Here is a 55,382-nt window from a genome sequence, read left to right on the forward strand (position 1 = left end):
ACGACGCCCCCGCCGTGAACCTGGACGTGCTGGCCAGCCGGATGGTCTCCTACATGGCGCAGCAGACCTCGATCACCATCAGCGCCGGCCAGGGCGGCGCACTCCAGGAGATCATCCCGTTCGGCCGGGACATGTGGCGCGGCTTCGTGGACTTCAGCGGCCAGACCCAGGACTACATCGACCTCTCCGGCGACGCCACCGTCACCCCCAACCTGGTCTCCCTCACCGGCCAGATCCCGGCCCCGGGCGGCCAACCCCAACCCCAGCCTCAACCCCAGCCCCAGCCCTCGGGCCAACCCACCGCCAACTGCGGCGGCGACCCGAGCCAGCTGACCAACACCCAACTCGCCGCCTGTATCGCCGAGTTGTCGAAAGCCCTGCAGGGCCGGGTGAAGGACTGACGGAACACCCGCCGCGGGCCGGTCATCGTCCCGGCCCGCGGTCGGTGGAGAGGCGAGTGCGGTGAACCCGCTACTCCGGGAGTCCGACGGCGCCGTCGCCGAGCGCATCGTGCCCACGGCGCGGAGCGCCCCTGCCACCCTCGCCAGGTTCGGGCGTCGGTGCGAGCTCTGGCAGTTCGACACCGACGCCACCGCCGAGGACGTCCGGCTGATCATCTGCATGGGCGCGGTCCAGCTCGCCCCCGGCTCCTCAGCGGCCACCGACTCCGACGACGCGGCCTGAATCCCGGCCGCCGACATCGCCCGGTCCGTCAGCACCCGACCCGCCCACGAACTCCTCACCGCTCTCCCCGCCATCTCCCGCCCCGTGACCGGCAGTCGGCCGATCGCCTCATCGCCCTCATCGACTCCACGAGCGGCCCGGCGGCCATCCGCTGGGAGTGCCTCTCCGGGCTGGTCAGGGACTTCACCGCCACCTACGACCAGACCCACCGGCCGTAAAACCGCCGGTCGGGGCGGATACGGTGAGCGCGATCGAGGAGAAAGGGCGCACGATGACGGTGCCGAGCATCGAGACGGCCAGGATCTGGCAACGCCCGCTGCGGAACGTCGAGCCGGGGCTGACGGACCGCGAACTGGACGCCGTGGAGGCCCGGTTCGGGTTCCGGTTCGCGCCCGACCACCGGGTGTTCCTGGCGGCGGGCCTGCCGACCGGACCGCACTGGCCGGACTGGCGGCACGGCGATCCGGAGGCACTGCGCGAGCAACTCGCCTGGCCGGTCGAGGGCACGCTGTTCGACGTCCGTAGCAACGGGTTCTGGTATCCGCGCTGGGGTCCGCGGCCGGAGGACGCGTCGGAGCGGGAGCGGGTCGCCCGGGCCGCGCTGGCGTCCGTGCCGCAACTGGTGCCGCTGCATGGCCACCGCTACCTGCCGCCGGCGCCGTCCGGGCCGGGGCACCCGGTGCTGTCGGTGTACCAGACCGACATCATCGAGTACGGCCACGACCTGGCCGACTGGCTGCGCGTCGAGTTCACGAACATGCCCGGCAACCGCAAGACGCGCCCCGTCTTCACCGTCCCGTTCTGGTCGTACTTCGTGGTGGGCGATCCGGAGAGCACCGTCACCACCCCGCACGATCCGACGGCCACCACCGCGGCCGAGGCGGTGGAGTACCTGCGGATGCTGGCGCTGGAACGGCTGGTGGGCCGCCAGGTGTACGACGATCAGCTGATCACAGCGGGCCTGGTGGCGGACGCACTCGGCGTCGACGCGCCCTCACTGCCGCGCCTCGCCCGGCTCCCGGAGCAGGAACACGACCAGGCGGTACCCCTCTTCGAACAGGTGCTGGCCGAACTGCGGCTCTCCGACTCCCTCCCCGCCGACGACACCGACCTGCCGTACGAGCGCGCCCGCTGGGAACTGGTCCGCTGGTGGCTGCGCCTGATCGTGGACGGCGGCCTGCGCGCCTCGACCGGCATCAGCGTGATCACCCACGGCGGCTGGACCCCACTCGCCTACCCGGAATCGCTCCGCCCACTGATCGACCTCGGCCCGGAACGCCTCTCCCCGGACGCCCTCAGCCGCACCGACCTGGCCCGCGCGGCCGTCACCGAGGCCCGCCGCCTGCTGGCCGGCCCCTGGCCGCCACCGCCCTACTCGCCGTCCGAGCCCGCCGAGCCCGCCGAGCCTGCCTCGCCCGCCGCGCCCTGCTCGTAGGCGGTCATGGTGCGGACGAACAGCGCGCGTTCGGCGGGCGTGAGCGGGGCGAACGCGGCCTGCCAGGCGGCGGCGCCGTTGGCGAGCCAACGCTCGATCGCGGTGCGGGTCGCGGGGTCGCAGCTGAGCGAGACGATGGTGCGGCGGCGGTCCGAGGGGTCGGGGCAGCGCTCCAGGACGCCCTGACGGGTGAGGTCGCCGACCATCAAACTCACCGTGGTGGGCGCGACTTCGAGCCGCGCGGCCAGCGTCCCGACCGGCATCGGGCCGTCGTACACCAGGTACGAGAGCAGCGACAGGTGCCGGGGCGCGAGCTGGAAGCCGGCCAGCGCGTCGGGAACGGCGATCCGCTTGACCCGCGCCGCCACCCGGGGCATCAGCAGCAGCATGGCCCGGACGGCGTCCGGCGCGGTCAGGCCGGCGTCGGCCAGACCGTCATCCGGCGCAGTCAAACCGTCATCCGGCGCGGTGAGGCCGCCGTCCCGCTCCTGCTCGGACTCCGCGCGGGCCATCCAACCTCCAAGCGCTGTCCGATTCCTGGCCGCCGGCCCTCACCGTACCGGACGGGCCGGTCAGCGCGGCGGGTGCGGGGCGGACGGCGGCCGCAGGTGGGTCTCCTCGTACGCGAAGTGGGCTTCCAGGCCGTCGGTGAGCCGGTCGAGTTCGGCGCGCAGCTCGGCGACCTCGACGCCGGGTGCGGCCAGCCGCTCCTCGAAGCGGGTGAGCGCTTCGGCGACGGTGCGGTGTTCGACGCGCAGCCGGGCGAGGGCCGGGATCAGCTGGGGGTACTGCTGCTCGAAGGCGGTGAAGGCGCCCTCCTCGCGGGTGTGGTGCATGCCGAGGCCGTAGCAGAACTTCAGGCAGTGCTCGCGCAGTTGGGCGGCGAGGTCGGGTCCGGGCACGGGGCCGGCGCCGTCCAGGCGGGTGCGCAGCTCGGCGAGCTGGCGGCGCAGGTCCTCGTGGTGGAGCCGGAGTTGCTCGATCACCCGGCCGGCGAGTGCGGGGTCGGCGGAGAGGTCGAGCGGGTGCAGCGCGAGGACCGGGATGGTGCGGTCGGTGCGCTCCTCGAAGGTGGCGAACGACGGTACGCGGCGGGCCTGTTCGGCGTACTGGTGGTCGCGTTCGGCGGGGCCGAGTTCGACGGGGCGGACCGAGAGGATGGTCACCCCGCCCTCGCCGTCGGGGAGTTCGACGGTGCCGCCGCCCGCGGCGATCAGGTTGCGGTACCACTGGGGGTGCGCGGCGTCGCCCCCGTTGGAGCCGAACACCAGGTAGCGGCCGCCGTCCTGGTGGTAGACGAGCGGTGTGGTGCGGGGCTGGCCGGTGCGTCGTCCGGCGGTGGTGAGGAGCAGGATCGCGGGGAAGTCCTCGACGTGTCCGCCCTGGGCCCGGAATTTCCTGATGACCCGCTGGTTGAAGCTCTCGTCCATGGCTGTCCCCCACTCCCGGATTATGTTTGCAAGCAAAGATAACCTAGGCAGACCGCCGCCACCCGGTCAACACCCCACACCGGCCCCATACTTGAAGGCGCGTCAGAAGTCGTAGACCGTCACGGCCGTCCCGCGCGCGGTGAGCCGCGCGGTCACCAGCGGCTCGACGCGCTCCCACCGTCCGCCCGCCAGCCCGCACCCGATCCGCGGCATGTGGACGGAGGCGCCGAGGCGGCGGGCATGGCCGCCGAGCGTGCCGAGAGCGGTGTCGATGGCCTCGTAGCGGACGGGGACGCCGGTGGAGCGGCCGGTCCTGATGCCGCGCTGGCCGACCATGTTCGCCACCCACAGGTACGACTCGACCTGCACCAACTGCACCGCACCGAGCCCGAAGTCGTTCCCCGCCCGCTCCCGGTGCCACCGCCGGTACGCGGCCTCCGGTTCGGGCCACCGCCGCGACAGCGCGAGCACGAATCCCTTGCCCCACCCACCGAGGTCGTTGCAGACGTGCGCGATGATCCGCACGCCCTTGCCCTGCGGCGCGGTGGCGTCGCCGCGCAGATAACTGATCGTCTGTTCCATCCGGGCAGCATCCCAGCCCGCACCGACACCGCCCGCAGGTCAGTGCGCGTGCGCGGGGCCCGCCTCCGTCAGTGCGCGTGCTCGACGCCCGTGTAGCTGCGCGGCACGGTGCTCTCGGTGCCGGGGGCGACGGTGACGAACTGGCCCATTATTCCGGCGTCCTCGTGGCGCAGGACGTGGCAGTGGTACATGTACGGCTCGACGGGGTCGCTGAACGGGCCGAACTGGACGGCCAGGCGGACGGTGGTGTGGGCGGGGGTGAAGACGGTGTCCTTGTGGCCGCCGGTGGGGGTGCCTTGGGCGTTCAGGACCTGGAAGGCGACTTCGTGGATGTGGAAGTTGTGGGAGGTGCCGGTGCTGTTCTCGACCTCCCAGATCTCGACGGCTCCGGAGGGGACGACCTCGTCGATCCGTTGCATGTCCATGGGGCGGCCGTTGATGCTGTCGCGTCCGCTGAGCGTGAAGTGACGGACCTTCGCGCCGGTGGGCGGGACGATGGGGGCGGGCGCGGGAAGGGTGGCGGGGAGGTCGGGTGCGGGGCGCAGTTGCTCGGCGGCGACGAAGCGGATCAGGTCGAGGTCGCCCATGGCGATGTCGAGGCCGGTGTCGAGGGTGCGCAGCACGACGTTGTCGCCGGGGCTGAACCGGACCACGATCTCGGCGCGTTCGCCGGGGGTGAGGGCGAGCGTGCCGGTCTCGAGGGGTGCGGGCAGCAGGCCGCCGTCGGTGGCGATCTGGTGGAACCGGCGGCGGTCGGCGAACGCCAGCTGGTACATGCGGGCGTTGGAGGCGTTGAGCAGCCGCAGCCGGACGCGGGCGGTGGTGACGTCGAAGCGCGGGTTGTAGGTGCCGTTGACCAGGATGCGGTCGCCGAGGATGCCGAACGGGCCCTTGAGCGGGTCGCCGTCGATCCGGCCGTGGTCGTCGAGGTTCTTGTCCTGGAGGATCAGCGGGATGTCGTCGGTGCCGTAGGCGGTGGGCAGTTCGGCGTCGTGGTCGTCGTCGATCAGGAACAGCCCGGCCAGGCCGCGGTAGACGTGCTTGGCGGTGGCTCCGTGCGGGTGGGGGTGGTACCAGGTGGTGGCGGCGGGCTGGTCGATGGTCCAGGTGGGGGTCCAGCGGTGGCCGGCGGCGATCAGTTGGTGCGGTCCGCCGTCCATCCGGGCGGGCAGCCGCATGCCGTGCCAGTGGACGGTGCTGGCTTCGGGGAGGGCGTTGCGGACGGTCATCGCGATCCGGTCGCCGCGGCCGGCCCGCAGGGTGGGGCCGAGGTAGGCGCCGTTGAAGCCCCAGGTGGTGGTGGGTTTGCCGGGCAGCAGTTCGAACTGCCCGGCAGCCATGATCAGTTCGAACCGGCGGACGCCGTCGAGATCCGCCGGGGGGTGCAGCAGCGGCGGGATCCGCAGCGGGGTGGACAGGTCGAGCGGCGGGGGCGCGAGGTGGTGCTCGGCGTCCGGTCCGCAGCCGGCGGCCAGGCCGGCCGTGCCGGTGGCGCCGGAGAGTGCGGCGAGGGCGAGGAAGGTGCGTCGGTTCAACGGGTCAGCGCCGGGATGACGTGCTCGCCGTAGGCGTCGATGGTGGCTTCGCGGGCGTCGTGCATCGCGTAGATCGCGAACTGGTCGACGCCCGCCTCGCGCAGGACGCGCAGTTTCTCGATGTGCGCCTCAACTGGGCCGAGCAGGCAGAACCGGTCGACGATGCCGTCGGGGACGAAGTCGGTGGAGGGGTTTCCGGCGCGGCCGTGGTGGCTGTAGTCGTAGCCGTGCCGGTCCTTGATGTAGGCGGTGAGTTCCTCGGGGACGAGGTCGGAGTGTTCGCCGTAGCGGGCGACCAGGTCGGCGACGTGGTTGCCGACCATGCCGCCGAACCAGCGGCACTGTTCGCGGGCGTGGTCGAGGTCGTCGCCGACGTAGGCGGGCGCGGCGACGCAGACGGTGATCGAGGCGGGGTCGCGGCCGGCCTGTTCGGCGGCGTGGCGGACGGCTTTGACCATCCATTCGGTGAGGTAGGGGTCGGCGAGTTGGAGGATGAAGCCGTCCGCCTTCTGTCCGGTCAGGGCGAGCGCTTTGGGTCCGTAGGCGGCCATCCACACGGGCAGGCGGCCGTCCTTGATCCAGGGGATCCGGATCGGGGTGCCGTCGACGATCGCCTCGCGGCCCTCGGCGAGGTCGCGGATGGCGTCGATGGCCTGGCCGAGCCGGGCCAGCGTGTTGGGGCGGCGGCCGGCCACCCGCATCGCGGAGTCGCCGCGGCCGATGCCGCAGACGGTGCGGTTGCCGTACATGTCGTTGAGGGTGGCGAAGGTGGAGGCGGTGACCTCCCAGCTGCGGGTGCCGGGGTTGGTGACCATCGGGCCGACGTGCAGCCGTTCGGTGTGTTCGAGGATCCGGCTGTGGATCACGAACGGCTCCTGCCACAGCACGGCGGAGTCGAACGTCCAGCCGTAGCGGAAGCCGCGCTGTTCGGCGCGGCGCATCAGTTCGACGACCTTGGAGGCCGGCGGGTCGGTCTGCAGGACGAGTCCGAAATCCACTGCGGGAGTCTCCGCTCTCAGAGGTACTGGCAGGTGGAACGGGGCAGGAAGGCGCCGTGTCCGGGGCGGCCGAGGTAGTGGCCGCGGTCGAGGACGACCTCGCCGCGGGACAGCACGGTCTCCACCCGGCCGGTGACGGTGCGGCCCTCGTACGCCGAGTAGTCGACGTTCATGTGGTGGGTGGCGGCGGACAGGGTGTGGGTGGCGTGCGGGTCGTAGATCACCACGTCGGCGTCGGCGCCGGGGGCGATGGTGCCCTTGCGCGGGTACAGGCCGAACATCCGGGCGGGCGCGGCGCAGGCGATGTCGATCCACCGGCGGCGCGTCAGGTGGCCGTCCACCACGGCCTGGTGCAGCAGGTCCATCCGGTTCTCCACGCCGGGCAGGCCGTTGGGGATCTTCGAGAAGTCGCCGCGGCCGAGTTCCTTCTGCCCCTTGAAGCAGAACGGGCAGTGGTCGGTGGAGACCACCTGGAGGTCGTCGGTGCGCAGCCCGCGCCAGAGCGCCGCCTGGTGGTCCTTGGGGCGCAGCGGCGTGGAGCACACGTACTTGGCGCCCTCGAAGTCCGGTTCGGCGAGGTTGTCGGTGGACAGGAACAGGTACTGCGGGCAGGTCTCGCCGAACACCGGCAGGCCGAGGTCGCGGGCGGCGGCGAGTTCGGCGAGCGCCTCGCGGGCGGAAATGTGCACCACGTACAGCGGCGAGCCGGCGACGCGGGCGAGTTGGATGGCGCGGTGGGTGGCCTCGGCCTCCAGCAGCGCCTTGCGGACCTCGCCGTGGTAGCGGGGGTCCCTCTCGCCGCGGGCGAGCGCCTGCTCGACCAGCACGTCGATGGCGGGGCCGTTCTCGGCGTGCATCATGATCAGCGCGCCGGTCTCGGACGCCTGCTGCATGGCGCGCAGGATCTGGCCGTCGTCGGAGTAGAAGACGCCCGGGTAGGCCATGAACAGCTTGAACGAGGTGACGCCCTCGCCGATCAGTCCGGGCATCTCGCGCAGCGTCGACTCGTTGACGTCCGACATGATCATGTGCAGGCCGTAGTCGATGGCGCAGCGCCCGTCGGCCTTGGCGTGCCAGGCGTCGAGTCCGGCGCGCAGCGAGGCGCCCTTGGACTGCACGGCGAAGTCGACGATGGTGGTGGTGCCGCCCCAGGCGGCGGCCCGGGTGCCGGTCTCGAAGGTGTCGGAGGCGTTCGTCCCGCCGAACGGCAGCTCCATGTGCGTGTGGACGTCCACGCCGCCCGGGATCACGTACTTGCCGCCGGCGTCGAACACCCGGTCCGCGGCCCACTGGTGGCGGCCGGGCAGGCCCAGTGCGACGACGGTGCCGTTCTCGATCAGCACGTCGGCGGGCATCTCCTCGGCGGCCGTGACGACCAGTCCGCCGGTGATCAGGGTCCGGGTCACGGCGCTCACGCCCCGGTCAGCGGGCCGTAGGCGTCCGGCCGGCGGTCCCGGTAGAACGCCCACTGTTGGCGCACCTGGTCGATCTGGTCGAGGTCGAGGTCCCGGACGACGAGTTCCTCGCGCTTGTCGGAGGCGACCTCGCCGACGAACTGGCCGCGCGGGTCGACGAAGTAGCTGCTGCCGTAGAAGTCGTTGTCGCCGTACTCCTCGACGCCGACCCGGTTGATCGCCGCCACGAAGTACTCGTTCGCGACGGCGGCGGCGGGCTGTTCCAGCTGCCACAGGTAGGCGGACAGGCCGCGGCTGGTCGCCGACGGGTTGTAGACGATCTCCGCGCCCGCGAGCCCGAGTGCCCGCCAGCCCTCCGGGAAGTGCCGGTCGTAACAGATGTTCACGCCGACCTTTCCGACCGCCGTGTCGAACACCGGCCAGCCGAGATTTCCGGGCTTGAAGTAGTACTTCTCCCAGAATCCGTGCACCTGCGGAATGTGGTGCTTGCGGTACTTGCCGAGATAGCTGCCGTCGGCGTCGATCACGGCGGCGGTGTTGTAGTAGAACCCGGCCTGCTCGATCTCGTAGACGGGGACCACCATCACCATCCCCAGCTCCCGCGCGAGCGCGCACATCCGCTGCACGGTCGGCCCGTCCGGGACGGCCTCGGCCCACCTGTAGTGCTCGGGTTCCTGCACCTGGCAGAAGTACGGCGCGTTGAACACCTCTTGGAACCCGATGATCCCCGCCCCCTGCGCGGCGGCCTCCCGGGCGGCGGCCTCGTGCGCCGCGATCATCGATTCCTTGTCGCCCGTCCACGCGGTCTGGAACAGGGCAGCCCTGACGACACGACTCATAGTCGTACTCCTCGCTCGAAGGCCCGGCGGAAGAGGCACCGTAGATCGTCGAGACTAGGAGGTGCACGGGAAATGCCGGTGTGCCACGCGGAAGACGATGGAAAGTCAACATAGGAACGATTTACGGATAGTCCGTTTTGCGGTGCCGAAATCATCCCGCCGTCCACCGCCAACTCGCCGCCCCGGCACCGCTTCACCCGTCCCACGCGCTCTCCCCCAGCCGCCAATGCCACCAGCCCGGACCCGCCCCCAACCGCTCCCCCGCGAACGGATCAGGGAGCGTCCGACGGCGGAACTCCGCATCCAACGGGCGTACCAGTCGGCCGAGTTCGGCGCGGGAGCGACCCGGCAGGAAGAGCAGGACCTCGCCCAGCACGTCCCGAGAGTGCCGGACGTCGTCCCCGACCCCGCCGGACACCACCTCGAGTTCGACGTCGAACCGGCCACCTTCGACGGCGTCCTCGCCCGCCTGCGCGCCGCCGGCACCCCGTACGGCAACGACCCGTCGGCGCCCGACAACGGCCGCATCGACCACCCGCTGTGCGCCCGGGGCCTCTACTTCACGGACGCCGCGGGCAACCTGTTCGAGGTGATGTCCCCCGCGTGAACCTGTATCAGGCACCCAGGGCAGCCACGGCCCGGGCGGTGGCGGTGCCGATGGCGCGGTTGACCGCGGCGTCGTCCGAGCCGGGCAGCGAGCGGGTGAAGACGGCGGCGGCGTACTGGCGGCCGTCGGGGAAGGAGACCACGCCGATCTCGTTGCGGGGAATGCCCAGCAGGCTGCCGCTCTTCGCCGCGACCCGCACCGGCGGCCGGAACCCACCGGCGATCCGGTGCCGGGTCAACTGCTGCCCCATCACCTCCCGCACCCGCGCGCACGCGGCGGCCGGGCCCGCCCGGTCCGTCCAGATCAGGCGCAGCAGGGCCGCCATGTCGCGCGGGGTGGTCCGGGTCCCCCGCGACGGGTCCATCGCGCGGACGCCCGGCAGCTCCGCGTCGGCCCGGGCCACTTCCTCCGCCGGGGCGCCGGCCGCCCAGGTCTGGAGGTCCGCCCAGTCGGCGCGGCCGAGATCCTCGCCGATGGTGTCGAGCATGGTCCGCAGGTCGGCCGTGACGAACGTGCCCGTCAGCCCGAGGCGCGCCGCCGTCGCGTTCACCGCGTCGACGCCGACGCGGCGCAGCAGCGCGTCGGTTGCCGGGTTGTCGCTGATCGTGAGCATCAGGACAACCATGTCCCGCAAGGAGAGCACCGCGTCGTCCGCGAACAGCGAGCTCCCGACCGGACCCGGCGTCCGCTCGGCGGCAGTCAGCGTCACCCGCTCACGCGGGTCCAGCCGGCCGTCGGCGAACGCGGTCTCCGCCTCCAGCGCGATCTGCACCTTGAACACCGAGGCCGGGACCACCGGTTGATCCGCGTTCAGCGCGATCTCGCCGTCGCCCACCACCGGCCGGACGCACAACGCGCCCTCGCAGCCTGCCTGTTCGAATATCTCGCGGATGTCGTGTGTCATGCCCCCGATACTGCCAGTGCCGCGGCGCGCAACGACCATGTGGCGACCCCCGGCTCCTCACACCATCGGATTTCCGCCGCCGGCCCGGACGGTGTGGACGGCGAGCACCGGGTTGAGGGGCTCGACGAGTTCCGCCGTCGCGACGGCCACCAGGTGTGCCGGGGCGTCGCCGCCCCGCAGGGCCCGCACGTACTGGAGGGCCTCGGTGGGCGTCAGGACCGGGAGTCTCCGGCGCAGCGCCCGCACGGCATGCAAATTCCCTTGCCCGGTGTCGAGTTCGCGGATCTCGTCGTGCAGATCGTCCACCGCGGTGCGCACCGGGAGCCCGCGGATCCGGGCGCGGTAGTCGGCCTCCCAGTCGCCGGTCATGGCGGAGACGGCGCCGACCGAGTGCAGTCCTCCGTCGAGCCGGTCGACGAGGTACAGACCGCAACCGCCCGGCATGTGCGCCGGGTCCCCGGTGCGTGCGAACTCCTCGGAGGTGTATCCGACGATCCAGACCAGCTCGTGCTCGGCCGCACCCGTCACCACCATCCGCTGCCGCCACGCGACCGGTTGGCGCCGGTACTCGCTCTCCAGCTGCTCCTCGACGACCCGAATCGCGGTCTCTCGTTCGATCATGCCCCCAGCATCCCGCCCGGCCCGGCCGTCAGGCCACGGCGGGCAGCAGGCGGTTCAGGGCGTGACGGGTGCGGGTGGCGGCGAGCGGGTCGCGGAGGAGCTGGAGGGACTGGTTGAGCGCCAGGTAGATCCCCGTCAGCTCGTGGACGATCTGCTCGGGGTCGGTGTCGGCAGGCAGCTCCCCGGCCTCGATCGCCAGCCGGACCTCGCCGGCCAGGCGGCGGCGCCACACCAGCAGCAGCCGGGCGACGTTCTTGCGGACGGGCCCGTCATGCGCGTCGAACTCGACGGCGGCGGTGGTGAACAGGCACCCGCCGGGGAAGACCTCGCGGGCATGCTCCAGGTACGAGATCCAGCTCTCGCACACGGCGCGCAGCCGCCGCAGCCCGGGTTCGGCGTCCACGGCCGGCTCCCAGACCAGCGTGGTGAAGAGCGCGGAGGCCCGTTCCAGGGTGGCGAGCTGGAGGGTCTCCTTGGTGCCGAAGTGCCCCAGCACGCCGGCCTTGCTGAGCCCGAGATCGGTGGCCAGCCGCCCGATGGTGAGCCCTTCGAGGCCGTCCACCGACGCCAGCGCCACACTCCGGTCGACAATCCGGTCCCGGGTCCGACGCGCCTCGGCCACGGTACTGCGCGGGCTCATCGTTCCCCTCTCGGTCGCGCGGTGCGGTCCCGAAATCCTACGTGGTGCCGGCCTGGTGCGGTGAACCCGGCTGCCGGGTGGAGCGGCAGGTCAGGGGGCGGGCGGTCGCGAGTTACCCGGGTGGCTGCTTCTGAGTGAACGGCCACCGCGTCCGTACGCGCCCGCGACGGGGCGGGGGGAGGATTCGGGCGTCGTGCGCCGGTCCGACGGCGCGGCCGAACGTGCGGAGAGGCACCCATGTCCATCGAAGAGAACAAAAGTCTGGTCCGCCGGTTCTACCGGGAGATCGATGCGGGCAACCTGGAGGCCATGGACGAACTGGTCTCCGCGGACTACGTGGACCACTCACCGCCGCCGTTCCCCGGGCTCGCGCCCGGACGCGAGGGCCTGAAGCAGGCGTTCCGCCTGTTCTGGGAGGCCACCCCCGGGGTGCACGAGATCGAGGACCAGATCGCGGAGGGCGACAAGGTCGTGACCCGGCTGACGGGCCGCGGCACCTGCGTGGGCGACCTGCCGGGCATCCCGGCGACCGGGCGGCCGATCACCATGACGGCGACGGTGGTTCACCGCATCGAGAACGGGAAGCTCGCCGAGAAGTGGTCGGACAAGGACGTCCTCGGCTTCCTCCAGCAGCTCGACGTGATCCCGCCACTCGACGGGCCGCCCGAGTAGGCAGGGCGGGCACTCAGTCCCGATCGGCGTCGAACAGCGGGTCGAACGGATCGCCGTCCGGACCGACGACGAGGCTCGCCGCGGCCACCGGCCCCCGGGAGAGTTCGGCGAGCCCGGCGAGGGCCGTTGCCGCGGGCGGCAGGGCGAGGGGGTCGAGGCCGAGTGCCCGGGCCGCGCGGTGGCGGCGTTCGTCGATGTCGGGATGGTACTCGCGGAACTCCTCGACGGAGGCCCGGAGTTGTTCGTCGGTCCGTCCGGGACCGTCCCGCCACCACGGTGCCGCGAGGCCCAGACGCAGCAGCTCGGGCAGTCCGACCGCGATCGGGCCCGCCTCGCCGTCGAGGCTGACGTACACCACCGGGCGTTCCTCGCCGCCCTCGCCGACGAAGCAGTACGCGTCTCCCGTGGACGCCCGCGCGAACTGTTCCAGCCGAGCCCTGGAGGCGAGCCGGACCCCCTCCTCCAACTCGAAGTCGGCCGGGTCCGTCGCGTCGATGTCCGCGACGACGAGGAAGTACGCGACGACGTCCGCGTCGGAGGACAGCAGGGGCAGCAGCGGCTGGCGGGTCGGTCCGTTCACCGCGCCACCGTAATACGTGGCTCCCAACTGCCGGCGTCCCGGGTCCGGTTGATCGCCACGCGGTTCCAGGTCCGCGAAGCGGCCCGTCAGCAGCAGGGTTTTGCGGCGTGCCGGAAGTCCCCGTCGGCGCTGGACCGGGAATTCTCCGGGACAAGATGGTGATCGGGCCCCGAGGAAATTATGTCGACGTGCCACCGGAGGCCCGGGAAGCGAATTCCCATGAATACCAAAGACCTCGGTTTCAAATTCCAGGACATTACCAAAAAGGGCAGACGAATGGCCGGCTGGAGCCGCCGGCCATTCTTTTGCCTACCTAATCAGCGCGGGACGGACTGCCACGTCAGCCACAGTGGGCGCCATACTGCGACGCGCCGGAATTCCCGATGCTGCCGCCCCAGTCGATACACGAGCCCGGCGCGTAGACGTACACCGGACCGGCGTACGTGGTGAAGTTTCCGGGGTCCTGCTGGAATCCAGAGCCATCGGACCGCTCGATCCAGGCATTCATCGGCACGGCCGACCCCGAACTGTTGCGGATCGTCACCACGCAGTTGTAGGAGCCGTTGTAGGTCAGAAACGGTGCCGCCGGCGACCGGCAGGGAGTCGATCTTGTTGTACCCCGAGCCGCAGGCGCCGTTGTACGTGGCCGCCTCGGCGACGGTCGGGGCGATCAGCAGGGTGGCGCCGGCCGTGGCCAGCACAGCCGCACCGGTCACGAGCCGCTTGACGTTCCTGAGCATGTTCCCCTCCTGGGACTCGTTCCCCCGGCACCGCCGGTGGCGAACCGAGCCGCTCCGAGCACGTGGTCCTGACAGGGGTCCGCGGCGATCGGCGTTTAGCTTCCGATCGGTCGGTTGCTATATTCCAGGCCGTTGCCTCCGGCGCGCGGCCGGTGGCCGTTGCGGAAGGGAACTGCCATGCCCGGAGTCCGTATCGCCGGTCTCGGCCACCACCAGCCCAGCAGGGTGCTGACCAATGACGAGTTGGCGGCCATGGTGGACACCAATGACGAGTGGATCCGGCGCCGGACGGGTATCGCCACCCGCCGGATCGCGGGGCCGGACGAGTCGGTGACGGACCTCGCCGCGACCGCCGCCGCGAAGGCGCTGGCGGCGTCGGGGCTGGAGCCGGCGGAGATCGGGCAGGTCACGGTGGCGACGTGCAGCGCGATGGACCGCTGCCCGTCGATCGCGGCGCAGGTCGCGGCCCGGCTGGGCATCCCGTCCGCCGTCGCGTTCGACGTGAACAACGGGTGCGCGGGCTTCTGCACCTCGCTCTCGCTGGCCGACCACTCGCTGCGCGCGGGCGCCGCCCGGCACGCGCTGGTGATCGGCGCGGAGAAGATGTCGGACGTCACCGACTGGACGGACCGCCGCAGTTGCATCCTGCTCGGCGACGGCGCGGGCGCGGCGGTGCTGTCGGCGACCGAGGGCCCGGGGACCGGTGTCGGGCCGGTGGTGTGGGGGTCGGATCCGTCGCGGGCGAGCGCGGTGCGGCTGCTGGACGCCTGGCAGCCGCGGTTCGAGCAGGACGGGCAGGCGGTGTTCCGCTGGGCGACCACGGAGCTGCCCGCGCTGGCCGAGCAGGCGTGCCGGGCGGCCGGGTTGAGCCCGGCGGAGCTGGACGGGGTGGTGACGCACCAGGCGAACCTGCGGATCATCGAGTCGCTGGTGCAGAAGCTGGGCCTGTCCGAGGACGCGGTGATCGCCCGGGACGTGGTGGACTCCGGCAACACCTCGGCGGCGTCCGTCCCACTGGCGCTGGCGAAGCTGGTGGAGCGCGGCGAACTGCGCTCCGGCGCCCGGGTGTTGCTGTTCGCGTTCGGCGGCGGGCTGTCCTGGGCCGGTCAGGTCGTCACCTGCCCCTGACTCACCCGCCGCCGGCGCGGGTGACGGCCGGACCGATGAAACCGGCGGCAGCACATCTCGGCGGCGGCCTGTCCTGGGCCGGCCAGGTCGTCACCTGCCCCTGACTCACCCGCCGCCGGCGCAGGTGACGGCCGGACCGATGAAACCGGCGGCAGCACATCTCGGCGGCGGCCTGTCCTGGGCCGGTCAGGTCGTCACCTGCCCCTGAGTGGCGTCGGGACATCAGCGAGCGGGTGATCATCTGCCCGAGGCGGGCTCGTCACCTGCCCCTGAGCGGCGTCGGGTCAGTGACCCGCCGGGCATGCCCGGCCCGCCCCGGTGCCCTGCCACCCCCCTGGGGGGTCGCCGTCGTTCAGGAGCGCCGCACAGAGGCGCGCCGTCTGGTAGCGGGAGTCGAGCATGGCCCGCGGCGACCGTTCCTCGGCCTGGAGCCGTTCCCACGGCGTGCGCCCGTCCTTCGGCAGGATCAGGCCCACGGCGCCCCGGGCGAACAGCGCGATCGGCGCGTCCGGGCCCTCGCCGATCCGGCGCGCCAGCATCCAGGGGTCGGCGAGCCGGGTAGGTGGAACGGCGGGATCGTCGAACTTCTCGCGTCCGACCTGCCACTCGAACACCTGGCGCCCGGGGTCGGACGTCGAGGATTCGGCCGTGATGGTCAGCCGGGTGCCGTGCGGGTCGAGCGCGAGCGCTCCGGCGACCGCGGCGGCCGGTTGTCCGCCGGAGCGGGCGATCAGGGACCCGCTGGCGACGTCCCACACCCGGAACTCCCCGGCGAGCCCGGACGGCGCGCCCGCACCGCCGGAGGCGGGCACCCCGGCCGCCGCCCGGGTGCCGTCCGCCGACACCGACGCCCCTGCGGGCGCCAGCCCCCTGGCCAGCACGGTCCAGCGGGCCGGTGCCCGGGTGAGGTCGACGTGGTGGAGGGAGGCGGAATCCCGGCCGTCGGCCGTGGGACGGTCGTCGGATCCGTCGCGGCCCAGCACGACCGCCGCCGAACCTCCGGGCGCCAGCCAGAGGCCGGCCACCGTGTAGAGCGGCATGCTCCGGTCGGACGCCGGGGAGACTCGCCCGACGCTGGGGAGCGCCGCGCCCGTGTCGAGGTCCCACCGCAGCAGCGTCGCGTCCTCCTGCACCACGCCGAGCACCCGTTCCGACGGGTCGACGCTGAGGGCGACGACCCTTGTCATCCAGCCGAACCGTCCGATCGGGAAGGTCCGTACGCGTCCGTCGGTGAGGTCGTGGACGATCACGCAGACGGTCATCTGCGTGCCGGTGGTGCCGGCGTTGCAGGCGGTGGTCCGCCCGCCCGACTTCTCGGGCGAGAACGACAGCACCGTGTAGGCGGCGTACCGCCCGCCGGCGCTGACGGCGGTCAGCTCGAGGTAGCCGACCTCGCGGCTCGGCAGCACCCGCGGGGTCGGCCGCCCTTCGCGCAGCTGCCAGACCGTGACCCGTTCACGGTCGGTGCTGATGAGCGTACGGCCGTCCGCCGTGGAGGAGTTCCGCAGGTTGTAGGCGTTCGAGGAGGCGTCCGCCCGGTAGCTCCCCGTCGCGCCGTCCGGCAGGAGCCGGTCGACGTCACGGGCCCAGGTCCACACCTTGTCGACCGCGTCCCGTGCCGTACTGATCGGGCTGGTCCGGTACGCGCGCAGCGCCTCGGTGGCCGCCCAGTAGTTGTTGTTGCCCGCGTAGTCCCTGGCATGCATGGCCAGCGTGGCGGCGTCGTCGGCGGCGTCCCGCACCGCGTCGTTGTGCACGGACACCGCCAGGGGCACGGCCCATGCGGTCAGAAGGGCCAGCACCGCCGCGACGCGCCACCGGGTCCACCACCTCCTGCGGCTCCGGGCGATGAACTCGTGTTCGTCCACGCTCAGTTCGAGGCTGTGCGAGCGTGCCCACCGCCGGGCGTCCCGGAGGTCCACCCCGCCGGTCAGGAGGCGCCGGCCGCGTTCGCCGCTCGCCTCCCACTGGGCGATCCGCTGCCGGAGGCCCTCCTGCCAGAGCCTGAACTCCCGGCTGGCGGCGAGGACATCGTTCAGCCGGGCCCAGTGCGTGGCGAGGGTGTCGTGGGCGAGTTCGGCCCCGACCACCGGGTACCCCTCCGGTGACGTACGGTCCGTCTCCCGCAGGATGAGCAGCCGGGCACCCGCCAGGAGGCTCGCGACAGCGAGTCGGCCGGTGTCCTCGTCGTCGAGGAGGGCGAGCCGGCGGACGTAGCCGCTGCCCTCGGACAGCGGGCTGGCCAACTGGGCGAGCAGGCGGTCGGCATGGGCCCGGTGCTCGGCGTCGAGTCCGCTCCACACGTTCTCGGCATGGCGGGCGAGGGCGCCGCGCACACCGCCGAGCGCGTCGTACGCCGCATGGGTGAGCCGGCCGTGGTCCTGCTGCGCCCACAACTCGGCGGCCACGAACTGGAGCAGCGGCAGGGCTCCGGAGGTCGGTCCCGCGTCCGTCAGCAGGCGGTCCACCAGGCCCGCTTCGAAGGTCACCGACAGCGTGTTGCGGAGCGGCCCCGTCAGCGCCTCGTGCAGCTCGCGGCGGCTCAACTCGGCGACCGTGACCAGCCGTTCCTCCTGGACCAGCGGCGCGGACTCGGCTGCCTGGAGGGCGGTGCCGAGGAAGTCGGCCCGGAGCACGGCCAGCACGGTGAACGGCGGGTGGGGGTCCAGGGCCCGGCCGAGCAGGGCGTTGAAGTCGCGCGCCTCCTCGGGCGCCCCGGCCCACGCCTCCTCCCACTGGTCGACGACGACTACCAGCCGGCCGGCCCCGCACCGCTCGAGGACGGCCCGGACGACCTCGCGTTCGTGCCCGTCCCTGAGCGCCTGCTCGATCCGGCCGCTCCCGGCGACCCGGGCGGCCGGTTCGCGGTCCGGAGCGACCGCGCGATCGAGCGCGGCGGCGAGCGCCCGCAGCGGGGTGAGGCCTCCCGATGGCCGCAGCAGGACGACCAGCGTGTCCTGCCGCGCCCGGAGGGCAGGAAGGACGCCGGCCCGGACCAGCGAGGACTTCCCCGCACCGGACGACCCGATGACCGTCGTCACCGGCATCCGGTCGACGAGGGCGGTGATGCGGCGGACCAGGTCGGTTCGACCGAAGAACAGGTGCGCGTCCTCTTCGTCGAAGGGGCGCAGGCCGGGGAACGGGGAGGGCGGGCGCGCCATGGCGCGCAGCCCGGGCAGCGCGGCGTGCAGGACGGCCGTCGGTATCAGGTAGCCGCTGAGGCCGCCGCGCGGCCCCTGCCAGGCGGCGACCATGACGCCGAGCGCGCCCTCGCCGCCGGCGTCCCATACGGGCGCCCCGGAGACCCCCTCCTGGAAGTCGAAGGCGCCGGCCCGGTCCACGTCGACCTGTACCCAGCCGGCGGCCTGCGGTCCGCGCAGCCGGCCCAGGATCCACACACCGTCGTCCAGGCGCTTCGGAAAGCCGAACGTCATGATCCGATCGTCGAAGCGGGCGGCGCGTTCGGAGAGGGCGGCCGGCACGGCTCCCGGCGGGGCGTCCTCACGCAGCCGCAGCAGCGCCAGGTCCTCGGGCTCGCCGGGGGGCCCGTCCGCGGCGGGCGGCACCCAGTGGACGACCTCGGCCGCGATCCTGCGGCCGGGCGCCAGCAGCGGGAAGTCCACCTCGACCGGCCCGTCCGGAAGCTCGGCGGACTCCTTGCCGCGGCCCAGCGCGAGGTTCACCACGTGGGCCACGGTGACCAGGTGCCCCGGCGCCGCCAGCACGGCGCCGCCGGCCGGCCTCCCGCGGCGGTCCCAGACCCGGACCAGGGCCGCACCAGGCCCCGTCGCTCCCCTGATGCCGACCGTCATCGGGCCCCCTCGCCCTCCGCGCGCGACCCGCCCCGTCCGGAAGCGCCTGAACTAACCTAATGTCACATCAATATGCTTTCCAAGAAAGGGGATTGACGGAATGTCGGAACTCTTCACGATTCCTCTCGACGACGGCGGGCACCTCACGGTCGAGGTCGCGGAGGAGGCCGGCGGGATCCAGCGCGTGGGCCGCGGATCCGACGCGCTGCGCCACGGCGCGGAGACCTTCCAGGAGGCCGTGGGCCGGATCCGGCCCGCACTCGCCTCGGTCGTCGGCCAGATCAGGAGCCTGGCCGACGCCCCGGAGCGGGTCACCGTCGAGTTCGGGATCAAGCTCACGGCCGAGGCCGGCGTGGTGATCGCCAAGACGGCGACGGAGGCCAACTTCACGATCACCGCGGAGTGGCAGCGCGCCTCCCCGGCCCCGGCCGACGGGCAGCCGGCCTGAGCGACCGGGCGGCCACCGGCCGCCCTGGGCCCGCTCTTCCGGATCGCGCCGGAAGAGCGGACGGCTCGATCACGCCCGGGGCGCGAGGCAGGCGGCCGGCCCCTGCGGCGTCCGGCCTCCGCCGAGAGCGCCTCAGCTCCCGTCGGTACAGGTGATGGTGAGGCGGATGGCGGCGGGCGGCGGCGGGGAGTCCTGGTAGGGGGCGATCCACGCGCCGACGCCGGTGGCGCCGACGGCCGTGGTGTGCACGCGCTGGTCGGGCCCGAGCGGGGTGCCGTCGCCGTTCGTCACGTGCACGTCCGAGGGGCTGATGCCCTCGGGGCAGATCGCGACCACTCCGCCCGGGGCGCCGGTCGCGGCCACCGTCTCGGTGAACGCCGCGGCCGGCCCTGCCGCCATCGCCAGGGCGGCAACGGCCAGGCCGGCAACTCGCTTGCGCATGGAGGTCCTTCCGTCGGGTCGCCCCCGGCGGGTTCGGGGGCGGGCGGCCCCGATCATTCCGTAACGCACAGCAACAAGCCAGGCACGTACCGGAATCGCCGGGGCGCGTCGGCGGCAGCACGGGCGGACCGTGCGGGCCCGAGCTTTGCTCATGGTCATGTCGGACGGGCAAGATAGCGGAGTGACCCTCCTGGACCTGATGCCGAAACCCGCCACGCCCGACTCGCTGTTCGAGACCTTCGCCGAGTGGGCGTCGGAGCGCGGCATCACCCTCTACCCCGCCCAGGAGGAGGCGCTGATCGAGCTGGTCTCCGGGAACAACGTGATCCTGGCGACGCCGACCGGCTCCGGAAAGTCCCTGGTCGCGGCGGGCGCGCACTTCGCCGCGCTGGCCGAGGGGAAGCGGACGTTCTACACCGCGCCGATCAAGGCGCTGGTGTCGGAGAAGTTCTTCGACCTGTGCAAGATCTTCGGTACCGAGCAGGTCGGCATGATGACCGGCGACGCCTCGGTCAACCCCACCGCGCCGATCATCTGCTGCACCGCCGAGGTGCTGGCGCAGATCGCGCTGCACGACGGCCCGCGCGCCGACATCGGCCAGGTCGTGATGGACGAGTTCCACTTCTACGCCGAGCCGGACCGCGGCTGGGCCTGGCAGATCCCGCTGCTCGAACTCCCGCAGGCGCAGTTCCTGCTGATGTCGGCGACGCTCGGTGACGTCCGCCGCTTCGAGGAGGACCTGACCCGCCGCACCGGCCGCCCGACGGTCGCGGTGCGTTCGGCGGAGCGCCCGGTGCCGCTGTTCTACGAGTACCGGCGGACGTCTCTCCACGACACGCTGGAGGAGCTGCTGAACACCGGTCAGGCGCCGGTGTACGTCGTCCACTTCACGCAGAAGGAGGCGGTGGAGCGGGCGCAGTCGCTGATGAGCATCAACATGTGCTCGAAGCAGGAGAAGGACGCGATCGCCGAGCTGATCGGAAACTTCCGTTTCACCACCAAGTTCGGCCGGAACCTGTCGCGTTATGTCCGGCACGGGATCGGTGTGCATCACGCCGGCATGCTGCCGAAGTACCGGCGCCTGGTGGAGCGGCTCGCGCAGGCCGGTCTGCTGAAGGTGATCTGCGGCACCGACACGCTCGGCGTCGGCGTCAACGTGCCGATCCGCACGGTGCTGTTCACCGCGCTGTCCAAGTACGACGGGCAGCGGGTGCGGATCCTGCGGGCCCGCGAGTTCCACCAGATCGCCGGACGCGCGGGCCGGGCCGGCTTCGACACCGTCGGCCAGGTGGTCGCGCAGGCGCCCGAGCACGTGGTGGAGAACGACCGGGCGCTGGCGAAGGCCGGCGACGACCCGAAGAAGCGCAAGAAGGTCGTTCGCAAGAAGGCTCCGGACGGGTTCGTCTCGTGGACCGAGGAGACCTTCGAGCGCCTGATCGGCGCCGACCCGGAGCCGCTGATCTCCCGGTTCAAGGTCAGCCACGCGATGCTGCTGTCCGTCATCGGCCGCCCGGGCAACGCGTTCGAGGCGATGCGCAAGCTGCTCACCGACAACCACGAGGACCGCCCGGCGCAGCGCCGCCACATCCGCACCGCGATCGCCATCTACCGCTCGCTGCTGCAGGGCGGCGTGGTGGAGCAGCTCGACCAGCCGGACTCCGAGGGCCGCAGGGTGCGCCTGACCCTCGACCTGCAGGAGAACTTCGCGCTCAACCAGCCGCTGTCCACCTTCGCGCTGGCCGCGTTCGAACTGCTCGACCCGGAGTCGCCGTCCTACGCGCTCGACGTGGTCTCGGTCGTCGAAGCCACCCTGGACGACCCGCGGCAGATCCTCGCCTCGCAGCAGAACAAGGCGCGTGGGGAGGCCGTGGCGGAGATGAAGCGCGACGGCATCGAGTACGAGGAGCGGATGAACCGGCTCGAGGAGATCACGTACCCGAAGCCGCTGGAGGAGCAGCTCGGCCACGCCTACGACGTGTACCGCCGGGCGCACCCGTGGATCGGCGACCACCCGTTGCAGCCGAAGTCCGTGGTCCGCGACCTGTACGAGCGCGCCATGACGTTCACCGACTACGTGGGCTTCTACGAGCTGGCGCGCACCGAGGGCATCGTGCTGCGCTACCTGGCGGGCGCGTTCAAGGCGCTGGAGCAGACCGTCCCGGACGACATCAAGACGGACGACCTGAAGGACGTCATCGCCTGGCTGGGCGAGCTGGTCCGCCAGGTCGACTCCTCGCTGCTGGACGAGTGGGAGGCGCTGGCCAACCCGACCGAGCCGGAGGCGGGCGAGGTCCGTCTCGACGACAAGCCGGCGCCGGTCACCGCGAACTCCCGCGCCTTCCGGGTGCTGGTCCGCAACGAGCTGTTCCGCCGGGTCGAGCTGTGCGCGCTGGAGCACTACGACTCCCTCGCCGAACTCGACGGCGAGGACGGCTGGGACGCCGACCGCTGGGCGGACGCGATGGACGGGTACTGGGAGGAGTACGACGACCTCTTCACCGGCCCGAACGCGCGCGGCCCGAAGATGCTGCTGATCGAGGAGGTCGAGGACGAGGGCCTGTGGCGGGTCCGCCAGATCTTCGACGACCCCAACGGCGACCACGACTGGGGCATCTCCGCCGAGGTCGACCTGTACGGCTCCGACGAGGAAGGCCGCGCAGTCGTCAAGATCACGGCGGTGGGCGCGCACTGACGCCCCGGCGGCCCCCCGCGCACTCAGCCCGCGGGGGGCCGCTGCCAGTTCGGGTTGCTGGTGAAGTTGCCCTCGGTGGCGATGTTCACTGTTCCTGCACGCTAGCGACGACCACCGACAATCCTCGGGCCCGGCCGGGCCAGCCGCTCCGTGATCGCTCGGGCGCACTCGGTGGGCCGGGTGCGGGTGGTGTCCACCTCCAGGTCGTAGTGGACGCCTTGGTGCACCCTTTCCGCCTGGTCCTCGGCCATGCCTGTCGTCCGATCGGGCCGGGCCCGCTCGCGCAAGGCCGCCTCGGCCGGGTCGCAGCGGACTCCGATCCAGAGTACGTCCAGGCCCAACAGGGCCTCGCGCCAGCGCTGTTGGGACTCCGATCCGGAGAGGAACACGTCGTCGACGATCACGCCCGCCCCCGCCCGCACGGTGGCGGCCACACCGGCCATCCAGGCGGCCTCCAGCCGCCGGAAGGTGTCCCCGACGGTGACGGTGCCGTCCCCGCCGAGCTCAATCCCGGCGTCCCCGGCCAGCAGTTCCGGGGGCATCGCCTCGATCAGCCCGTCGATCCCGAACGTCAGCCAGGGCTCCGGCAGTTGGGCCTGCAACGCGCGCGCGATGCTGCTCTTTCCGCTGCTGGAACCGCCGTTGAGCACGATCACCCGAATGGTCATCGGACCACGGTACCCGCCTCGGGTGCCCACTCCTGACCGGAGAGCGCGGTCCGCAGCTCAGAGTGGAGGCGGATCGAGGTGTCGATGGGCAGTCCCATCTCTGCGTGGCGGAGCTCCTTCGAGAAGTCGGCGATGAGATCGAGATCCCCGAGCTGGCGCCGCAGTTCGGCGGCCAGCGCCTCGTCGGAGTCGATCGGAAGCTCGTCCTCCGCCGTCTCGGCCAGGTACTGGAGGTGGTGGTCAACGGCTTCCACCGCCCGGCCGCCGGCCCGACGGCGAAGTCGTGGCAGCCGAACAGGTAGGCGTGCGCGGCGAACAGTATCGCCGCCGCGGCGGGCTCGTCCGCGTCGGCCGGGCCGTTCTGGCCGTCGTTGTGGCAGTACTCGCTGAGCATGTACTCGGCGACGCCGCGGTTGACCGCCGGGAAGGCCGTCGAGTCGCCGAGGACGCCCTCCCACACGGCATTCAGCAACGACCATGATCCCAAGCGCCGGTGACAGCCGCCCTCACCACTGATGGGCGTCGAAATCCACTGGCACGGGCGCCAGTTGGCCGACGTGGGCGACCAGGGCGCGCAGTTGCTCGGCCATCTGTTCGGCGGGCAGGTGGTTGCGGTCTCCGTGGCCCGGGAGGATCCACTCGAACCGGAGGTGGGGTGCGACGCGGGCCAGTGAGGCGGCCTGTTCCTCGATGGAGTACCAGGTGACGTGTTCGGCGACGGCCAACGCCCCGGCGGCGCGCGACCAGTAGAGGCTGTCGCCGCTGAAGCAGTACCGGTCGTCGGCGAGGAACAGCACGCTGCCCTCGGTGTGGCCCGGCAGGGGGTGAGCGACGACGCCATCGGCGATCTCGACCGGATCGGTGCCGCGCAGCACCCGGTCGGCGTCCGGTGAGGAGTCCAAGTCGCCCTCGTGGATCCAGAGTTGAGCACCAAAGCGGTCCGCGTAGACGCGGCCGTGCGCGGCGTGGTCGCGGTGGGTCAGGAGGACGTCGGTCACCCGCCCGTGCTTCTCGTAGCGGGTGGCGAGCGACTCCGACCAGCGCGGTGTGTCGATCATCATCACGGTGCCGTCCGGCCGCCGCAGCAGGTAGGAGTTGGCGGCGGCCGTGCGCCGCGAATTGTGGCCGCAGAGCAGGACGTTGGCGTCGATGGCGAGCGGGAACGGGTCCGCCGCCGGGTCCGGCGGGCCCGAGTGCCGACGGATCGAACGGGTGTGGCAGGCGAACGCGGCGGCATTCACGGCCGCCAACTCCGTTGCGTCGCGTGGCTGTCGCACCAGTTCGGAGCCCCGGCCCACCTGCACGATCAGGCCCGGCGCGAGCTGCCGCGCCACGTCGCACCCGGTGCATCGGTCGTCCACGTACCAGTCTTCGCCCATGGCTGTCCTCCGGAGAGTCGATTTCCGTCAACGGGCCGGTGCGGCCCGGCACTTCAAGAGGTATCCCGAGCGGGGCGAAAAGTGGAAGAGGCGTAGATCTTGCGATTCGGCAAGAGTGACGCTCTGACTACGGACGGCTCGCAATCCGGCCGGACGCCTCAGTAGAGGAACGGCGGCGCGGGGAGCGCGAGAGCGTTGCGCACCAGCAGGTCCGCGCCCAGGGATCGACCCATCAGCCAGGCCGGCAGGGCATGTTGCGGCCCGCCGACCACCGGCTGACGCGGCCCGGAGGTGCCGTACGTGGCGCCGGTGTCGGTGGCGTGCAGCCGCATCGCGGGTGCGTGCTCGCGTGCGGCGAAGGAGGCCACCACCCGGCCGAGCATCGCCTCGACGAAGTCGGCCGGCCAGTGGGCCGGCGTGTAGCCCGCGTCCAAGTCGGCGTGGTGGAGCAGCACTTCGCGCAGCCGGGCATCGGCGGCGCGCAACGCGGGGCGCTCCTGGCCGCGAGTCCAGCGGACGGTCCGGTGCCACACCTCGGGCGGCATCCGCCGGCACTCGGCCTCGAACTCGCCCGCGCTGCACCGGCACTCGGCCTCGAACTCGCCCGCGCTGCACCGGCACTCGGCCTCGAACTCGCCCGCGCTGCACCGGAGATCGGCCGGCAGCTCGGCCGCGCCGCGACCCGCGCCCGCCTCGATCTGCTCGTCCCGGGCGGCCAGGCTCGGGTACTCCGCCGCTTCCATCCCCGTCCGTGCCCAGCCGAGCAACCGCCGGCCACCGTCGGCGTTGCGCGCCAGTTGGGTCAGCACGTGCCCGCGCGACCAGCCCGGCAGCAGCGACGGCGCGCGGACTTCGGCGTCGGTGAACCCGGACGCCGTCCGAAGCAGTTGGCCGGTCGCGGCGGCGAGCTGCTCCAGCGCCGCCGCCGGGTCGAAGTCGGTGGGGTCGGTCGTCCCCCGGACATGCCCGGCACACCCCTCCCCCGCATCGGACCCGGACCAGCACCGTCGCCGGTCAGCGCACGGCAGTCGGCCTCAGCGCGGGGCCAGGCCGTCCACCACCAGGTCCACCAGGGAGGACAGGAACTCGGCGGTGACGGGCTCCCCGAGCAGCAGGTGGCGCGCGAACAGCGGGCTCATCAGCGCCTCGACCGCCGCCCGGGCATCGACGTCCGGCCGGATCTCGCCGCGTTCGGCGGCCCGGCGCAGCAGGATCTCGGCGCGTTGCAGCCGCTCGGCCCAGTAGGCGTCGCGGCCGCTGCGGGTCTCGGCGGTGGCCGGGGCGATGCTCAGGTGGAGCAGCGCGGGGCCTTCGGGGGTGTCGAGGAACGCGCCGAGGGCGGTGAGGAGTTGGCGCAGGTCCTCGCGGAGGCTGCCGGTGTCGGGCAGTGGCAGGGCGTGGTCGGTGTAGTCGGCGAGTGCCTCGCGGAGCAGGTGTTCGCGGGTGCCCCAGTTGCGGTAGACGGACGTCTCGTGCACGCCGGCGGCCGCCGCGACGGCCGAGACGCTGGCGGCGTCGAGTCCGCCCTCGGCGAGCAGGCGCACGGTGGCGTCGAGCACGGCCCGTCGCATGGCGGCGCCGCGCCGGCGCAGTGGGGTGGCGGACCTCCCCTCCGGCAGTGCGTCGCCGGTCGAGTCCGGCCCCGCAGGCCCGCCCGGCTTCTTCGTGGATCCCGTCCGCTTCTCCTTCGACACACCCGAAGCCTAACGCAGGCCTCCTTGCATTGCGGTGTGTCGCGTCGTAGCCTCAGCAATGCAAGTCGCCTTGCGATATACCCCGGCAGGGCGCTGCGGCAACGAGGCCGCCGACGAGTTCGCCGTCGGCCGGAGAGGATCGACCATGGCCCGGATGCGTGCCGTCCGTCTGCACCTGCCCACCCGCAAGCTGAGCGTCGAGGAGGTGGAGCGTCCCGTCCCCGGCGCCGGCCAGGTGCTGATCAAGGTCGAGGCGGCCGGCGTCTGCCTGTCCGACGTGCACCTGATCGAGGGCTCGCTCACCCCGCTGTACCTGCCGGGCGAGAGCGTCACCCTCGGGCACGAAGTCGCGGGCACCGTCGCCGAGTTGGGCCCGGACGCGGGCGCCTGGCAGGTCGGCGACCGGGTCGTGCTGCAGGCCGGCGAGAAGCGCGACGGCATCACCTGGACGCGCGGTGTGGACTACGACGGCGGCTGGGCCGAGTACGCGCTCGCCCGCAAGGACACGCTGATCCGGCTGCCCGAGTCGATCCCGTTCGAGCAGGGATCGATCATTCCGGACGCGGTCTCCACCCCGTGGGGCGCCATCACCACGACCGGCCAGATCCGCCCGGCCGAGCCGGTCGGCGTGTGGGGTGTCGGCGGTCTCGGCGCGCACGGCGTGCAGCTGCTGCGGGCGATCGGCGCGAACCCGGTCATCGCGGTGGACCCGTCCCCCGCCGCCCGCGAGCGGGCCCTCGCCTTCGGCGCGGACCTGGTCCTCGACTCGGCCGACCCGGAGCTCGCCGCGAAGATCGGCGCCGCGACCGGCGGGGCCGGCCTGGCCGCCGCGTTCGACTTCGCCGGCGTCCCCGCCGTCCGCGAGCAGGCGCTGACGGTACTCGGCGCGCACGGGCGCCTGGTGCTCGTCGGCCTCACCGACCAGCCGCTGACGGTCGCCAACAGCGTCCGGTTCTCCTACCTCCAGCAGCAGATCCGCGGCCACTACGGCTCGGAGGAGAACGCCGTCCCGCAGCTGATCGCGCTCGCCGCCGGCGGCCGGCTGGACTTCTCCCGCTCGGTCAGCGAGGTGCTCCCGCTGGAGCAGGCCGCGGAGGCCGTCGAGCGCCTGCACACCAAGCAGGGCAACCCGATCCGCCTGATCCTCAAGCCCTGACGTCCGGCCAGTTGGCCCGGCCCGTCCCGTCATCTCCGGGGCGGGCCGGGCCGTTTGCGTTCGAGCGCACTCCAACTCCTACGGTGTCCGTCGTTCCCCCGACACCGACCAACCGCTGGAGACCGCTCATGACCCCCACCGCCGCGCACCCCGAAGCCACCACCCGCCAGCAGCGTTTCGAGCACGGCCTCGACGTCCTCGGCCGGATCGACGGCGAGGCGGGCGAGAACGTGCTCGCCGCACTGTCCGACGTCTCGCCCGAGCTCGCCCACCAGGTCGCCGCCTGGGGCTTCGGCGAGATCTACTCCCGCCCCGAACTCGCCCCGCGCGATCGCCAGTTGGTCACCCTCGGCATGCTCACCGCGCTCGGCGGCTGCGAACCGCAGCTCCGGGTGCACGTCAACGCGGCGCTCAACGTCGGCCTGACGCCGCAGGAAATCGTCGAGGCGCTGCTGCACTCCGCCGTGTACTGCGGCTTCCCGCGCGCCCTGAACGCCACTTTCGCCGCCAAGCAGGTCTTCGCCGAACGCGACCTGCTGCCCGTCGTCCCCGCGTGACCGTCCGTGCGTACGCGTACGCCCGCTCGGCGCACGGGAATTGCGGCGGCTCCGTCGGGAAGCGAGGTTGGGCCCGGGGCACTTCGGCCCCGCTCACCCCAATCCCAAGGAGTCACCGTGCGATGTCTCGCAACCGTGCTCGGCACCCTCGCCACCGCGGGCACCATCGCCCTCACTCTGCCCGGCGCGGCCCTGGCGGCCAATGGAACGCTCTTCATCGCTCCCGACCAGACCATCAGTAATCCGAGCGGGTGCTACAACGCGCAGATCTTCCCGCTCATCCTGCGCAACGACACCGACGAGTACGCCCTCGTCTACGACGGCCCGAACTGCACCGGCCAGGTGATCGCGGTCGTTCCTCCGGGCGGCAGCACGACCCAGGAGTTCGGCGCCAGCGTGTTCATCAAGTAGCGACGGCCCGGCCCGCTCCCGGCAAGCGGGGTGCCCAGCTGCCCTCCAGGCAGAAACGCAGCTGACAACCGCCGCTGCCTTCGAGACCATCGGGCCGTGACCACAGAACCGCACCTGCTGTCCCTCCGCCTCGTCGTGCCGCCGCTCGGAAACCGGCAGGCCACAGCGGTGGAGTGCCGGCCGATCGTCGACGGACGGGACGTCCTGGCCGAGGTGTTCGACGAGGGACCGGCCGTCGATCCCCGCGATCTGCTGGGCCCGAAAACGCCGCTGCTCGCAACCGACACCCCTCGCGAGGTGCGGCTCGCCGAGGCCGGCTGCACCGAGGCCTGCTGCGGCGCGATCTACGTCACTGTCCGGCGCGACGGGCCGCACGTGGTCTGGGACGGCTGGCGCAACCCGGTCGATGCCGAGGGCGTCGACCTCCCGGAATTCCGGTTCGACGTCGCCCAGTACGCGGCCGAGCTCCGCCGGGCCGGGGCGGATCACTCCTGGGAATGGCCGGCCCGAACAGTCGCCAGGCTGCTGGCGGAACGGCTCCGGGAGCGCACCGACTGGCTGACCGCCTGGGAGTGCGAGCTGCAGGACGTCTCCGCCTGGCCCTGGGAACCCGACCGGATCAACGTCCTGTTCTTTCACCCCGGCCGCGCCGCGATCAGCGAGGACCGCCCCTGGCTTCAGTTCAAGCTGACCGTCCCGATCTCGGCCGACCGCCCCGCCGACCAGGCGGAAGCCCTTGAGGCGCACCTCACGGCCGAGGATCCTCGCGAGGTCGCCGAGGTCTGCGGAGGTTCGAAGAAGTTCGCCGATCAACTCGGCTACCCCTGGCCCGGACCTCGACGGCGCCCTCGCGGGTCCGTGTGACGGTAGCCCCTCGAGGTCCGCCGGCCCATGAACACCTCTCGCGGACAGCATCGGAAGGCTGCCATGAATCTCAGGATCACGCTCAACCGCGTCAAGTGCGTCAACACCGAGAACCAGAGCGGAGCCGACGATTTCTACGTGGTGGGAGCCACCGTCGCCGGTGGGAAGACCCAGCCGGCTCTGGTTTCCCCCATGCAGATCAAGGACGGGCAGGAGCTTCCGTTCCCCGCCGACCAGCGCGTGGTCTTCAACGGCCCTGTCACGGACACCGATACGCTGCACCTCGGGCTTGCCGCCTACAACCAGGACTCGAAACGCGACTGGCAGCGGCGCGGGGACGCGGCCGCCAGAATCACCGCCGCGGCGGGGGCGCTACCCGTCCCGACCGGCGAGCTGCTCGTGTCGACCGCGGGCACGGCGGCGAATGCGGTCCTCGGCGGACTCGACCCGGACGACAAGCTGGGGCAACTCGCCCTGGACGTGCCGATCAAGGACCTGAAGCCGGGTACCGACAAGAAGTGGACGTGCAGCTCGAAGCCGGGCGCGGCCAACTCCTGGCAGTACGAGGTGTATTACACGGTCGAGAAGGCGTGAGGGTCCGCCCGCCGGGTCCGCGGACGGCACCCGGCGGCTTCCCCTTCCCTGCTTGCGCGGGCCGGAATTCCGTTCGCAGCGGAACGGGCCCGTATTGAATACTCGCGGCATGACACTGCACGAGGACGAGATCCCGACCGACGAATCCGTGGTCCGCAGGTTGCTGGCCGAGCAGCGGCCGGAGTGGGCCGAGCTGCCGATCCTCGCGGCGGGGTCGGGCACCGACAACCGGATGTTCCGGCTCGGGGACGAGTTGCTGGTGCGGCTGCCCCGGACGCCGGGGACGGCCGGCGCGGTGCGCAAGGAGCAGGTGTGGTTGCCGCGGCTGGCAGCGGAGTTGGCGTGCGGGGTGCCGGAGCCGGTGCACGAGGGGGTGCCGGGGGGCGGGTTCCCGTTGCCGTGGTCGGTGTACCGGTGGATCGAGGGCACCGAACCCGGTCCGGATTCGGTGCCCGACTGGGCCGCGTTCGGAGCGGAGTTGGCGGCGGCGGTCCGCAGTCTGCACGCCGTCCCGCTGCCGGACGAGAGCGAGTGGGGCGGCCTGCACTGGTACCGGGGTGGGGAGTTGACGGCCATCGCCGACGCGATCGACGAGTGCTTCGCGCAGGCCCGCGCCCTCTCCGGCCTCGACCTGGACCTCGACCGGCTCCAGGCGATCTGGCACCAGGCGCTCACCCTGCCCGCCCCGTCCTGCCCCCGGGTGTGGCTGCACGGCGACCTGAAGCCGTCCAACCTGCTGGTCCGGGACGGCCGGCTGCACGCGATCATCGACTTCGGCGGCCTGTCGATCGGGTTCCCGGACGCCGAACACGCCCCGCTGTGGGACTTCCCGGCGGCCGCCCGCCACGCCTACCGGGACGTGCTTGGCGTCAACGAGCAGACCTGGCAACGGGCTTGTGGCTGGGCAGTGGCCGCGGCAATCAGCGGGGTGCCGTACTACTGGACGAGCAACCCGGCCTTCGTCGCCGAGTGCGTCGCCCGCCTGCGCGCCGTCCTGGACGACTCGGCCGGGCTCTGACCGCCCCGCCGCCGGTCAGCGCTCCGGCACCACCGCATGGGCCAGCACGGAGAGTTCGAACGGGCGCAGCGCGTCGGTCCGCGATTCCCACACCTGTGCGTCCACGGTGTCGCACTGCCGCAGGTGGGCGAGCGGACGCAGGCCGTGGGCGCCCAGCAGGGCGTCCATCTCCTCGACGGTGAGGAACGTTCGCCACGGCTCGCCGCCCTCGGCGGCCGCGGCCTGCACCTGCTCGGCGTAGGTCTGCCCGGCCGGGTCGCGGTGTTCGGCGGGCAGCAGGTATTCGGCGATCAGTTCGGCGCCCGGCGCGAACTCACCGATAGTGGAGAGCACTTGGCCGATCGCCTCGACGCTGAGATACATGGTGACACCCAGCCAACTCACCACGGCCGGCCGCTGCGGATCGAAGCCGGCGGCCGTCAGCGCGGCGGTCAGGGCGCGGGCGCCGCCCTGTTCGAGGTCGAGCGGGACAAAGGACACCGTCGGCGGGACGGTGATCCCGGCGGCGGCCAGGCGGCTCCGCTTCCAGTCCTGGGTATGGGGGTGGTCCACCTCGAACACCCGGATGTCGCGGGCGAGTTCACTGCGGCAGGCGAAGGTGTCCAGGCCGGCGCCGAGCAGGACGTACTGGTCGATGCCGCGCCGGGCCACGGCCTCGGCGAGGCGGTCCTCGGCGCTGCGACTGCGGGTGACGGCGGTGGTGCGGGCGCCGGCCAGGATCGGGTGGGTGCCGAACTGCCGGTGGTAGCCGATCAGTTGCTCGGCGCTCTCGCCGAGGAGGGTGACCGCGAGGGTGTCGGCGAAGATCGGCGGCTGCTGGTCGAGGAGCAGGTGGGCGGCTCGGGCGGCGGCCGACATCAGGGCGGTCCGGCTGGGCTGGTGGGTGTTCGACTGTGCATGGCTTTCCATGCCTGGAAACACTAATACCACTTTCTGACAGCATATCATATTCAACAATTTTTCGATAGTGCCATTCAGTGTGCTTTCCGCAACAATTCCCGTGCGGGGCGCCAGTCTTGCGTGATAGGCAGGTGCAATGGCTTTCACTCCCGCCTTTCCGGCGCTGCTGAACCAGATCGACGAACACTCCGCGATGCTCCGCCACGCCATCGCCACCGCGCCCGACCCGCACGCCACCGTCCCCAGCTGCCCGGACTGGCAGCTGCCCGACCTGCTCGCGCACCTCACCGTCGTCCAACGCTTCTGGACGGCCGCCGTCACCGCCGGCCCCGGCTTCGTCCCGATCAGGATCAAGCCGGACACCGACCTCTCCCCCGAACAGGCGCTGGCCGCCTCGGCAGAGGCAACTTCCGCCCTCCTCAAGGCACTTCGCGAAGCAGGGCCACGCCGGCCCTGCTGGACGTGGTGGCAGGAAGCCGACGCCCCGCAGGACACCGGGGCGGCCGCCCGGCACCAGGTGCAGGAGGCCGCCGTGCACGCCTACGACGCCCAACTCGCCGTCGGCACACCACAACCGGTCGCACCGGCCGTGGCCATCGACGGCATCGACGAGTTCCTCGCTCTCTCCTGGGGCACCGCCACCGATTGGCAACACGGCCCGGCCCGCATCCGCCTGCGCACCGACGATGGCCCGAGCTGGCTGGCGGAAATCACCGCGTCCGGCCCGAAGCGCCTCGCCCCGGACGAGGACCCCGTCGCCCTCGAACTCACCGCACCCGCCAGCGAATTGCTACTCACTCTGCACCGCCGCCACCCACCCACGGCGGTCCGCGTCACCGGCGACGACCCGACTCTGCTCCCCCACCTGCTCATCTGGCCCCGCCTGGGCTGAGTCCGCAACGAGGCCGCGACGAAGCCGCGCCGAAGCCGCGCCGGACGGAGCGACACCGTTCGCTCCCTCCGGCGCGCCTCCCGATGACATCAAGGCCATGCTCCACACCACCTGCCGACCCAGGCGCGTTCCTCTACCCAGCGAAACCGGAGAACCTGCGCCGCTCCTTCAAGCCCTCCCCGGAGACCATTGCCGACCTCACCAGTCCGCTCGCCATGGGTAGTACCGGCCGGTGACCGTTTGGCCGTTAGACGTCTCGCCTGAGGACGGCGGCGTATGCGCCGGCGAGCAGCACCGCGGTGGCGCCGGCCATCCAGCCCAGCAGGGCCCACCACGGCTGGTCAGCGAAACCCCTGCCGAACAGGGATGCGGAGATGGAGATCGAGGAGTGCGTGAACAGGAACTCCCCCGTGCCGCTGTCGATGAGGAAGACTCCGGCGATGGTGGGGAGCAGGAGCAGGCCGAGCATGACGCCGAGTGCGCCGGCGCTGTGCTTGAGCAGTGTGCCGACGGAGAGCGAGAGCAGTCCGAGGAGGGCCAGGTACAGGCCGCCGCCGAGGACGGTGCGGACCAGTTCGCCGCCGGTCGGTGGGCGGCCCTGGCCGTCGAGGAGGGTGGTCGCGAGCCACGCGTTGAGACCGACCGCGGCTGTACCGGGGCCGAGGGCGGCGCAGCTCAGGACGAGTGCTTTGGCGGTGAGGATCCGGGCCCGCCGGGGGACTGTGGTGAAGGTGGTGCGGAGCATGCCGGTGCCGTACTCCGGGGCGATCGCCAGTACGCCCAGGGCCACGATGGCGAGCTGGCCCACAAGAAAGCCGCCCAGGCCGGTGCTCAGCTCGGAGACGGTGCCGCTGTCCGCGCCGAGGACCCCCAGGCCGCCGCCGGCCAGGATGAGGACGACCATCAGCAGCCACGTCCACACGGTGGAACGCACGCTGGTCAGCTTGGTCCATTCCGCCGCGACGGCGTGCCGCAGGGCAGGCCCGCCGGTGACGTGGGTAGCAGCGGAGTCGGCCGGGGGCGCCGTCAGGGGATCGAGGGCCATGACTCAGGCCTCCCACTCATGGTCGGGGCCGGAAGCGTCGCTTGAAGGTGGGACCTTGGCTGCCGGCAGGGAGGAGCGGTACTCCACCGCGGTGCTGGTCAGTTGCAGGTACGCCTCTTCCAGGGACGCCCGGTGCGGTGACAGTTCGTGCAGTCGGATGCCGTAGGCGAGTGCCAGGTCGCTGATGTCCGCGAGTGGCAGGCCGGTGGCTCTCAGGGCCCCGTCCGGCTCGTCCTCGACGTGGACCCCGACGTTGCCGAGCGCCCACAGCAGGCGCTGCCGCTCCTCGGGGGCATGGGCGGGGGTTCGCAGGCGGGCGAAGCCGGTCGTGTGCCGGTCGATGAAGTCCCGGAGGCTCATGTCGGCCAGCAGCCGGCCCTGTCCGATCACGATCAGGTGGTCGGCGGTCTGCGCCATCTCGCTCATCAGATGGGAGGAGACCAGGACGGTGCGGCCTTCCGCGGCCAGCCGGCGGATCAGCTGGCGGATCCAGTGGATGCCTTCGGGGTCCAAGCCGTTGACCGGTTCGTCGAAGAGCAGCACCTCGGGGTCGCCGAGCAGGGCCGCGGCGATGCCCAGGCGTTGCCCCATGCCGAGCGAGAAGCCTCCGGCACGTTGTTGCGCTGCGTCCTGCAGGCCGACGGTGTTCAGGACCTCGTCCACCCGCCAGCGGGGGACGTTTCCCATCCGGGCCAGGCACAGCAAGTGCTTGTACGCGGTGCGGCCGCCGTGCACGGCCCTGGCGTCCAGAAGCGCGCCCACCGTGCGTGCGGCATCCGGCAGCCTGCGGTACGGCACGCCGCCGATGGTGGCGGTGCCCGCGGTGGGGGTGTCCAGCCCGAGGATCATGCGCATCGTGGTCGACTTCCCGGACCCGTTGGGCCCCAGGAAGCCGGTGACGACACCGGGCCGCACCCGGAAGCTGAGCCGGTCAACGACCGTCCTGGCACCGTAGCGTTTGGTCAGGCCCTGTAATTCGATCAAGGAATCGTCCTTAGTGGAGCAGGCAGCGTCGCACCGGCCCGGGCCGGTGCGACGCCATTGTCGTCGTCCCCGCGCCGGAAAGGGTTACGGGCCGACCGGGATGGGCTTGGCCCCGATGCGGGCGCACGCCTGCTCCGGGCTCAGGCCATCAGCGGGGTAGATCACCGGCCCGCCGGGGGCATGCGGGTCACGGTGGTAGCCGCCGTCGGGGTCCGTGACGTCGGCACCTGGGTGGAAGCATGCGGTGAAGGACGTCGGCACGGGCTCGGAGGGACCCCACATCTGCGTCCACTGCCGGGCGCAGGATGCACCCGGATTCCGGGAATCGAAGCCCTTCGTGGTTGACACCTCGGCGAGGTCCGCGTCCGGGGAGAGCGTCCGCGCGCACATCGCGGTTCGCCCCGGTTCACTCCACGGCAGCCCGCCTGCGGCAGCCATGGCGCCACCGCCTGCCACCATGGCCAGTAGCGCGCCGCCGACCACCACCGTCCGCGACGGCCGCCTCCGCTCGGCCGGGGCCTGTGCCTGGCTCAGCACCGAATCGAGGACCTGCTGCCCCTGAGGTGATTGCGCCCAGCCCTCGGCGTCCTGCGGGCGTAGCTGCTGGATGGTGTTCAGCACCGGGTCGTTCCTCACGCGGGTACCTCCGAGTTGATGGTGGTGAGAGACGCTTGCTGTTCCAGAGCCGTGCGGAACCGCTTTCGGGCGCGGTGGAGGCGGAGCGTGTAGGCCGCCCTGCTGCAGCCCAGCACCGTGGCGGCCTGCTGCGCGGTCAGGTCGTACCAGCCGGCGAGTAGCAGGACTTCTCGGTCGGTCTCGGTCAGGAGCATCAGCACCCGGAACACGTGTTCGCGGTCCGCGACGCGGTCCTCGAAGGCCGTCGAAGGAGCGTCGTTCAGCACCGCTTGTATGCGTTCCGCGAGCGCCTGGCGCCGCAGGTCCGAGCGCACCCGGTTGGCCAGCAGCCGGCGTGCCGCCGCAAGCAGCCACGGCAGCGCATCGTCCGGCACCGACTTCTGCTTGCGCCAGGCCAGCAGGAACGTCTCCGACACGATCTCCTGCGCGGTATCACGATCCGTGCGGTGCACCAGGTAGCCCATCACCCGGTCGGCATGGGCCCCGTACAGTGCCTCCAGCCACCGATGCCGCTCCCGCGGATCCTCTTGACCTGGCATGTGCGCCCTTCCTCTGAAACAGCTGTCACCAGGAAATGTCCGGCACAGCGCCAACCATTACAGCGGCGGTGTCGGTGACGATCGTCTCCGGGCGCCGCCCGCCGTCGCGGTCGTAGAGGACGTCCAGCACGTACAGCGAGTCGCGCGGGGTGCTGGCCACCACCTTCCCACCCAGCCCGGCGGCCTGGTCGTTGATCATGTCGAGCCAGGTCGCGCCGCCCCGGTGGGTCGTCAGGTGCACCCGCACCGGCCCGCGCCGCAGCCGGTCCAGCTCCGGGACCCGCGCTCCGGCCGGCACCGCCGGCAGCTCGTCCAGCATTGCCCGCCGGCCCGGTGTCAGCAGGCCGTGCAGGGTCTCCCACAGTCGCTGGTTCGCCGCCTCCCGCATACCGGCGACCAGCCGGGCCGGCGTTGTCACCCCGGCAGCAGCACCCGCCGCGCAATCCTGTTCGGCTACCGGTCGCCCCGACCGCACTACCGCCGTCGTCGCGGGCGGCCGCTCTCCCGGGGGTCGTCCGCGGCGTCGGCGGCTCCGTGCGCGGTCTGCGCGGCGGTCAGGACGAGGAAGCTGCCGATCACGGCGAACGCCGCCGGGACGCCGGTGAAGATCCGGATCTCGGCTCCGCGTCGCCGCGCGTACTCGTTCGCGTCGATCCGGACCGGCACCAACTTCTGTCCGTGCGAGCCGGGTTCACGCTTCGTCCAGTAGTGGCCGGACTCGTCGTTGCGGACCTCCGCCGCGTCGCCGGCGGTGGCCAGCCCGATGGCGATCAGGCAGACCGCGACGGCGTAGCAGAGCCGCACGCCGCGCGGCAGCAGCCACAGGTACCTGAGGAGGCCGAAGCCGCTGCCCCGGCGCAGGAACCGCACCGACCAGGAACGCACCAGCGCCGTGCCGAAGACCAGCACGATCGCGCCGAGCGTCGGGGCCCACAGCCACGCCGGGGCCGCCCAGCGCAGCGGGGGTGCGGTGGCGGCCAGGCAGAGGAGTTCGACGGCGCAGAGGACCCACGCCGCGACGAAGTGCACCCGGTGACTGCCCCGCAGAACGTCCACGCCCCACCCCCGTTCACCCGAACCGCCCGCGCAGCCTATCCCCGGCGCCCACCCGCCCGGCACCCCTTCCGGCGCCAGGGCCTGTCCGGCCGATCTTGTCGGATCAGCGCGCGGCTCCCCCAGCCCTTGCGGGCTGGGAGGTGCCCCCATTTCGCGCCCGGCTGGGCGTGCCGACGAAACGTCCTCGTACTGGATGTACTTGGATGTTTTGCCGGTGCTTCCAGGCAGGATGATCCGGCGTCGCGCGCCCGGCAAGATCGGCCGGACAGGCCCTAGACTGCCCCACATGTCTTGCCGCATCAGCGAGTTGATCCTGGACTGCGCCGACCCCGACCTGCTCGCCGCGTTCTGGTGCGAGGTGCTCGGCTACGTCGAACTGGGCCGCGAGCCCGACGGCGGCATCGAGATCGGGCCGCCCGGCACCGGCTTCGGCGGCCCGCAGCCCACCCTGATCCTCAGCCCCACCACCGACCCGCGCCCGGCCAGGCTGCCCCTGCACCTCGACGTCAGCCCCACCGACCGTGACCAGGACGCCGAACTCGCCCGCCTGCTCGCCCTCGGCGCCAAACCCGCCGACGTCGGCCAGACCGGCGAGGAGAGCTGGCACGTCCTCGCCGACCCCGAGGGCAACGTCTTCTGCCTCCTGCGCGCCCGCGTCCCTGCGGTCTGAACGCGCTACGCCAGGCAGCTGTGCGGGGCCCAACCCGTCGCAGCGGCCCAGGAGTTGGCGACGGTTATGACGAGGTCGACGACCGGGTCCTTGACGTCGGAGTAGGTGTCGATGTCACCGACCGCGCCCGCCAGCACGGTCTTGAACCGTGCATAGGCGGGCACCGCCTCGGGGTGCGCGCGGAACCAGTCGCGGAAGAGCAGCGCCAGGCGCTCATTGGGAGAGCCGAGCAGCCGGACGTGCAGGTTGCAGTCGGCGCCGGCCTGTCCGCGGCGCAGCCACAGCCGCTTGGCCCACCGGCCGGGGTCGTCGTCCAGCCCGGCCGGGACGTGGTCGCGCTGGTACGGGGAGCACCGGAATCCCATCGCGGCCAAGGGCCCGTCAAAGGCGCGTTCGGCTTCGGCGAGATCGGTGACGCTGATCTGGAGGTCGAAGACCGGCTTCGCGGCCATGCCGGGGATCGCGGTGCTGCCGATGTGCTCGACGTGAAGGGGCAGCGGCGCGAGTTCCGCGCGCAACTCGGCGGCGAGGGCGAGTCCTTGCGCCTGCCAGGCTGGGTCGTAGGGGGAAACCACGATGGGTTGAAGGTCGGACATTCACCCCACTCTAGTTCGTACGGCCTGGATCGCCCGTGGGCCCGGGGATGTAAGGGATGCCCCTACCCCGGAGGCGCCCGGGTACGTCTCGCGGGCGAGGGCCGCCTCGTCCCGTGGAGCGATGACCGGCCCACGCCGTGACGGCAGCGTGGGGCCATGACGGAGAACACGAAACTGACGGATCGTCAGTCTCGCGCGAAAATGCGCCGGTTGGCGTCGGGGGCGCTCGCCCTCGGGCTGGCGGCCGGGCTGTTGACCGCGCTCACGCCCACCTCGGCACAAGCCGCCGCCGACACCGAACTGACAGCAGGCCAGGGGACCGGCTGGACCGCCAAGATCCGGCGGACCGAGTACGGCGTCCCGCACGTGCTCGCGCAGGACTTCGGCGGCCTCGGGTACGGCTACGGCTACGCCTTCGCGCAGGACAACCTCTGCGAACTCGCCGACCAGGTGGTCACGTTGCGCGGCGAGCGCTCGCGCTGGTTCGGGGCCGACGGCCGGTCCTCGGACCGGACCGGCAACCTGGACAGCGACACCTACCAGCGGGGCCTGCTGCAGGCCGGGACGGTGCGGCGGCTGATGGCCGAACCCGCGCCGCTCGGCCCGACCGGTGAGGCGCGGCAGCTGGTCGACGGGTACGTCGCGGGGTACAACCGCTACCTGCACGACACCGGCGTCGACCACCTTCCGGACCCGTCCTGCCAGGGGAAGGGCTGGGTCGGGCCGATCACCGCCGAGGACATCTGGAGCGTCCTCTACAACGTCAACACCATGTCGGGCGTGGCCAAGACCCAGTTCGCCGAGGCCGTCCCGGGCGCCGGAGCCACCGCCGCCCAAGCCGCCACCACCACCGCACCCGCCGCACCCGCCGGAGCCACCGCCGCCCAAGCCCCCACCGTTGCGCCCTGGTCGCACAGCGCGGACGACACCCCCGACACCGGCAGCAACGCCTGGGCGATCGGACGGGACGCCGACCGCGACGGCCACGGTCTGCTGCTGGCCAACCCGCACCTCCAGTGGACCGGCCCGGAGCGGTTCTACCAGGCGCAGTTGACCATCCCCGGCGTCGTGGACGTCGCCGGCGCCGGCCTGTACGGCCTCCCGTTCATCCAGATCGGCCACACCAAGGGCCTTGCCTGGACGCACACCACCAGCTACGCCGACCACGCGACCCTGTACCGCCTGTCGCTGGTGCCGGGCGACCCGACCGCGTACCTGGTGGACGGCAAGGCCGAGCGGATGACCACGGAGACCGTAAAGGTCACCGTCCGGGCCTCCGACGGGACGCTCTCCACCGTCGACCGCAGCCTTTACCGGTCCCGGCAGGGCTACGTGCTGGCCGACGGCTGGACCGGCGAGCAGGCCTACACCCTGCGCGACTCCAACGCCGGCAACCTCCGCTCGCTCAACGAGTGGCTGGCGGTCAGCCGTTCGCAGAACCTCGACCAGCTTCGGCAGGCCCAGCGCACCTACCAGGGCAACCCGTGGGCGTACACCACGGCCGTGGACTCCACCGGCACCGCCTACTTCACCGACTCCTCCGCCGTCCCGCACCTGCCCGACGCGCAGCTGACGCGCTGCCTGGTGCCCGGCCCCTGGTCCACCGGTGTGCTGGACGGTTCGACCACCGCCTGCGACCCGGGCAGCGACCCGGACGCACTGGTGCCCGGCATCTTCGGCCCGGCCAACCACCCCGCGCTGACCCGCACCGACTACGTGGCCAACTCCAACAACGGGCCCTACCTGACCAACGCGGACGCACCGATGGCCGGCCTGCCCACCGTCTACAACGCCGCTCAACGGATCGCCACGCGGCCGCAGTTGGGCCTGCGGATGATCGCCGACCGGCGGGCCGGCACCGACGGCCTCGGCGCGCCCGGCTTCACCCTCGACACGCTCCGGGCCACCATGTTCGGCAACCGCGTGCAGAGCGCCGAGCTGGACCGCGACGACGCCGTCGCCCTGTGCCGCGCCCACCCGGCGCTCACGGCGTCCGACGGCACCCCGGTCGACGTGCGCGCCGCGTGCGACGTGCTCGCCGCCTGGGACACCCGGGCCGACGCCGACAGCCGCGGCACCGTCCTGTGGCAGGCGTACCGCGACGCGCTGGCGGGCACCCGCACCATGGCCTGGCAGACCGTCCCGTACGACCCGGCCCGGCCGCTGACCACCCCGCGCGGGATCGCCGCCGACAACGCCGACGCGCAGCGCGCGTTCGCCGACGCCGTCCGCCGCCTGGCGGCCGCCGGGCTGCCGGTGGACGCCCCGATCGGCGCCGTCCAGCGCTGGGCGGGCATCCCGCTGCACGGCTGCGCCGGTCAGCTCGGCTGCTTCAACGTGCTGACCGCCCAGCCGAGTTCGGGCGAGGGTGGCGGCACCTACCCGGCGGCCGGTGCGGGCGTTCCGCACGGCTCCAGCTTCCTGATGGCCACCGAGCTGACCCAGCAGGGCCCGCGCACCCGGACGCTGCTCGCCTACGGGCAGTCGGCCGACCCGACCTCCCCGCACTTCACCGACCAGACCCGCCGCTACGCCGCCAAGCAGTGGGTGACTGAGCGCTTCACCGAGGCCGAGATCCGTTCCGCCCCCGGCCTCACCGTCACCACCTTGCACCGCTGACCGCACCGGCCCCGGGCCGTCGCCGTTTCCCGAACGGCGGCGGCCCGTACGTGTGAGGCGGCCGGTCCGGCCTATGATCTGCGGCCACTGGACGTCTCCTCAGGGCGTCCTGCGTCGCCGAATTGGGGTGTGCCGTGGCCGGGTTGGTGCTGTCGCGTCGGGATCTGGACTTCCTGCTGTTCGAGTGGCTGGGTGCGGAGGCGTTGACCGGGCGGGAGCGGTTCGCCGAGCACGACCGGGAGACGTTCGAGGCGGTGCTGGACCTCGCGGAGGATCTCGCCGTGCGGCACTTCGCCCCGCACAACCGCCGCAACGATCTGGAGGAGCCCCGGTTCGACGGGGAGCGGGTGGTGCTGCATCCGGAGGTGAAGCCGGCGCTCGAGGCGTTCGTCGCCTCGGGGTTGATGTCGGCGGCGATGGACCACGACCTGGGCGGTCAGCAGTTGCCGACGCTGGTGACGAACGCCTGCATGGCGTGGTTCCAGGCGGCGAACGTGGGGACGGCGGCGTACCCGTTCCTCACCGTCGCGAACGCCAATCTGCTGGCGGTGTACGGGACTTCGGAGCAGCGCGAGCGGCTGGTGCGGCCGCTCGCGGCGGGGCGGTTCTTCGGAACGATGTGCCTCTCGGAGCCGCAGGCGGGCTCCTCGCTGGCGGATGTCCGAACCAGGGCCGAGCCCCAACCGGACGGCAGCTACCGGCTGTTCGGCACCAAGATGTGGATCTCCGGCGGCGACCACGAGTTGAGCGAGAACATCGTGCACCTGGTGCTGGCCCGGACCCCGGGCGCGCCGGCCGGCGTGAAGGGTCTGTCGCTGTTCGCGGTGCCCAAGTACCTGGTGGAGGTGGACGGTTCGCTCGGCGAGCGGAACGACGTGGTGCTCGCGGGACTGAACCACAAGATGGGGTACCGGGGCACCGTCAACACGGTGCTGAACTTCGGCGAGGGCCGCCACCTTCCGGGCCGAGCGCCGGGCGCAGTGGGCGAGTTGGTCGGTGAGCCGCACCGCGGGCTGGCGTGCATGTTCCACATGATGAACGAGGCGCGGACGGGCGTCGGACTCGGCGCGGCGGCCCTCGGCTGCACCGGCTACCTGCACGCACTCGAGTACGCCCGCACCCGCCCGCAGGGCCGCCCGTTGACGGCCCGCGACCCGTCCGCACCGCAGCTGCCGATCATCGGGCACCCGGACGTCCGGCGTCTGCTGCTCACCCAGAAGGCTTACGTGGAAGGGGCGTTGGCGCTCAGCCTGTACTGTAGCCGACTGATCGACGAGCAGCGCACGGCGCCGGACCCGGCCGCGCGGGCGGCGGCGGGGCGCCTGCTGGAGGTGCTGACGCCGGTGGCGAAGAGCTGGCCCGCGCAGTGGTGCCTGGCGGCGAACGACCTGGCGATCCAGGTGCACGGCGGGTACGGCTACACCCGGGACCACCCCGTGGAGCAGTTCTACCGGGACAACCGCCTGAACGCGATCCACGAGGGCACGCACGGCATCCAGGCCCTCGACCTGCTGGGCCGAAAGGTCGTCCTGGACGGCGGCGCGGGCCTGGCCGCGCTGCTCGGCGCGTTCGCCGCCACCACGGCACGGGCTGCTGAACTCGGCGGCGAGGCAGCCGAGTTCGCGTCCGCGCTGGACGCCGCCGCCGCACGGATCCGGCACACCACCGGCGCGTTGTGGTCGGCGGGAGACCCGGACGTCGCGCTGCCGAACGCCTCGGTGTACCTGGAGGCGGTCGGACACGTGGTGCTGGCCTGGATCTGGCTGGAACAGTACCTCGCCCTGGGCACCGCCGACACCCCCTTCCACCACGGCAAGCGACAGGCCGCCCGCTACTTCCTCCGCGTCGAACTCCCCCGCACCGGCCCGCAGTTCGACCTGCTGGACGCGCTGGACCGGACGGCCGCCGACACGCCGCCGGAGTGGTTCTGAGCGATCTCCCGGCGGCCTCCGGAAATGCGGGCTAGCATGCTAGCAATCTAGCGAGCTAGCATGGGCTCGTGAGCGATGCGGACGTCAAGCAGTTCAACGTGTACCTCCCGCTGGGGCTGATCAGGCAGGTCAAGATCCACGCGATCGAAACGGGCATGTCACTGTCCGCTCTGGTCGCGGCGGCCTTGCGCGCCTACCTCGAAGACGCCGGCAAGCACGCCGGCAAGCAGCCCTCTTCCGAAAAGGAGTCCTGACATGGCAACCGAAGGCTTCGAGGCGGTCTTCGTGGAGACCCACAACTGGGGCAGGAGCGCCAAGTTCTTCCAGGAACTGGGCTACCGACTGGAGCCCACCAGCGGCGACGGCTCCGGCGTGTTCCGCAACGGCGACGGCCCCTACCTGGTCGTGGTCGAGATCCCCGAGGACCGGCAGCCCGGCGTGCAGCTCGCACTGAAGGTGCCCGACCCGGACGGGTTCCGGCCCGACCCGGTCGTCGAGGTCGTCACCCCGTTCCAGGACACCCACTACGGCACCCGCGAGATGACCGTCCGGGACCCTGACGGCCGGGTGTGGAGCCTCCAGGCCCCCGCCAAGAACTGACGCACCGCCCGCCCCCTCCTCCGAGTCGGAACGCTCCGAGTCGGAACGCTCCAAGTCGGAACGAGGGGGCACTTTCCGTGGGGGACACGCGAGGAGGGAAAGCGAAATGAGTCGTTGGCGCGGCAATCCCTGGGCGGTGCTGGTCACGCTCAGCCTGGGGTTCTTCATGACCCTGCTGGACCTGACGGCCGTCAACGTGGCCATCCCCAGCATGATCGGCGACCTGCACGCCTCGCTGGACGAGATGCTGTGGGTCATCAACGTCTACATCCTGGTGCTCGCCGCACTGCTGATCACGTTCGGCCGGCTCGGCGACGTACGCGGGCCGCGCGCGATGTTCGTCGGCGGTGTCGCCCTGTTCACCGCGGCGTCCGTACTGTGCGCGCTGGCCCAGGACCCGGGCCAACTGATCGCCACCCGGGCCCTGCAGGGCCTCGGCGCGGCGGCGCTGATGCCGCAGACCATGACCATCATCATCGGCACCTTCCCCGCCGAACGCCGGGGCACCGCGCTGGGCGTGTGGGGCGGCGTCGCGGGCGTGGCCACCATCGCCGGGCCGACCCTCGGCGGGTTGCTGGTCAGCGCGGCCGGCTGGCGGTGGATCTTCCTGGTCAACGTCCCGATCGGGGCGCTGGTGCTGGCAATGGCCGTAACGCTGGTGCCCGACCTCCGGCCCGGCAGCCGCCGACGAGTCGACGTGGTGGGGGTGGTCCTCGCCGCAGCGACGCTGGTGTGCCTGACCTTCGCACTCACCGAGGGCCAGCGGTATGCCTGGAACGCCGGAATCCGGTCGCTGCTGGGCGCGTCGGCCGTGCTGCTGGTGCTGTTCCTGCTCCACCAGCGCGCCCGGCAGAACGACGAACCGCTGCTCCCGTTCGCGCTCTTCCGGGACCGCGACTTCGCGGTGATGAGCTTCGTCGCCGCGACCGTCCAGGTCGGCATGCTCGGCCTGTTCCTCCCGGTGATGATCTACCTCCAGTCGGTGCTGGGCTTCAGCGCCCTCGCCGCCGGGCTGGTGATGGCGCCGGCCATGCTGGTGTCGGCAGTGCTGTCGCCGGTCGCGGGGCGTCTGGCGGACCGGGTCGGCGGCACGTACGTCCTGATGGCCGGGTTGACGCTGTTCGCGGCCGGAATGGCCTGGCTCGCCGCAGTCACCGATGTCGGCCGCGCCTGGTGGGAGTTCCAGCCCGCGCTGGTCACGATGGGAGTCGGGATCGGCTGCGTGTTCGGTCCGATGGTCACCGTCGCCATGTACCGCGTGCAGCCGTCGATGGCCGGGGCGGCGTCCGGCGTGCTGAACACGATCCGCCAGATCGGCACCGTCCTCGGCAGCGCGGCCGTCGGGGCCGTCCTGCAGAACCGCCTGGCCATCGCCTTGCACGACGAGGCGGTCCGGCGCGCGCCCGACCTCCCGGCCGAGGTCCGCGAACCGTTCCTCGCCGCCTTCCGCAACGCCGCCGGCGCCGGCCAGGAGACCGGCCTCGGCATCACACCCGCCTTGCCCCCGGACACCCCGGCGGACCTCGCCCGGCAGGTCGACCGGGCCGCGACGGCCGCGTTCGACCACGGGATCGTCCACGCCATGGGGCCGACCCTGGCCCTCCCCATCACGGTCGTCGCGCTGGGCGCCGTGGCCTGCCTCCTCGTCCGCCGACACCGGTCCGCCACCACCGTGGTGGCCGCGGCCGCGCGACCCGAGCCGCGGCCGACCCCGAAGTAGCCCTGCGGACCGCCGATGACGGCTCGTGGCACCGTTCGCTGCTCGTCTAGGGTGATGGCGATTCGCAGCGTGAACAGGGGGCGTCGTGGAGCGGTCACGGCTGGTGGGGGTTGGTGGGCCGGGCGGTCCGGGTTCGGGGTGGGCGGTCGGTGGGCGGCTGGTGTTGACGTCCGCTCATGTGGTGTGCGGGGACGGGCCGTTGGAGGTGTTCCGGCCGGCGGGTGCGGGGCCGGTCGGCGCCGGGGTGCTGTGGTGCGGCACGCCGGGCGGGCGGGACGATGCGGCGCTGCTGGTGCTCGACGAGTCGCTGTGGGCGGAGCCGCCCGGGCCGGTGCGGTGGGGGCGGTTGGTGACGGACCGTCCGGGGACGGCCTGCGAGACCTGGGGACTGCCGGACGTCGGCCAGCGCCCGGGGCGTCCGGCCGAAGCGGTGCAGTTGGTCGGGGAGTTGAACCCGGGCACCGGCTACGTCGACAACCGGCACGTGCTGGACCTGCGGCAGCACCCGCCGCAGTGGTCCACCGGCTCCCCGTGGGGCGGCCTTTCGGGGGCGGCGGTGCACTGCGAGGACCTGCTGGTGGGGGTGGTCGCCTCCGAACGGGCGCACTCGGGCGGCGCGCAGCTGAACCTGGTGCCCGTCTATGTTCTGCACCACGATCCGTCGTTCCGTGCCGTGTTGGCGACGCACGGGGTTCCGGCGGCGGCGCTGGAGCCGGTCGAGTTGCAGCACCTGGCCGATCCGGCCGTCGCCCCGGAGCGGGCGGCGGGTCCGGTCCGCTCCCCTGCGGCGCTGCTGCGGGCGGCCCGGCAGGTGGTGCCGTTCCACGGGCGGACGGAGCTGCTGGGCGAACTGGTCGAGTGGTGCGAACGCGGCGGATTCGGCGCCTGGTTGCTGCACGGCCCGGGCGGTCAGGGCAAGACCCGGCTGGCGCACGAGTTGGCGGCCCGGCTGTCGGAGCGGCAGTGGGCGGTGCTGTGGCCGCGTCCGGACCCCGGGGCCGAGGAGTTGGCGGACTGTCGGCGGGCGGCGCGTCCGCTGCTGATCGTCCTGGACTACGCCGAGCACCGCACCGAGCAGTTGGCGGCCCTCGTCAAGGCCGCGGCCGCGCACCGCGGTCCGACGGCGTTCAAGCTCCTGCTGCTGGCCCGCACCGACGGCGACTGGTGGCAGCAGGCCGTCACCGCCGACGACGTCGCCCAGGACCACCTGGAGTTCGCCCCGACCCGGCGGCTGGACCCGCTGCTGGACGAGCCGGCCGCCCGCCCGGCCGCGTACCGGGCCGCGCTGGACGCGCTGGCCGCCGCGCTGCCGTTCGTGGACGGCCAGTCGGGGCCGGACTGGACGGGCGTCGCGGCTGCGCTGCCGGTGCCCGCCGAACTCGGCCGGGCCGGGTACGACAATGCGCTGACCCTCCAAATGGCGGCGCTCGCCGACCTGCTCGACACCACCGGCTCGGCCGACTTCGCCGGTCGGCCGGGGGCCGCCGTGGTCGAGGACCGGCTGCTGGGCCACGAACGCCGCTACTGGCAACGGACGGCGGCCGCACTCGGCCTCTCCCCCGCACTGTCGCTGCGCGCACTCGACACGGTGGTCGCCGCCGCGAACCTGGCCGGCGCCGCCGACCGCGAGCAGGCCGACCGACTGTGGCGCCAACTCCCGGCCCTGGCCGACCAACCCCGCGACCGCCGCGACACGGTGACGGCCTGGCTCGGCGCGCTCTACCTCGCCCCCGCACCCCAGCCGTTCGGCCCGCTGCCACCCGACCGGCTCGCCGAACGCCACATCGCCCGCGTCCTGGAGGCCGACCCCACGCTGCCCGAGCAGCTGCTGCCCGCCCTCGACGCCGACGGCACCGGGCAGCTCCTCACGGTCTACACCCGCGCGGCCGCCCAACCCGCCACCGCCGGGCGCCTCGACGCTGCGCTGACCGCACTGTGCGTGCGTCACCACACCACGCTGGCACCGTACTTCGTCCCGCTGGCGACCCGCAGCCCGCACCCGGGGCCGCTGCTGGCCGCGCTGGACGCGATCACCGCCGACCCCGGAACGCCGCTGGACGACCTGGTCGCACTCGACCCGGTGCTCGCGAGCGTCCGCCCGTCCCTCGTGCGCCAACACGGCGAACTGTCCGAGGTCCTGGCGGTCCGCCTGCGGCAGCCGGCCGCCGCCGATCCCGCCCGCTACGGGCTGGCACTCGCCTCCGCGCTAAACGGACTCGCCCTCTGGACGAGCCGGCTCGGCCGCGCCGAGCAGAGCCTGGCACTGACCGAGGAGGCGGTCGGGCTGTGGCGCACGTTCTTCGAGACCGACCCGGGTCCGCACGCCCGCGGCCTGGCCGGCATGCTCGACAACCTCGCCGCACGGCTCGGCGAACTCGACCGGCCCGCCGAAGCCCTGGCCGCAGCGCAGGAGGCCATCGCACTGCACCGCACCCGCGCGGATGTGGACCCGTCCGGGCTGGCCGACGCGCTCGTCCAACTGTCCACCATCCTCGGCACTCTCGGACGGCACCCCGAGGGGCTGGCCGCCGCACGGGAGGCGTACGACCTGAGCCGACGGCTCGCCGGGGCCGATTCGCAGACGCACGGCCGCCGGTGGGCGATCGCGACCACCCAACTGACCATCCGGCTGGGTGATCTCGGCCACCTGACGGAGTGCGCGGAGGTCGCCCGCCAGGCCGTGCGGGTGTACCGGGTGCTCGCCGCGGACGACCCGGACCTCAACACGTCCGCTCTCGCCACGGCGCTCTCCAACGAGTCCCACGCCTGGCGACTGCTCGGGCGGCCCGACCAGGGGCTGGCCCCCGCAGAGGAGGCGACCGCGCTGCTCCGCCGGCTCGCGGAGAGCAACCCGGACGCCCGCCTTCCCCGGCTCGTCACCGCCCTCACCATCCTCGCCGACCACCTGCACGGACTCGGCCGCCATCCCGAGGCCCTGGCCCGGGCGCGCGAAGCGCTGACCATTGCCCGCGGGCTGCGCGCCGACCCACTGCACACCGACCGCTCCGCCGTCGCAGCGGCCCTGCTCTGCCTCTCCGGCCTCCTGGATGGCGAGCATCAGGCCGGGGAGGGGCTGACGGCGGCCCAGGAGGCGGTCGAGCTGTACCGCGCTCTGAGTGCCGACCGCCCCACCGCATGGACCGCGCGCCTGACCACCGCGATCGGTCAACTCTCCAACCACCTCCTCCTGCTGGACCGGGTTCCGGAAGCGCTGGCCGCACGCGTCGAGGCGGCGGACCTCCTCGACGCACTGGCCTCACCGGCCTTCCTCCCCCGGCAGGCCGAAGCGCTGGAGGCCCTCGGCCTCCTGCTCACCGTCCTGGGACGGCACGCCGACGCGGTACCCGTCCACGCGAAGGCCGTCGTGGTCTGCACCGCCCTGGCCGGGTCCGCCCCGAGCGCCCACATGCCGCAGCTGGTCCGCGCCCTGATCCGGCTCAGCGAGGAGTTCCGGCTCGCCGGCGACCTCGCCTCGGCCGTCCGACCGGCCCGCCACGCCCTCGATCTCTGCCGCAGCCTGGACGAAGCCGTGTCGAACCGCCATCTCCCGCTGCTGGCCGACGCGTTGATCACCCTCGCGGACTCCCTGGTCGAACCCGGCGAGCTGGCCGAGAGCATCGCCCTGGCCGAGGAGGCGACGGCCCTCCGCCGCACCCTCACCGCGACCGACCCCGACACCCACCTCCCGCCGCTGGCCCACGCGTTGATCGTGCTGGCCACCCAGTCGGGCATGGCCGGCCGGGTACCGGACGCACTCGCCCCCGCCCTCGAGGCGACGGCCATCTGCCGGAACCTCCTCCGTGCCGATCCCGACCTCCACCGGTCCCCGCTGGCCGCCGCCCTGCGCATCCTCGCCCTGGTCCGACTCAACCTCGGCCACCACGGCCTGGCCCGGGACGCCGCACTCGAAGCACTCGACCTCTACCGGGACCTGGCCGACCAACAACCCGCCGAATTCGACCGCGTGGTGGCCCAGTTCCGCGAGATCCTGGCCTGGATCGACTAACTGCCCTCCCGACCCGGTGACGGGGCGCGCCACCACCCGCGAGTTCGCCCGCCCCTGCGGCATCGCCGCCGCCATGCGCCGCGCCGAACTCGCCTGGCGCCGCGAACTCGCCGCCCGCACCATCGCCGACCTCGCGGGGGACGCCCCGGCGGCATCCGTGACCCGCGTCCGCCGCAACTACGCCCGCCTGGCCTCCGCCGCGTAAGGATGCGAAACCAGGGGCGCGAGCGGGTGCAAAACCGGGGGCGCGAGGAACTGCGCGAAGGGGAACGCACCCGTCGGAAAGATCGCGGCGCAGGACAATGACCTGCACTTGATCGCGACCATGCGAACACGTCCACGCTTGTCGCACAGTTCCCCGCGCCCCGACTTCGCGCAAATCCGGGGCTGGCGCCCACGTACGCCGTTCTGCTCGCGGGCCGCGTCCTCGCGGCTCTGGGGGCGGCCGCGTTCACCCCGACCGCCGGCGCGACGGCCGCAGCGCTGGCGCGAGCCGAATCGCGGGGGCGGGCGCTCGCGGTGGTGATCGGCGGGCTGACGGTGGCCACGGCGCTCGGCGTGCCACTCGGACGGGTGGCCGCCGCCGGCCTGGGGTGGCGGGCGGCACTGGGCGCGGTCGCGGCCCTGTCCGCGCTGGGAGCCCTCGCCGTCGCCCTGACGCTCCCTCATCTCCCGGGCGGCGAGCCCGTTTCGCTGCGGAGGCGGCTCGCCGCGCTGCGCCACCCCGGAGTGCTCTCGGTGCTGCCGCTGACGGTGCTCGGCATGGCGGCCTGCTACGCGCCGTACTCGTACAGCGTGCCGGTGCTGGCTGCGGTCGGCGTCTCGGGGCGGATCGCCGTACCGGTCACGCTGGCGCTGTACGGCGCGGGCGCGGTGGCGGGCAACCTGCTGGCAGGTCGCTGGACGGACCGGGCCGGTCCGATGCGGGTGCTGACGGCGGGTTACGCGGCAATGGCGGTGTCGTTCGCGGTGCTGGCCGCGCTCGCGGCTGGGCACCTGGGCGGCGGCGGCATCCCGGCCGGAGCGCTGGCGTTCCTGTGGGGCGCGAGCAGTTGGTGCCAGACCCCGGCGCAGCAGCACCGCTTGCTGGCGGCAGCCGCCGAACAGGCCCCCCTGGTGGTGTCGTTGAACTCGTCGGCGATCTACCTGGGCATCGGCGCGGGCACCGTGCTGGGCGGCTTGGCCCTGCCGTCGGGCGCAGCAACGGTTTTCGCGCTGGCGGCGGTGCTGGCGTGCGGCGCGGCGGGGTTCCTCGGGGTGACCACACTCGGGGCGACCACACTCGGGGTGACCACAAAAGAACGATCCGGTGCTACATCCACATGAACGGCTGGCCGGCTATGGCGGCGGCGGTCCTGGCGCTGGCGGTCAGGACGTCGTCCGGGCCGTCGCCGGGCCGCTGGTCCGCATACCGCGAGACCGCGATGGTGATGTAGTGGCCGACCAGCTCCACCCGCGTCGCGGCCATCGGCTTGACGCCTGCGGCGGGGGCCACCAGCCCGTCGGGGAAGGTGAATTCGAACTCCGCCGCGTGCTCGCGCACGGCCTGCACGGCCCGTGAGGCGGCGTCCGGGTCGTTGAAGCGCAGGACGGTGAGGCTGCTGATCACGGGCTGGTCGTTGCGGGTGAGCGCGACGCCGAGCCAGCTCTGGCAGTCGAGCTTCTCCAGCAGATTGTGTGTCTTGTCGATCTGGACGTTCTGGCAGTCGGCGCCGTCCCGGGCGGCGGTCCGGCGGGCCTTGAACGCGTCGTAGTCGTACGTGCGCTGGGCGGGGAAGTACCGTTCCGCGCCGAATGCCTGAGACTCCGTCAGCGGCTTGGGCACCTGCCCGGGCGTGGCAGCGGCGGCCGCGGGCAGGGTGCTGGTCGGCCCGAGGCCGGGCAGGATGTCGCCGGGGTGCGGGGTGGACACCACCCAGACGCCGCCGGCGGCCAGTACCGCGACGACACTCCACAGGACGGCCAGTCGTCTCCGCTCGCCGACGGCCCGATGTCCGGCCACCGGCAGGTCCTCGTCGGTGCTTGCTGGCGCGTCCCCCTGGATGGTCATGGCGCAGATTCTAAGCAGGTCATCCCACAATCCCACCTTCGGGTCGGGCGTACCGGAAGCACCCTTGCCATTGCAGGCCCGGAGCCACCAATCGACTTATCGGCAGATATGACGTTATGTCCAACTTGCGCGCGCCGACCGGACACTGGGCGACTGTCAGAAGATCACTCGCGCCGCATCCGGCTTGGCGAACGGCATCATGTCCCAGCCCGCGGGCCAGCCCCGCTCGTCGCACCGCTCCCCCGGTTCGGCATGGATCAGGCGCGGAATCCGCCACATCCACCACCGGCCGTCGCCGTCGCCGCGCCCGGGCCAGGGGATCGTGGCGGCGCGAAATCGCTCGTCCAGCCCGCGGAGCTCCGGCTCCCAGGCCTCGCGGACCGCCGCGGGCAGCTGCGGCCATTCCTCCGCCAGCGCACTGCGGCAACCGAGGTCGTTCATCAACTCGGGCGCGCACCACGAGTGCCCCTCTTCGACCCCCTCCACCTCCTGCCGCCACTGCCTCACCAACACACTGACGGCGCCGGGCGACCCGCCGGCTCGCCGATCGGCGCCGGCCACCACCACCTCGGCACCCATCGAGTCACTCACCGAGCCCCGGCACCCACACCAGGCGCAGGACGTCGATGGTGCGTTCCTCGGGGTTGACGAACAGTTCGGCGGTGACCGACGGGGCGAGCACCGCGCTGCGCAGGTCGCCCCACTCGTCGAGGGCGGAGCCGGCCCGGCCGTCGAGTGTCACCAGGGCGGCGGTGACCAGGGCGAACAGCAGGTCGTCCGCCTTGGAGATCTCGATCATCGTCTGGGCGGGCTGGTCCTGGAGCCAGAACCGCCAACCCTTCACGCGACGGCCCCGATCTGTCGCGACCGGGCGGCGGCGAGTACGGGGCCCACGGCGGCCCGGAAGCCGGACCGGTCGCTGCCGTACGCCGCGGACATGGCGCGCAGCCACCAGGACGTGATCACGGCCTCCCGGTCAAGCGGATCCTCGACCGGCCCCAACTCGCCGTAAAACCGGGCCCGTTCGTCATAGGTGAGCGCATGCCCGATGCCATTGATGCTCCGCGGCACCCGCAGCGTGCCGGACTCCGCCATTGCCGTCATGCCTTGCCCTCCCGTCCCAATGCCTCCGACCGTACCCGGGCAGGCCCGATCCGTCTGCCACCTTTCCCCAACGAACTGTTCACCGCCCCGCCGTGGCCACGGCCGCCACCAGGTGCGCGGCCACGGCGATTCGCCGTCCCGGGCGGGCGGGTGCTCTCCTACAGTTGGGGCGCCGACAGTCCGAGTGACAGGAGTTCCAACACCCCGACGTGGCCCGCCTGATCGACTTCGACCAGCCGGTCGGCATCGTCTTCAGCGCCGTCCTGCACCACCTCAACGACGCCGAACAGCCCGGCGAGCTGGTGCACTGGTGGACGGACCGGGTGCCGCCGGACAGCCGGATCTACATCTCGCACTTCCGCACCGGCGACGGCGACGGCGACGGCGACGGCGACGGCGACGGCGACAACGAACAGACCCGGATCGCGGAACAGAAACTGCAGGACGCGTTCGGCCGCGGCCGCTGGCGCACCGACGAAGAGATCACCGCCCTGTTCGGCGACCTCGAACTCCTCGAACCCGGCCTCGTCAACTGCTCACTCTGGCGCCCGGAATCCGCCCCGGCCCCCAACACCGGCACGCCCCCGCACGAACCGACGGTGTGGGAACGGATGATCTCCTGCGCCCTCGCGCGCAAGCCGTAGGAGCCTCGACCGAGCCGTGTTCGCATCGGCGCAAAGCCGACTGTGGGCGGCAGTTGAGACGATGACGGCATGGAATTCCACGACACTGCCGAGATGCACCGAGTCTGCGTCGAACGGCTCGGAGAGCGAGCCGGCCCGCAGTTCGCCGCGATGGCCCGCCGCGGCTTCCGGTTGGAGCCTGCGAGCGGTGGCGCCCCGGCCACCGGCCGATGCCGGCTCGGCGGCCCGGCCCTCCTCGAACCGGAAACCCGGTGGCCCGAGCTCGACGGCGTTCCGCTGTCCCTGCTCGCCGTCCTCGACACCGATGCCCTCGCCGCCCCGCTCGGCAGTGAACTGCCCACCCGGCCGGGCCTGCTCAACTTCTTCTCCCTCGCTCCGGATCTGCCGTACGAGACTTACCGACAGCTGGACACCTCCGGCCCGCAGGCCCACCGGGTGATTCCGGCGGACCCCGCACGAGCAGTCGAAAGGACCGCGCACGAACCGGCGAGGAACTATCCGGCCCGCCCCGTCCGCGCCGTCGGGTCGACCATGCTCCCGGACGCCTGGGACGTCGAGGACCACGACGTCGAGTTCGACTCCGACAGGCACTGGGGCGCGGCGTCGCTCATCCTCGCCGCGTTCGGCGACCTCGACGGGAACACGGCCGGACAGCACTGCGCCTTCGGCTGGCCGGACGCCTCCTACGCCTACGCGGTGACCGGCCGCGACGCCGGCGGGCCCGCCGTCCATCTGCTCCAACTCGCCGAGGACACCGGTCTCGGCTGGGGCTGGGGTGACGCGGGGACGATGTACTTCACCATCCCGGCGAAGGCTTTCGCGGCGGGGGACTTCGGCAAGGTCGAGGCCGCTGTGCGTAGCTGTTGAGCCAGGGCAACTCGCTTTGAGAGTTCGAGCGAAGCCCCTATTCTTCACGCCGTCACTGCGAGTGATCCACACCGCAGGCACCACTTCGGCGGGGGATCTCCGTGCATTCCGGGAACGTTCACCACATGCCGGGCCCGCAGGCCCTGCCCGACGACAGATCGGCCACCGGCGTCCGGCGATTGGCGCCGGCCGCGCAGGTGCTGATCGGCCTTGAGGCCGCCTCGCAGGCGGCGGTCGCCGCGGCCGGCGGCACCCGGTCGGCGGTGTTCCCGATGCTCGTGCCGCTCCTGGTCGTGCTGGCCGTCGGCAGCATCGTCGCATTCGTTCTCTGGTTCCGGCGCTGTCGGCTCAACGTCGACCGCTTCGGTCCGGATATTCAGAAGTACTCGGCCGGATGGGCCGTCGGCGCCTGGTTCGTCCCCCTGGCGATGTGGTGGATTCCGCGCCGGATCGCGCTGGACATCTGGCGCGCGACCGAGCCCGCCGGCAAGACCTGGTTGATCAACGCCTGGTGGGCCGCCTGGCTCGCCCAGACGGTCGGTGCCACGGTCCTCGACGAGCTCGGCGCGGGCGACAACGGCTACTCGGCCTTCGACGTGGTGGCCGGCCTGGCTGCGGCGGTGCTCGCGATTCTGGTGATCCGGCAGATCACGTCCGCTCAGGAAGCGAAGTTGCGCGGCAGGGTGCAAACCACCGTGACCGTGTGAGGAATGTCTCGCAGCGTCCGCCGGCTATCGGAATACCGTCAGATCGTGCGTAAAGCGGCAGGTCAAGGCCTGTTGTGACTACTCGCACACGCTCCGGGCGATCTTCTGGTGTGTTCCCTCTGGCGGACGGCGGGGCGGCCCGGGCAGGATCGGGCCATGGATCTCCTCGACACGCTGACCGACAAGGGCCTTCGCCGGGAACTGCCCACCCGCGAGGAGGCGCTGGCCGTACTGGCCACCACGGATGACGAGCTGCTGGATGTGGTTGCGGCCGCCGGGCGGGTGCGCCGGCAGTGGTTCGGGCGCCGGGTGAAGCTCAACTACCTGGTGAACCTGAAGAGCGGGCTGTGCCCGGAGGACTGCTCGTACTGTTCGCAGCGCCTGGGGTCGAAGGCGGAAATCCTCAAGTACACCTGGCTGAAGCCGGAGCAGGCCGCCGAGGCGGCGGCCGCGGGTGTCGCGGGCGGCGCGAAGCGCGTCTGCCTGGTGGCCAGCGGCCGCGGGCCGACGGACCGGGACATCGACCGGGTCGCGGACACCATCGCGGCGATCAAGGACGCGGACGAGCAGGTCGAGGTCTGCGCCTGCCTGGGGCTGCTGTCGGACAATCAGGCCGAGCGCCTGAAGGCGGCCGGCGCGGACGCGTACAACCACAACCTGAACACCTCCGAGAGCACGTACGGCGAGATCACCACCACCCACACCTACGCGGACCGGGTGGACACCGTGACGAAGGCCCACGGCGCGGGCCTGTCGGCCTGTTCGGGGCTGATCGCGGGCATGGGCGCGAGCGACGAGGACCTGGTGGACGTGGTCTACGCGCTGCGCGAGCTGGACCCGGACTCGGTGCCGGTGAACTTCCTGATCCCGTTCGAGGGCACCCCGCTCGCCGAGGAGTGGAACCTGACGCCGCAGCGCTGCCTGCGGATCCTGGCGATGGTCCGGTTCGTCTGCCCGGACATCGAGGTGCGGATCGCGGGCGGCCGCGAGGTGCACCTGCGGTCGATGCAGCCGCTGGGCCTGCACATCGCCAACTCGATCTTCCTGGGCGACTACCTGACCAGCGAGGGCCAGGCCGGACAGGCCGACCTCGACATGATCAAGGACGCCGGTTTCGAGGTGGAGGGCGCCGAGCAGACCACCCTGCCCCGCCACCGCGCGTCGGCCGGCGGCTGCGGCGGCGCCTCGGCCTGCGGCGGCCACGAGGAGCAGACCGCCTGCGGGACGGGCGGCGGCTGCGGCCCGTGCGGCGGCCACCAGGCCGACCAGGCC

At 72.3% G+C, this 55,382-nt stretch carries 56 protein-coding genes and 3 pseudogenes (2 of these 59 cut by a window edge); 28 read left to right on the plus strand and 31 right to left on the minus strand.

What is annotated here, in order from left to right; genetic code table 11:
• From ACIHEI_RS26815 to ACIHEI_RS26825, 3 genes are all read left to right on the plus strand, one after another.
• Positions 1–401, plus strand: the 3' end of a protein-coding gene (locus ACIHEI_RS26815; RefSeq protein WP_396608388.1) for a hypothetical protein. It extends 1,360 nt beyond the left edge of the window; the window shows 401 of its 1,761 coding nt (coding positions 1,361–1,761); its start codon lies off the left edge, out of view; it ends in the stop codon at positions 399–401.
• A gap of 61 nt (positions 402–462) precedes the next feature.
• The gene (locus ACIHEI_RS26820) at positions 463–684 is read left to right on the plus strand and encodes a hypothetical protein (protein ID WP_396608389.1); all 222 of its coding nucleotides are present in this window, start codon (positions 463–465) and stop codon (positions 682–684) included.
• A gap of 271 nt (positions 685–955) precedes the next feature.
• Positions 956–2,119 carry a hypothetical protein gene (locus ACIHEI_RS26825; RefSeq protein WP_396608390.1) on the plus strand — a complete coding sequence of 388 codons (1,164 nt, stop codon included), beginning with the start codon at positions 956–958 and terminating at the stop codon, positions 2,117–2,119.
• On the opposite strand, the gene ACIHEI_RS26830 is transcribed toward ACIHEI_RS26825, so the two are convergent.
• The 7 genes from ACIHEI_RS26830 to ACIHEI_RS26860 all read right to left on the minus strand — a co-directional run bounded on the left by ACIHEI_RS26830 (position 2,056) and on the right by ACIHEI_RS26860 (position 8,918).
• On the minus strand, positions 2,056–2,508 hold the full coding sequence (locus ACIHEI_RS26830) for a MarR family winged helix-turn-helix transcriptional regulator (RefSeq protein ID WP_396608448.1): 453 nt from the start codon (positions 2,506–2,508) through the stop codon (positions 2,056–2,058). The genes ACIHEI_RS26825 and ACIHEI_RS26830 overlap by 64 nt on opposite strands.
• A gap of 183 nt (positions 2,509–2,691) precedes the next feature.
• The gene (locus ACIHEI_RS26835) at positions 2,692–3,549 is read right to left on the minus strand and encodes a nitroreductase/quinone reductase family protein (protein ID WP_396608391.1); all 858 of its coding nucleotides are present in this window, start codon (positions 3,547–3,549) and stop codon (positions 2,692–2,694) included.
• Between the two features lie 102 nt (positions 3,550–3,651).
• Positions 3,652–4,131, minus strand: coding sequence for a macro domain-containing protein (locus ACIHEI_RS26840; protein ID WP_396608392.1), 480 nt, complete (start codon positions 4,129–4,131; stop codon positions 3,652–3,654).
• Between the two features lie 68 nt (positions 4,132–4,199).
• On the minus strand, positions 4,200–5,666 hold the full coding sequence (locus ACIHEI_RS26845) for a multicopper oxidase family protein (protein ID WP_396608393.1): 1,467 nt from the start codon (positions 5,664–5,666) through the stop codon (positions 4,200–4,202).
• Complete coding sequence (locus ACIHEI_RS26850; protein WP_396608394.1) at positions 5,663–6,664, minus strand: TIGR03842 family LLM class F420-dependent oxidoreductase; 1,002 nt, start codon at positions 6,662–6,664, stop codon at positions 5,663–5,665. The genes ACIHEI_RS26845 and ACIHEI_RS26850 overlap by 4 nt, the downstream gene beginning before the upstream one ends.
• A gap of 17 nt (positions 6,665–6,681) precedes the next feature.
• On the minus strand, positions 6,682–8,070 hold the full coding sequence (gene hydA / locus ACIHEI_RS26855) for a dihydropyrimidinase (protein WP_396608449.1): 1,389 nt from the start codon (positions 8,068–8,070) through the stop codon (positions 6,682–6,684).
• 5 nt (positions 8,071–8,075) lie between these two features.
• Positions 8,076–8,918 (minus strand): nitrilase-related carbon-nitrogen hydrolase, encoded by an 843-nt coding sequence (locus tag ACIHEI_RS26860; RefSeq protein ID WP_396608395.1) that lies wholly within the window; start codon positions 8,916–8,918, stop codon positions 8,076–8,078.
• A 226-nt stretch (positions 8,919–9,144) separates the two neighbouring features.
• Between ACIHEI_RS26860 and ACIHEI_RS26865 the strand changes: the two genes are divergently transcribed.
• Positions 9,145–9,525 (plus strand): hypothetical protein, encoded by a 381-nt coding sequence (locus ACIHEI_RS26865; protein ID WP_396608396.1) that lies wholly within the window; start codon positions 9,145–9,147, stop codon positions 9,523–9,525.
• A gap of 7 nt (positions 9,526–9,532) precedes the next feature.
• Here ACIHEI_RS26865 and ACIHEI_RS26870 read toward each other — a convergent pair whose 3' ends face one another.
• From ACIHEI_RS26870 to ACIHEI_RS26880, 3 genes are read right to left on the minus strand one after another with little or no spacing between them, the layout of a single operon-like run.
• Complete coding sequence (locus ACIHEI_RS26870; protein ID WP_396608397.1) at positions 9,533–10,429, minus strand: serine hydrolase; 897 nt, start codon at positions 10,427–10,429, stop codon at positions 9,533–9,535.
• 57 nt (positions 10,430–10,486) lie between these two features.
• Positions 10,487–11,050 (minus strand): YrhB domain-containing protein, encoded by a 564-nt coding sequence (locus tag ACIHEI_RS26875; RefSeq protein ID WP_396608398.1) that lies wholly within the window; start codon positions 11,048–11,050, stop codon positions 10,487–10,489.
• 28 nt (positions 11,051–11,078) lie between these two features.
• Positions 11,079–11,690, minus strand: coding sequence for a TetR/AcrR family transcriptional regulator (locus ACIHEI_RS26880; protein WP_392951362.1), 612 nt, complete (start codon positions 11,688–11,690; stop codon positions 11,079–11,081).
• Positions 11,691–11,927: 237 nt separating this feature from the next.
• On the opposite strand from ACIHEI_RS26880, the gene ACIHEI_RS26885 reads away from it, so the two are divergent.
• Entirely contained in the window at positions 11,928–12,362 is a 435-nt protein-coding gene (locus tag ACIHEI_RS26885; protein ID WP_387641052.1) for an ester cyclase, read from the plus strand.
• A gap of 13 nt (positions 12,363–12,375) precedes the next feature.
• On the opposite strand, the gene ACIHEI_RS26890 is transcribed toward ACIHEI_RS26885, so the two are convergent.
• Positions 12,376–12,942: a hypothetical protein gene (locus ACIHEI_RS26890; protein ID WP_396608399.1), complete on the minus strand. Its 567-nt coding sequence runs from the start codon at positions 12,940–12,942 to the stop codon at positions 12,376–12,378.
• Between the two features lie 317 nt (positions 12,943–13,259).
• Complete coding sequence (locus tag ACIHEI_RS26895; protein ID WP_396608400.1) at positions 13,260–13,682, minus strand: hypothetical protein; 423 nt, start codon at positions 13,680–13,682, stop codon at positions 13,260–13,262.
• A 177-nt stretch (positions 13,683–13,859) separates the two neighbouring features.
• Between ACIHEI_RS26895 and ACIHEI_RS26900 the strand changes: the two genes are divergently transcribed.
• Positions 13,860–14,810 carry a beta-ketoacyl-ACP synthase III gene (locus tag ACIHEI_RS26900; RefSeq protein WP_396608401.1) on the plus strand — a complete coding sequence of 317 codons (951 nt, stop codon included), beginning with the start codon at positions 13,860–13,862 and terminating at the stop codon, positions 14,808–14,810.
• A gap of 284 nt (positions 14,811–15,094) precedes the next feature.
• Here ACIHEI_RS26900 and ACIHEI_RS26905 read toward each other — a convergent pair whose 3' ends face one another.
• On the minus strand, positions 15,095–18,622 hold the full coding sequence (locus ACIHEI_RS26905; protein ID WP_396608402.1) for a trypsin-like peptidase domain-containing protein: 3,528 nt from the start codon (positions 18,620–18,622) through the stop codon (positions 15,095–15,097).
• Between the two features lie 100 nt (positions 18,623–18,722).
• Here ACIHEI_RS26905 and ACIHEI_RS26910 point away from each other — a divergent pair, with 100 nt between their 5' ends.
• Entirely contained in the window at positions 18,723–19,070 is a 348-nt protein-coding gene (locus ACIHEI_RS26910) for a CU044_2847 family protein (protein WP_396608403.1), read from the plus strand.
• A gap of 132 nt (positions 19,071–19,202) precedes the next feature.
• Here ACIHEI_RS26910 and ACIHEI_RS26915 read toward each other — a convergent pair whose 3' ends face one another.
• On the minus strand, positions 19,203–19,511 hold the full coding sequence (locus ACIHEI_RS26915) for a hypothetical protein (protein WP_396608404.1): 309 nt from the start codon (positions 19,509–19,511) through the stop codon (positions 19,203–19,205).
• 157 nt (positions 19,512–19,668) lie between these two features.
• On the opposite strand from ACIHEI_RS26915, the gene ACIHEI_RS26920 reads away from it, so the two are divergent.
• A complete protein-coding gene (locus ACIHEI_RS26920; protein ID WP_396608405.1) occupies positions 19,669–22,203 on the plus strand; it encodes a DEAD/DEAH box helicase in 2,535 nt (844 codons plus the stop codon).
• Positions 22,204–22,304: 101 nt separating this feature from the next.
• Here ACIHEI_RS26920 and cpt read toward each other — a convergent pair whose 3' ends face one another.
• From cpt to ACIHEI_RS26945, 5 genes are all read right to left on the minus strand, one after another.
• Positions 22,305–22,871 carry a chloramphenicol phosphotransferase CPT gene (gene cpt, locus ACIHEI_RS26925; RefSeq protein ID WP_396608406.1) on the minus strand — a complete coding sequence of 189 codons (567 nt, stop codon included), beginning with the start codon at positions 22,869–22,871 and terminating at the stop codon, positions 22,305–22,307.
• Positions 22,868–23,125 (minus strand): hypothetical protein, encoded by a 258-nt coding sequence (locus ACIHEI_RS26930; RefSeq protein ID WP_396608407.1) that lies wholly within the window; start codon positions 23,123–23,125, stop codon positions 22,868–22,870. Before ACIHEI_RS26930 ends, cpt begins: the two co-directional genes overlap by 4 nt.
• A 252-nt stretch (positions 23,126–23,377) precedes the next feature.
• On the minus strand, positions 23,378–24,250 hold the full coding sequence (locus tag ACIHEI_RS26935) for an MBL fold metallo-hydrolase (protein ID WP_396608408.1): 873 nt from the start codon (positions 24,248–24,250) through the stop codon (positions 23,378–23,380).
• 158 nt (positions 24,251–24,408) lie between these two features.
• Positions 24,409–25,278: a maleylpyruvate isomerase family mycothiol-dependent enzyme gene (locus ACIHEI_RS26940; protein ID WP_396608450.1), complete on the minus strand. Its 870-nt coding sequence runs from the start codon at positions 25,276–25,278 to the stop codon at positions 24,409–24,411.
• Between the two features lie 6 nt (positions 25,279–25,284).
• The gene (locus tag ACIHEI_RS26945; protein WP_392951569.1) at positions 25,285–25,821 is read right to left on the minus strand and encodes a TetR-like C-terminal domain-containing protein; all 537 of its coding nucleotides are present in this window, start codon (positions 25,819–25,821) and stop codon (positions 25,285–25,287) included.
• 268 nt (positions 25,822–26,089) lie between these two features.
• On the opposite strand from ACIHEI_RS26945, the gene ACIHEI_RS26950 reads away from it, so the two are divergent.
• From ACIHEI_RS26950 to ACIHEI_RS26975, 6 genes are all read left to right on the plus strand, one after another.
• Positions 26,090–27,100: a zinc-binding dehydrogenase gene (locus ACIHEI_RS26950; RefSeq protein ID WP_396608409.1), complete on the plus strand. Its 1,011-nt coding sequence runs from the start codon at positions 26,090–26,092 to the stop codon at positions 27,098–27,100.
• 128 nt (positions 27,101–27,228) lie between these two features.
• Positions 27,229–27,657: a carboxymuconolactone decarboxylase family protein gene (locus ACIHEI_RS26955; RefSeq protein WP_396608410.1), complete on the plus strand. Its 429-nt coding sequence runs from the start codon at positions 27,229–27,231 to the stop codon at positions 27,655–27,657.
• 117 nt (positions 27,658–27,774) lie between these two features.
• Positions 27,775–28,068, plus strand: a complete 294-nt coding sequence (locus tag ACIHEI_RS26960; protein WP_396608411.1) for a hypothetical protein — start codon at positions 27,775–27,777, stop codon at positions 28,066–28,068.
• Between the two features lie 96 nt (positions 28,069–28,164).
• Positions 28,165–28,932 (plus strand): hypothetical protein, encoded by a 768-nt coding sequence (locus ACIHEI_RS26965; RefSeq protein ID WP_396608412.1) that lies wholly within the window; start codon positions 28,165–28,167, stop codon positions 28,930–28,932.
• A 27-nt stretch (positions 28,933–28,959) separates the two neighbouring features.
• Positions 28,960–29,526, plus strand: coding sequence for a hypothetical protein (locus tag ACIHEI_RS26970; protein WP_392951335.1), 567 nt, complete (start codon positions 28,960–28,962; stop codon positions 29,524–29,526).
• Positions 29,527–29,635: 109 nt separating this feature from the next.
• The gene (locus ACIHEI_RS26975; protein ID WP_396608413.1) at positions 29,636–30,544 is read left to right on the plus strand and encodes an aminoglycoside phosphotransferase family protein; all 909 of its coding nucleotides are present in this window, start codon (positions 29,636–29,638) and stop codon (positions 30,542–30,544) included.
• A 15-nt stretch (positions 30,545–30,559) separates the two neighbouring features.
• Here ACIHEI_RS26975 and ACIHEI_RS26980 read toward each other — a convergent pair whose 3' ends face one another.
• Positions 30,560–31,453 carry a class I SAM-dependent methyltransferase gene (locus ACIHEI_RS26980; RefSeq protein WP_396608414.1) on the minus strand — a complete coding sequence of 298 codons (894 nt, stop codon included), beginning with the start codon at positions 31,451–31,453 and terminating at the stop codon, positions 30,560–30,562.
• A 127-nt stretch (positions 31,454–31,580) separates the two neighbouring features.
• Between ACIHEI_RS26980 and ACIHEI_RS26985 the strand changes: the two genes are divergently transcribed.
• Positions 31,581–32,336 (plus strand): maleylpyruvate isomerase N-terminal domain-containing protein, encoded by a 756-nt coding sequence (locus ACIHEI_RS26985; protein WP_396608415.1) that lies wholly within the window; start codon positions 31,581–31,583, stop codon positions 32,334–32,336.
• Between the two features lie 247 nt (positions 32,337–32,583).
• Here the strand turns inward: ACIHEI_RS26985 and ACIHEI_RS26990 are convergent, their stop codons facing one another.
• The 6 genes and pseudogenes from ACIHEI_RS26990 to ACIHEI_RS27015 form a co-directional block, all read right to left on the minus strand.
• On the minus strand, positions 32,584–33,381 hold the full coding sequence (locus ACIHEI_RS26990; RefSeq protein WP_396608416.1) for an ABC transporter permease: 798 nt from the start codon (positions 33,379–33,381) through the stop codon (positions 32,584–32,586).
• A 27-nt stretch (positions 33,382–33,408) separates the two neighbouring features.
• Positions 33,409–34,365: pseudogene (locus tag ACIHEI_RS26995) on the minus strand (ATP-binding cassette domain-containing protein); the annotation flags it as partial.
• A gap of 84 nt (positions 34,366–34,449) precedes the next feature.
• Positions 34,450–34,986 (minus strand): hypothetical protein, encoded by a 537-nt coding sequence (locus ACIHEI_RS27000; RefSeq protein ID WP_392951323.1) that lies wholly within the window; start codon positions 34,984–34,986, stop codon positions 34,450–34,452.
• A gap of 11 nt (positions 34,987–34,997) precedes the next feature.
• Positions 34,998–35,465 carry an RNA polymerase sigma factor gene (locus ACIHEI_RS27005; RefSeq protein ID WP_396608451.1) on the minus strand — a complete coding sequence of 156 codons (468 nt, stop codon included), beginning with the start codon at positions 35,463–35,465 and terminating at the stop codon, positions 34,998–35,000.
• A 136-nt stretch (positions 35,466–35,601) separates the two neighbouring features.
• A pseudogene (locus ACIHEI_RS27010) lies at positions 35,602–35,763 on the minus strand (Tn3 family transposase); the annotation flags it as partial.
• A 251-nt stretch (positions 35,764–36,014) separates the two neighbouring features.
• The gene (locus tag ACIHEI_RS27015; protein ID WP_396608417.1) at positions 36,015–36,596 is read right to left on the minus strand and encodes a hypothetical protein; all 582 of its coding nucleotides are present in this window, start codon (positions 36,594–36,596) and stop codon (positions 36,015–36,017) included.
• 286 nt (positions 36,597–36,882) lie between these two features.
• Between ACIHEI_RS27015 and ACIHEI_RS27020 the strand changes: the two genes are divergently transcribed.
• On the plus strand, positions 36,883–37,266 hold the full coding sequence (locus ACIHEI_RS27020) for a VOC family protein (protein ID WP_396608418.1): 384 nt from the start codon (positions 36,883–36,885) through the stop codon (positions 37,264–37,266).
• A 5-nt stretch (positions 37,267–37,271) separates the two neighbouring features.
• Here ACIHEI_RS27020 and ACIHEI_RS27025 read toward each other — a convergent pair whose 3' ends face one another.
• Positions 37,272–37,862: a GrpB family protein gene (locus tag ACIHEI_RS27025; RefSeq protein ID WP_396608419.1), complete on the minus strand. Its 591-nt coding sequence runs from the start codon at positions 37,860–37,862 to the stop codon at positions 37,272–37,274.
• A gap of 156 nt (positions 37,863–38,018) precedes the next feature.
• Here ACIHEI_RS27025 and ACIHEI_RS27030 point away from each other — a divergent pair, with 156 nt between their 5' ends.
• The 8 genes from ACIHEI_RS27030 (at position 38,019) to ACIHEI_RS27065 (ending at position 50,064) form a co-directional block, all read left to right on the plus strand.
• Positions 38,019–40,481 (plus strand): penicillin acylase family protein, encoded by a 2,463-nt coding sequence (locus ACIHEI_RS27030; protein WP_396608420.1) that lies wholly within the window; start codon positions 38,019–38,021, stop codon positions 40,479–40,481.
• A 146-nt stretch (positions 40,482–40,627) separates the two neighbouring features.
• Positions 40,628–42,412, plus strand: coding sequence for an acyl-CoA dehydrogenase (locus ACIHEI_RS27035; RefSeq protein ID WP_396608452.1), 1,785 nt, complete (start codon positions 40,628–40,630; stop codon positions 42,410–42,412).
• Positions 42,413–42,480: 68 nt separating this feature from the next.
• Complete coding sequence (locus ACIHEI_RS27040) at positions 42,481–42,666, plus strand: CopG family transcriptional regulator (RefSeq protein WP_392951305.1); 186 nt, start codon at positions 42,481–42,483, stop codon at positions 42,664–42,666.
• A gap of 1 nt (position 42,667) precedes the next feature.
• Positions 42,668–43,012 (plus strand): VOC family protein, encoded by a 345-nt coding sequence (locus ACIHEI_RS27045; protein WP_387640988.1) that lies wholly within the window; start codon positions 42,668–42,670, stop codon positions 43,010–43,012.
• 106 nt (positions 43,013–43,118) lie between these two features.
• The gene (locus ACIHEI_RS27050) at positions 43,119–44,732 is read left to right on the plus strand and encodes a DHA2 family efflux MFS transporter permease subunit (protein ID WP_396608421.1); all 1,614 of its coding nucleotides are present in this window, start codon (positions 43,119–43,121) and stop codon (positions 44,730–44,732) included.
• A 163-nt stretch (positions 44,733–44,895) separates the two neighbouring features.
• On the plus strand, positions 44,896–48,738 hold the full coding sequence (locus ACIHEI_RS27055; RefSeq protein WP_396608422.1) for a tetratricopeptide repeat protein: 3,843 nt from the start codon (positions 44,896–44,898) through the stop codon (positions 48,736–48,738).
• Positions 48,739–48,754: 16 nt separating this feature from the next.
• Positions 48,755–48,943 (plus strand): hypothetical protein, encoded by a 189-nt coding sequence (locus ACIHEI_RS27060; protein WP_396608423.1) that lies wholly within the window; start codon positions 48,755–48,757, stop codon positions 48,941–48,943.
• 182 nt (positions 48,944–49,125) lie between these two features.
• Complete coding sequence (locus tag ACIHEI_RS27065) at positions 49,126–50,064, plus strand: MFS transporter (protein ID WP_396608453.1); 939 nt, start codon at positions 49,126–49,128, stop codon at positions 50,062–50,064.
• Here the strand turns inward: ACIHEI_RS27065 and ACIHEI_RS27070 are convergent.
• The 4 genes from ACIHEI_RS27070 to ACIHEI_RS27085 all read right to left on the minus strand — a co-directional run bounded on the left by ACIHEI_RS27070 (position 50,051) and on the right by ACIHEI_RS27085 (position 51,892).
• Entirely contained in the window at positions 50,051–50,788 is a 738-nt protein-coding gene (locus ACIHEI_RS27070; RefSeq protein WP_396608424.1) for a hypothetical protein, read from the minus strand. The two genes, ACIHEI_RS27065 and ACIHEI_RS27070, sit on opposite strands and share 14 nt — an antisense overlap.
• A gap of 156 nt (positions 50,789–50,944) precedes the next feature.
• Positions 50,945–51,367: a hypothetical protein gene (locus tag ACIHEI_RS27075; RefSeq protein ID WP_396608425.1), complete on the minus strand. Its 423-nt coding sequence runs from the start codon at positions 51,365–51,367 to the stop codon at positions 50,945–50,947.
• A gap of 4 nt (positions 51,368–51,371) precedes the next feature.
• Entirely contained in the window at positions 51,372–51,632 is a 261-nt protein-coding gene (locus ACIHEI_RS27080) for a hypothetical protein (RefSeq protein WP_387640970.1), read from the minus strand.
• On the minus strand, positions 51,629–51,892 hold the full coding sequence (locus tag ACIHEI_RS27085) for a hypothetical protein (protein ID WP_387640969.1): 264 nt from the start codon (positions 51,890–51,892) through the stop codon (positions 51,629–51,631). Before ACIHEI_RS27085 ends, ACIHEI_RS27080 begins: the two co-directional genes overlap by 4 nt.
• 206 nt (positions 51,893–52,098) lie before the next feature.
• Between ACIHEI_RS27085 and ACIHEI_RS27090 the strand changes: the two are divergent.
• The 4 genes and pseudogenes from ACIHEI_RS27090 to bioB form a co-directional block, all read left to right on the plus strand.
• Positions 52,099–52,536 (plus strand): annotated as a pseudogene (locus ACIHEI_RS27090) (SAM-dependent methyltransferase); the annotation flags it as partial.
• 69 nt (positions 52,537–52,605) lie between these two features.
• Complete coding sequence (locus ACIHEI_RS27095) at positions 52,606–53,403, plus strand: DUF1963 domain-containing protein (RefSeq protein ID WP_396608426.1); 798 nt, start codon at positions 52,606–52,608, stop codon at positions 53,401–53,403.
• A gap of 125 nt (positions 53,404–53,528) precedes the next feature.
• Positions 53,529–54,110 (plus strand): DUF4328 domain-containing protein, encoded by a 582-nt coding sequence (locus ACIHEI_RS27100; RefSeq protein ID WP_396608427.1) that lies wholly within the window; start codon positions 53,529–53,531, stop codon positions 54,108–54,110.
• A 156-nt stretch (positions 54,111–54,266) separates the two neighbouring features.
• A protein-coding gene (gene bioB, locus ACIHEI_RS27105; protein WP_396608428.1) for a biotin synthase BioB crosses the window boundary here: on the plus strand, positions 54,267–55,382 show its 5' portion. The gene runs 114 nt beyond the window's last position; only the first 1,116 of its 1,230 coding nucleotides appear in the window; its start codon is at positions 54,267–54,269; the stop codon falls past the right edge of the window.

This window comes from Kitasatospora sp. NPDC051984, from assembly GCF_044593455.1.
GTDB lineage: Bacteria > Actinomycetota > Actinomycetes > Streptomycetales > Streptomycetaceae > Kitasatospora.

Bases quoted from the DNA above. Each gene is read 5' to 3' on its own strand.
- ACIHEI_RS26825 (WP_396608390.1), top strand. From the start codon at position 956: ATGACGGTGCCGAGCATCGAGACGGCCAGGATCTGGCAACGCCCGCTG.
- ACIHEI_RS26830 (WP_396608448.1), bottom strand. From the start codon at position 2,508: ATGCTGCTGCTGATGCCCCGGGTGGCGGCGCGGGTCAAGCGGATCGCC.
- ACIHEI_RS26835 (WP_396608391.1), bottom strand. From the start codon at position 3,549: ATGGACGAGAGCTTCAACCAGCGGGTCATCAGGAAATTCCGGGCCCAG.
- ACIHEI_RS26840 (WP_396608392.1), bottom strand. From the start codon at position 4,131: ATGGAACAGACGATCAGTTATCTGCGCGGCGACGCCACCGCGCCGCAG.
- ACIHEI_RS26860 (WP_396608395.1), bottom strand. From the start codon at position 8,918: ATGAGTCGTGTCGTCAGGGCTGCCCTGTTCCAGACCGCGTGGACGGGC.
- ACIHEI_RS26865 (WP_396608396.1), top strand. From the start codon at position 9,145: ATGCCACCAGCCCGGACCCGCCCCCAACCGCTCCCCCGCGAACGGATC.
- ACIHEI_RS26870 (WP_396608397.1), bottom strand. From the start codon at position 10,429: ATGACACACGACATCCGCGAGATATTCGAACAGGCAGGCTGCGAGGGC.
- ACIHEI_RS26875 (WP_396608398.1), bottom strand. From the start codon at position 11,050: ATGATCGAACGAGAGACCGCGATTCGGGTCGTCGAGGAGCAGCTGGAG.
- ACIHEI_RS26880 (WP_392951362.1), bottom strand. From the start codon at position 11,690: ATGAGCCCGCGCAGTACCGTGGCCGAGGCGCGTCGGACCCGGGACCGG.
- ACIHEI_RS26885 (WP_387641052.1), top strand. From the start codon at position 11,928: ATGTCCATCGAAGAGAACAAAAGTCTGGTCCGCCGGTTCTACCGGGAG.
- ACIHEI_RS26895 (WP_396608400.1), bottom strand. From the start codon at position 13,682: ATGCTCAGGAACGTCAAGCGGCTCGTGACCGGTGCGGCTGTGCTGGCC.
- ACIHEI_RS26900 (WP_396608401.1), top strand. From the start codon at position 13,860: ATGCCCGGAGTCCGTATCGCCGGTCTCGGCCACCACCAGCCCAGCAGG.
- ACIHEI_RS26905 (WP_396608402.1), bottom strand. From the start codon at position 18,622: ATGACGGTCGGCATCAGGGGAGCGACGGGGCCTGGTGCGGCCCTGGTC.
- ACIHEI_RS26910 (WP_396608403.1), top strand. From the start codon at position 18,723: ATGTCGGAACTCTTCACGATTCCTCTCGACGACGGCGGGCACCTCACG.
- ACIHEI_RS26915 (WP_396608404.1), bottom strand. From the start codon at position 19,511: ATGCGCAAGCGAGTTGCCGGCCTGGCCGTTGCCGCCCTGGCGATGGCG.
- ACIHEI_RS26920 (WP_396608405.1), top strand. From the start codon at position 19,669: ATGTCGGACGGGCAAGATAGCGGAGTGACCCTCCTGGACCTGATGCCG.
- cpt (WP_396608406.1), bottom strand. From the start codon at position 22,871: ATGACCATTCGGGTGATCGTGCTCAACGGCGGTTCCAGCAGCGGAAAG.
- ACIHEI_RS26935 (WP_396608408.1), bottom strand. From the start codon at position 24,250: ATGGGCGAAGACTGGTACGTGGACGACCGATGCACCGGGTGCGACGTG.
- ACIHEI_RS26945 (WP_392951569.1), bottom strand. From the start codon at position 25,821: ATGCGACGGGCCGTGCTCGACGCCACCGTGCGCCTGCTCGCCGAGGGC.
- ACIHEI_RS26950 (WP_396608409.1), top strand. From the start codon at position 26,090: ATGGCCCGGATGCGTGCCGTCCGTCTGCACCTGCCCACCCGCAAGCTG.
- ACIHEI_RS26955 (WP_396608410.1), top strand. From the start codon at position 27,229: ATGACCCCCACCGCCGCGCACCCCGAAGCCACCACCCGCCAGCAGCGT.
- ACIHEI_RS26970 (WP_392951335.1), top strand. From the start codon at position 28,960: ATGAACACCTCTCGCGGACAGCATCGGAAGGCTGCCATGAATCTCAGG.
- ACIHEI_RS26975 (WP_396608413.1), top strand. From the start codon at position 29,636: ATGACACTGCACGAGGACGAGATCCCGACCGACGAATCCGTGGTCCGC.
- ACIHEI_RS26980 (WP_396608414.1), bottom strand. From the start codon at position 31,453: ATGGAAAGCCATGCACAGTCGAACACCCACCAGCCCAGCCGGACCGCC.
- ACIHEI_RS26985 (WP_396608415.1), top strand. From the start codon at position 31,581: ATGGCTTTCACTCCCGCCTTTCCGGCGCTGCTGAACCAGATCGACGAA.
- ACIHEI_RS26990 (WP_396608416.1), bottom strand. From the start codon at position 33,381: ATGGCCCTCGATCCCCTGACGGCGCCCCCGGCCGACTCCGCTGCTACC.
- ACIHEI_RS27005 (WP_396608451.1), bottom strand. From the start codon at position 35,465: ATGGGCTACCTGGTGCACCGCACGGATCGTGATACCGCGCAGGAGATC.
- ACIHEI_RS27020 (WP_396608418.1), top strand. From the start codon at position 36,883: ATGTCTTGCCGCATCAGCGAGTTGATCCTGGACTGCGCCGACCCCGAC.
- ACIHEI_RS27025 (WP_396608419.1), bottom strand. From the start codon at position 37,862: ATGTCCGACCTTCAACCCATCGTGGTTTCCCCCTACGACCCAGCCTGG.
- ACIHEI_RS27030 (WP_396608420.1), top strand. From the start codon at position 38,019: ATGACGGAGAACACGAAACTGACGGATCGTCAGTCTCGCGCGAAAATG.
- ACIHEI_RS27045 (WP_387640988.1), top strand. From the start codon at position 42,668: ATGGCAACCGAAGGCTTCGAGGCGGTCTTCGTGGAGACCCACAACTGG.
- ACIHEI_RS27050 (WP_396608421.1), top strand. From the start codon at position 43,119: ATGAGTCGTTGGCGCGGCAATCCCTGGGCGGTGCTGGTCACGCTCAGC.
- ACIHEI_RS27070 (WP_396608424.1), bottom strand. From the start codon at position 50,788: ATGACCATCCAGGGGGACGCGCCAGCAAGCACCGACGAGGACCTGCCG.
- ACIHEI_RS27075 (WP_396608425.1), bottom strand. From the start codon at position 51,367: ATGGGTGCCGAGGTGGTGGTGGCCGGCGCCGATCGGCGAGCCGGCGGG.
- ACIHEI_RS27085 (WP_387640969.1), bottom strand. From the start codon at position 51,892: ATGACGGCAATGGCGGAGTCCGGCACGCTGCGGGTGCCGCGGAGCATC.
- ACIHEI_RS27095 (WP_396608426.1), top strand. From the start codon at position 52,606: ATGGAATTCCACGACACTGCCGAGATGCACCGAGTCTGCGTCGAACGG.
- ACIHEI_RS27100 (WP_396608427.1), top strand. From the start codon at position 53,529: ATGCCGGGCCCGCAGGCCCTGCCCGACGACAGATCGGCCACCGGCGTC.